The sequence below is a fragment of the Arcticibacter sp. genome (genome assembly GCF_053551015.1).
Genome location: NZ_JBMQOB010000015.1, coordinates 230,416 through 288,086, shown reverse-complemented (window position 1 = coordinate 288,086; position 57,671 = coordinate 230,416). Strand labels below are relative to the sequence as shown.

At 47.4% G+C, this 57,671-nt stretch carries 33 protein-coding genes and 1 pseudogene (1 of these 34 running past the window's edge); 25 read left to right on the top strand and 9 right to left on the bottom strand.

Annotation, left to right across the window (positions count from 1 at the left end; all coding sequences use genetic code 11):
* The first annotated feature begins 95 nt into the window (after positions 1 to 95).
* From ACO1NU_RS09535 to ACO1NU_RS09455, 17 genes are all read left to right on the top strand, one after another.
* On the top strand, positions 96 to 1,139 hold the full coding sequence (locus ACO1NU_RS09535) for a hypothetical protein (RefSeq protein ID WP_448818243.1): 1,044 nt from the start codon (positions 96 to 98) through the stop codon (positions 1,137 to 1,139).
* Positions 1,140 to 1,174: 35 nt separating this feature from the next.
* Positions 1,175 to 1,984, top strand: a complete 810-nt coding sequence (locus ACO1NU_RS09530) for an alpha/beta hydrolase (protein ID WP_448818242.1) — start codon at positions 1,175 to 1,177, stop codon at positions 1,982 to 1,984.
* A 133-nt stretch (positions 1,985 to 2,117) separates the two neighbouring features.
* Positions 2,118 to 2,963: a transporter gene (locus tag ACO1NU_RS09525; protein WP_448818241.1), complete on the top strand. Its 846-nt coding sequence runs from the start codon at positions 2,118 to 2,120 to the stop codon at positions 2,961 to 2,963.
* 271 nt (positions 2,964 to 3,234) lie between these two features.
* On the top strand, positions 3,235 to 4,554 hold the full coding sequence (locus ACO1NU_RS09520) for a glycoside hydrolase family 43 protein (protein WP_448818240.1): 1,320 nt from the start codon (positions 3,235 to 3,237) through the stop codon (positions 4,552 to 4,554).
* 10 nt (positions 4,555 to 4,564) lie between these two features.
* On the top strand, positions 4,565 to 5,929 hold the full coding sequence (locus ACO1NU_RS09515; RefSeq protein ID WP_448818239.1) for a glycoside hydrolase family 43 protein: 1,365 nt from the start codon (positions 4,565 to 4,567) through the stop codon (positions 5,927 to 5,929).
* Between the two features lie 4 nt (positions 5,930 to 5,933).
* Positions 5,934 to 7,979 carry an NPCBM/NEW2 domain-containing protein gene (locus ACO1NU_RS09510; RefSeq protein WP_448818238.1) on the top strand — a complete coding sequence of 682 codons (2,046 nt, stop codon included), beginning with the start codon at positions 5,934 to 5,936 and terminating at the stop codon, positions 7,977 to 7,979.
* Positions 7,980 to 7,981: 2 nt separating this feature from the next.
* Positions 7,982 to 9,952: a glycoside hydrolase family 97 catalytic domain-containing protein gene (locus ACO1NU_RS09505; protein ID WP_448818237.1), complete on the top strand. Its 1,971-nt coding sequence runs from the start codon at positions 7,982 to 7,984 to the stop codon at positions 9,950 to 9,952.
* A 23-nt stretch (positions 9,953 to 9,975) separates the two neighbouring features.
* Complete coding sequence (locus ACO1NU_RS09500; protein ID WP_448818236.1) at positions 9,976 to 12,591, top strand: TIM-barrel domain-containing protein; 2,616 nt, start codon at positions 9,976 to 9,978, stop codon at positions 12,589 to 12,591.
* A gap of 11 nt (positions 12,592 to 12,602) precedes the next feature.
* A complete protein-coding gene (locus tag ACO1NU_RS09495; RefSeq protein ID WP_448818235.1) occupies positions 12,603 to 13,559 on the top strand; it encodes a glycoside hydrolase family 43 protein in 957 nt (318 codons plus the stop codon).
* 92 nt (positions 13,560 to 13,651) lie between these two features.
* The gene (locus ACO1NU_RS09490; RefSeq protein WP_448818234.1) at positions 13,652 to 16,063 is read left to right on the top strand and encodes a TIM-barrel domain-containing protein; all 2,412 of its coding nucleotides are present in this window, start codon (positions 13,652 to 13,654) and stop codon (positions 16,061 to 16,063) included.
* Between the two features lie 29 nt (positions 16,064 to 16,092).
* Positions 16,093 to 18,567 (top strand): glycoside hydrolase family 95 protein, encoded by a 2,475-nt coding sequence (locus ACO1NU_RS09485; RefSeq protein WP_448818233.1) that lies wholly within the window; start codon positions 16,093 to 16,095, stop codon positions 18,565 to 18,567.
* Between the two features lie 82 nt (positions 18,568 to 18,649).
* Complete coding sequence (locus ACO1NU_RS09480) at positions 18,650 to 19,123, top strand: hypothetical protein (protein WP_448818232.1); 474 nt, start codon at positions 18,650 to 18,652, stop codon at positions 19,121 to 19,123.
* A gap of 345 nt (positions 19,124 to 19,468) precedes the next feature.
* Complete coding sequence (locus ACO1NU_RS09475; RefSeq protein WP_448818231.1) at positions 19,469 to 22,543, top strand: SusC/RagA family TonB-linked outer membrane protein; 3,075 nt, start codon at positions 19,469 to 19,471, stop codon at positions 22,541 to 22,543.
* Between the two features lie 13 nt (positions 22,544 to 22,556).
* Complete coding sequence (locus tag ACO1NU_RS09470) at positions 22,557 to 24,506, top strand: RagB/SusD family nutrient uptake outer membrane protein (protein ID WP_448818230.1); 1,950 nt, start codon at positions 22,557 to 22,559, stop codon at positions 24,504 to 24,506.
* Positions 24,507 to 24,636: 130 nt separating this feature from the next.
* A complete protein-coding gene (locus tag ACO1NU_RS09465; protein WP_448818229.1) occupies positions 24,637 to 26,505 on the top strand; it encodes a sialate O-acetylesterase in 1,869 nt (622 codons plus the stop codon).
* A gap of 298 nt (positions 26,506 to 26,803) precedes the next feature.
* Positions 26,804 to 30,937 (top strand): hybrid sensor histidine kinase/response regulator transcription factor, encoded by a 4,134-nt coding sequence (locus ACO1NU_RS09460; protein ID WP_448818228.1) that lies wholly within the window; start codon positions 26,804 to 26,806, stop codon positions 30,935 to 30,937.
* Positions 30,938 to 31,087: 150 nt separating this feature from the next.
* Entirely contained in the window at positions 31,088 to 33,517 is a 2,430-nt protein-coding gene (locus tag ACO1NU_RS09455) for a DUF4982 domain-containing protein (RefSeq protein WP_448818227.1), read from the top strand.
* 187 nt (positions 33,518 to 33,704) lie between these two features.
* Here ACO1NU_RS09455 and ACO1NU_RS09450 read toward each other — a convergent pair whose 3' ends face one another.
* The 3 genes from ACO1NU_RS09450 to ACO1NU_RS09440 are packed head-to-tail and all read right to left on the bottom strand — an operon-like array spanning position 33,705 to position 40,022.
* Complete coding sequence (locus ACO1NU_RS09450; RefSeq protein ID WP_448818226.1) at positions 33,705 to 35,240, bottom strand: DUF5689 domain-containing protein; 1,536 nt, start codon at positions 35,238 to 35,240, stop codon at positions 33,705 to 33,707.
* Between the two features lie 32 nt (positions 35,241 to 35,272).
* Positions 35,273 to 36,853 (bottom strand): SusD/RagB family nutrient-binding outer membrane lipoprotein, encoded by a 1,581-nt coding sequence (locus tag ACO1NU_RS09445; protein WP_448818225.1) that lies wholly within the window; start codon positions 36,851 to 36,853, stop codon positions 35,273 to 35,275.
* A gap of 4 nt (positions 36,854 to 36,857) precedes the next feature.
* Positions 36,858 to 40,022 carry a SusC/RagA family TonB-linked outer membrane protein gene (locus tag ACO1NU_RS09440; protein WP_448818313.1) on the bottom strand — a complete coding sequence of 1,055 codons (3,165 nt, stop codon included), beginning with the start codon at positions 40,020 to 40,022 and terminating at the stop codon, positions 36,858 to 36,860.
* A 430-nt stretch (positions 40,023 to 40,452) separates the two neighbouring features.
* On the opposite strand from ACO1NU_RS09440, the gene ACO1NU_RS09435 reads away from it, so the two are divergent.
* A complete protein-coding gene (locus ACO1NU_RS09435; protein ID WP_448818312.1) occupies positions 40,453 to 40,752 on the top strand; it encodes an ArsR/SmtB family transcription factor in 300 nt (99 codons plus the stop codon).
* Between the two features lie 11 nt (positions 40,753 to 40,763).
* Positions 40,764 to 41,870: an NADH:flavin oxidoreductase gene (locus tag ACO1NU_RS09430; protein ID WP_448818224.1), complete on the top strand. Its 1,107-nt coding sequence runs from the start codon at positions 40,764 to 40,766 to the stop codon at positions 41,868 to 41,870.
* A 50-nt stretch (positions 41,871 to 41,920) separates the two neighbouring features.
* Here ACO1NU_RS09430 and ACO1NU_RS09425 read toward each other — a convergent pair whose 3' ends face one another.
* Positions 41,921 to 42,742, bottom strand: a complete 822-nt coding sequence (locus ACO1NU_RS09425) for a ferritin-like domain-containing protein (protein WP_448818223.1) — start codon at positions 42,740 to 42,742, stop codon at positions 41,921 to 41,923.
* Positions 42,743 to 42,803: 61 nt separating this feature from the next.
* On the opposite strand from ACO1NU_RS09425, the pseudogene ACO1NU_RS09420 reads away from it, so the two are divergent.
* The 5 genes and pseudogenes from ACO1NU_RS09420 to ACO1NU_RS09400 all read left to right on the top strand — a co-directional run.
* Positions 42,804 to 42,980, top strand: a pseudogene (locus tag ACO1NU_RS09420) (anti-sigma factor); the annotation flags it as partial.
* Positions 42,981 to 43,135: 155 nt separating this feature from the next.
* The gene (locus ACO1NU_RS09415; protein ID WP_448818222.1) at positions 43,136 to 43,807 is read left to right on the top strand and encodes a hypothetical protein; all 672 of its coding nucleotides are present in this window, start codon (positions 43,136 to 43,138) and stop codon (positions 43,805 to 43,807) included.
* Between the two features lie 99 nt (positions 43,808 to 43,906).
* Positions 43,907 to 47,035: a glycoside hydrolase family 2 TIM barrel-domain containing protein gene (locus ACO1NU_RS09410; protein ID WP_448818221.1), complete on the top strand. Its 3,129-nt coding sequence runs from the start codon at positions 43,907 to 43,909 to the stop codon at positions 47,033 to 47,035.
* Positions 47,035 to 49,083, top strand: coding sequence for a DUF2264 domain-containing protein (locus tag ACO1NU_RS09405; protein WP_448818220.1), 2,049 nt, complete (start codon positions 47,035 to 47,037; stop codon positions 49,081 to 49,083). Before ACO1NU_RS09410 ends, ACO1NU_RS09405 begins: the two co-directional genes overlap by 1 nt.
* Before the next feature lie 79 nt (positions 49,084 to 49,162).
* Entirely contained in the window at positions 49,163 to 49,807 is a 645-nt protein-coding gene (locus tag ACO1NU_RS09400) for a DUF1801 domain-containing protein (RefSeq protein WP_448818219.1), read from the top strand.
* Positions 49,808 to 49,892: 85 nt separating this feature from the next.
* On the opposite strand, the gene ACO1NU_RS09395 is transcribed toward ACO1NU_RS09400, so the two are convergent.
* Complete coding sequence (locus ACO1NU_RS09395) at positions 49,893 to 51,359, bottom strand: aminoacyl-histidine dipeptidase (RefSeq protein ID WP_448818218.1); 1,467 nt, start codon at positions 51,357 to 51,359, stop codon at positions 49,893 to 49,895.
* A 79-nt stretch (positions 51,360 to 51,438) separates the two neighbouring features.
* Positions 51,439 to 53,475 (bottom strand): M13 family metallopeptidase, encoded by a 2,037-nt coding sequence (locus ACO1NU_RS09390; RefSeq protein ID WP_448818217.1) that lies wholly within the window; start codon positions 53,473 to 53,475, stop codon positions 51,439 to 51,441.
* 260 nt (positions 53,476 to 53,735) lie between these two features.
* Between ACO1NU_RS09390 and ACO1NU_RS09385 the strand changes: the two genes are divergently transcribed.
* A complete protein-coding gene (locus ACO1NU_RS09385) occupies positions 53,736 to 55,193 on the top strand; it encodes an aldehyde dehydrogenase family protein (protein WP_448818216.1) in 1,458 nt (485 codons plus the stop codon).
* A 68-nt stretch (positions 55,194 to 55,261) separates the two neighbouring features.
* Here ACO1NU_RS09385 and ACO1NU_RS09380 read toward each other — a convergent pair whose 3' ends face one another.
* The 3 genes in view from ACO1NU_RS09380 to ACO1NU_RS09370 are tightly spaced (at most 50 nt apart) and all read right to left on the bottom strand, a layout consistent with a single transcriptional unit that may run on beyond the window.
* The gene (locus ACO1NU_RS09380; RefSeq protein WP_448818215.1) at positions 55,262 to 56,125 is read right to left on the bottom strand and encodes a glycoside hydrolase family 16 protein; all 864 of its coding nucleotides are present in this window, start codon (positions 56,123 to 56,125) and stop codon (positions 55,262 to 55,264) included.
* Between the two features lie 50 nt (positions 56,126 to 56,175).
* A complete protein-coding gene (locus tag ACO1NU_RS09375; protein WP_448818214.1) occupies positions 56,176 to 57,561 on the bottom strand; it encodes a PKD domain-containing protein in 1,386 nt (461 codons plus the stop codon).
* Positions 57,562 to 57,579: 18 nt separating this feature from the next.
* A protein-coding gene (locus tag ACO1NU_RS09370; RefSeq protein ID WP_448818213.1) for a RagB/SusD family nutrient uptake outer membrane protein crosses the window boundary here: on the bottom strand, positions 57,580 to 57,671 show its end. Its footprint extends 1,483 nt past the window's final position; 92 of the gene's 1,575 nt are visible here — the last part of the coding sequence; its start codon lies beyond the right edge, outside the window; the stop codon is at positions 57,580 to 57,582.

Sequence of the window (57,671 nt, the reverse complement as noted above, 5' to 3'; positions counted from 1 at the left end):
TTCTTAAAAGGTGACTTTCATCATTCTTTTTGAATCACCTGTTATCTAACTTGTGCTGATAATCAATTAGTAATAGCCTAAACCCATATCTTATCATGAGCAAGTATGTCCTGATCCCACTGGTGTTTTTTTGTAATTTTTGTTTTGGACAGTCGAGGGAGGCATTATGGAAGCGGTATCAACAAGGCGACTTAAAATATGTTCTGGAGCAAGCTTCGCAATCAGCAGATAGCGGGGCGGCGGAGATGCAGCTTCTTATCGGACGTGCATTGACGGATTCCGGTGAATTTGATAGAGCTATTCCTTACTTGAAGAACGTTGTGTCTGCCCGGCCGTCTATTGATTACCAGAGGGCATGGGGCGAAGCTTATTTGGGTGTGTGTATGTTTGCTACGGGAGATCAAAAGTTGTCGAGGATACTTCTGATGAAGTGTATCGACGAAAATATAACGCCCAGTTGCTCGAAGTTCGCTGCGAAACGTATGGCACTATTTGGTTTTACGCCCCAATACCGGGACTTTGATACGCGCACAAGCGGGAACTTTGTTTTTTATTTTGAGCCAAGGGCTATCAATAAGACAGACCAGGAAACGTACATCGGGCGTCGGCAGCAAGCATATGATGCCATTTCCGCTTTTTTCGGGCGTAAGCTGAAGGGTAAAATAAATTATTTTTCGTGGGCATCCGGGAGCTCATTGAAGGAGGGAACAGGTAGTAACTCCGGTTTTGCAACTCCGGAATATGGAATTGTCCATGCAGCGATCAATCAGACTCCCGGTCATGAGATAGCTCATTTGTTTGTCCGGTCCAGGCGAAAGTCGCCGCTTGTAAACGAAGGTTTAGCCGTATACCTGGATCAGGATCATGGAGACCTGTTCAGTCAGGCTAAACAGCTATTATCTAATGGCAGCCAGACAACGGTTAATATTCATGAGATGTGGAATATGAGAGACAGCTATGAATCAAAGACCTTTTATAAGGTTGCAGGTGCATTTGTAGAAGAACTGATCAAAAAAGCGGGGAAGGAGCGGTTCCTGAAGCTTGTTGAGAACCAGACTTTGGAGAATGCGGAAAAGATTTATGGGAGTGATTTTGCGAAAATGGTAACTGACTTTGAAACGCGCATAAATAGCATATAGAATAGGCTTAAGCAATCTCGACTAAACCCATCAAAATGAAAAACCTGAAAAGATTCCTCCTTGTCCTGGTAGTGCTTTTTTTCATACTCTATACAGGTGTTTGTATCTGGTTCTACACCGGACAGGAGCAGGCTCTCTTTAATATTGTTAAAACGCCTCTTGGCCACAGGTACAAATTCGCTCAGCAATACGAAGACAAGGAAATCAAAATGGATGATGGAGTCAAACTCCACGGCTTGCTATTTAGAGCGAAGCCATCGAAGGGCTTGATACTGTGGCTTCCAGGAGGAAGAGGGATGCTCGATTCCATTGGTAGTGAGGCCAAATATTATACGGATTCAGGTTACGATATTTTCATGATTAATTATCGGGGATTCGGTAAAAGTGAGGGTGAAATCTCCAGTGAGGATCAGTTTAATCGGGACATGCAGACGGTCTATAATTATTTTAAAAAGGAGTATTCTGAGCCCCGTATGATTGTATACGGGTATTCTCTCGGCTCTGGTCCTGCCGCTGCACTCGCATCAGTTAATTCACCGAAGATGCTTATTCTTCAGGCCCCCTATTATAGCATGACGGAACTGGTCGGGACCTCTATCCCTTACTTGCCTGTATCGTTGCTGCTGAAATACAAATTTTCTACCGATGAATCGCTCAAAAGAGTCAAAAGCCCTGTGGTTATTTTTCACGGTGAAGCTGATAAAAAGATTGACCCTGAAGTTTCAATAAGGCTTAAGAAGAGCCTGAAACGGCACGATGAGCTGATCATTCTCAAAGGCCAGGGACATAATGATTTCAGTAGCAACAAAGAATATCTGGCTCAGCTTAAGAGAGTGCTTCATTGAGAAAAGCTTCGCTTTTCTTTTTTAAAATGCCATTTAAGCTAAATCAACAGAATGCAATAATACGGGAACACTGATATGCGTCAAACATTTCCTGATCTCTCAGGTTAATGCTTCCTAAAAGCATTCCAAAGAGATGAACAATCCATTTAAGGCCCTGCTGCTACTTGCCTTAGGAATATATCTGCCTGTTCATGTTGCGGGTCAGGAGAAGTCCGACCACCCTTATACACTATTTCATGCCGTACCTGCGGATCAAATGCGTGAGATGACGACCGACCGCCCGGACGTGACAGAGTCGCCTTTTACTGTGGATGCGGGCCACGTCCAGTACGAGACTGATCTTATAAGGAATGTTCGCGAAAGAAGTGAGCACGCGGAGACCAATACCTGGTTAATTAATCAATTCAGTTTCAAAATCGGACTTCTGCCTTCCACCGCAATAGAGGTCGGGTTTGAAACTTATGGAAAGCAGGTGGAGAAATCTCTTGTATCGGGGACCCGCCAAACGAGCAGGGGAACGGGGGATCTGACATTGAGGGTCAAGCAAAACCTTCTTGGAAATGACGGGGATGGTCTGGGGCTGGCGCTATTACCTTACTGCAAATTTCCAACATCGCAATATGATAGTGAAAGCATGTTTGAAGGTGGCCTGATCGTACCCATGCACTATACCCTGCGGGGAGAGTGGGACCTGGGAATGCAGCTGGAAGTGGACAGGCTGAAGGATCAGGATCAGCAGGCCTTGCATACAGAATGGTTACAATCATTGACCGTTGCGCATGCGCTTTTCAAGAAGCTGGATGGCATCGCAGAAACTTATTATACTTATGATTTCAAAGCACATCAATGGACCAATTATCTGAATGCTGCTTTACAGGTGGAAGTTTTTAAAGACGTCAAGCTGGATGCAGGTTTAAACTACGGGATCCAGAAGACCGCAGAAAAACATTATTTTCTGGGTGCGTCCTGCCGGTTTTAGGTCTTCGTGGATTAGGAGTTTTTTCAATTCGGTTTCTTGAGCAAATCGAACATGATGCTCCTGGAAGACAATTATCCTGGTTCAAATGAACATTCATGTTGTTCATTTAGACAAATGAACCATACTCTCTCTCTTGTTCTGTTCATATTTGTGAGTGCGGTCTTGTTTGCCGTTCTACTAACCATGAGTATGATGCCTTGTAAAGGCCGTACCCCATTATTGTACCTGTTTTATGAGAGGAGTTTTACTAGGATCTATCTTGTGCCTTCAAATGGCATTTTACACCCAGCCTATACGCGCACAAAATCCAATTATTCAGACGATTTATACGGCCGACCCGGCTCCAATGGTGCATGGGGATACCGTTTATTTGTACACCAGCCGCGATGAGGATAACTCGACCTGGTTCACGATGAAAGAATGGAGGTGTTATTCCTCTACGGACATGGTGAACTGGACAGATAAGGGGTCTCCGCTCTCTTTGAAAGATTTTAGCTGGGCGAAGAAGGATGCCTGGGCCGGGCAGTGTATAGCCCGGAATGGTAAGTTTTACTTCTACGTGCCTATGCAGCATGAAACGATGGGCATGTCTATAGGAGTGGCTGTATCGGATAGTCCGGCAGGTCCTTTTAAGGACCCTATAGGTAAACCACTTGTCCACAGCGGTAATGGAGATATCGATCCAACGGTTTTCATCGATTCAGACGGACAGGCGTACTTATACTGGGGAAATCCTTATCTGAAGTATGTGAAGCTAAACGAAGATATGATCTCTTACTCGGGAGATGTTGTAACTGTACCTCTCAATAAGGAGGGCTTCCATGTGCGTTACAAGGATACCGACAAAAGGCCATCGGCATATGAGGAAGGTCCGTGGTTTTATAAACGTAAGGATCTCTACTATATGCTGTATGCTGCTGGAGGGGTGCCCGAGCATCTGGCTTATTCTACGAGCAGCGGACCCACAGGCCCTTGGGTATATCGAGATACCATCATGCCTGTTATCACAAAAGGGGGAGCATTTACCAATCACCCGGGCACTATCGACTTCAAAGGGAAATCTTATTTATTTTATCATAACGGGGCATTGCAGGGAGGCGGAGGTTTTAACCGATCTGTATGTGTTGAAGAATTTAAATATAATGACGACGGCACTATCCCGAGAATTGCGAATACAATAGAGGGAGTACGTCCTGCAGCTAATCTGAACCCTTATCAGCGTCAGGAGGCAGAAACGATTGCCTGGACCGTCGGCGTGGAGACGGCTCGTAGTGCGGAAGCTGGTGGCATCTATGTTACGGATATCAGCGATGGAGATTATATCAAGGTGAGGAGTGTTGATTTCAAGAAAGGAGCCAGGCGTTTTGATGCAAGTGTGGCTTCGCAAAGCGGGGGAGTAATCGAACTTCGGCTGAATAGTCCCGACGGCTTGCTGTTGGGCAGCTGTCAGGTTCCGAATACAGGCGGAGATCAGGTTTGGAAAACCGTATCAGCCAAAGTGAAGCCGGAAAAGGGGATACACGATGTTTATTTTGTGTTCAAAGGGGAAGGTAAGCTATTCAATTTTAATTGGTGGAAGTTTAATAAATAATGATTCTACCGTGAAGCGCCTCTTAATTGTTTTTCTACTCTACGCATCGGCAGGCTGGGCCCAGAATCCGATCATACAGACGAAATATACTGCTGACCCTGCACCGCTGGTTTACCGTGATACAGTTTTTCTCTACACCAGCCATGATGAAGACAATTCGCCCCCGGGTCAGGGAAGGTTTCTGATGCGTGATTGGCTTTGTTATACATCTACTGACATGGTCAATTGGACTGATCGCGGTACAGTGGCCTCACTAAGGAACTTCAAATGGGCCGACAAGGCTCTCACGGGATGGGGAGGCTTCGAGAATGGCGCCTGGGCACCGCAGACAATTGAGCGTGATGGCAAGTTCTATATGTATTGTCCGGTTCAGGGACGTGGAATAGGTGTACTTGTAGCCGACAATCCTCTGGGTCCTTTTATTGACCCGCTGGGCAAGCCCTTAATTGGCGACCAATATGACAGCATTGACCCGAGTGTCTTCGTTGATGATGACGGGCAGGCTTATCTATACTGGGGGAACCCGAATCTCTGGTATGTGAAACTGAATAAGGATATGATTTCCTTATCAGGCGAAATCATTAAAGACGCCTCTTTTGCGAAAGTAAAAGATCAGCAGGATCCCTTTCACTATCAGGAAGGTCCCTGGGCATATAAACGAAATGGAAAGTATTATATGGCGTATGCCTCTACATGCTGTCCGGAAGGTATCGGCTATGCGATGAGTGACAGTCCTGTCGGACCCTGGACATACAAGGGTTATATTATGCGCCCTAATAAGAAATCCACAGGCAACCATCCGGGGATCATTGACTTTAAAGGTAAGTCCTATGTATTCGGATTCAACTTCCGCCTGAACTTCATGATTACGGATAAGCACCATGAGAGACGTTCAGTATGTGTTGCCGAGCTTCACTATAATGAGGATGGAACTATTCAAGAGTTGCCTTGGTGGACAGAGGAAGGCCTTCAGGAACCCGGATCAATTGACCCACGTGCAATCAATCAGGCTGAGACAATTGCCTGGGCTTCCGGTGTGAAGACCCTGAAGGATTCTTTAGGGGCAGGCATGTACGTGACCCGAATAAGTAACGGCGACTACATCAAAGTGAAAGGTGTGGATTTTGGCGAAAGTATCAAGTCTTTTCAGGCTAATGTAGCGTCGGCGTTGGGTGGTTCTATAGAAATCCGTTTAGACAGCTTGGGTGGGAAGGTTCTGGGAGTTTGCGATATCGAGTCCCCCGGAGGATCACTGAAGTGGAAAACGGTAGCAACAAGGACAGGAAAGGCCGCTGGTAGACATGATGTCTTTTTTGTATTCAAAGGTGGTGATGGAGATGATCTGTTCCATTTCAATTGGTGGAGATTTAACTAAAGACATGATTATAAAAAACGAAAATTTTCTTTCGCTGGCATGCTTCTTCATGCTGCTGGCGCTATGTACAACTCATGCACCTGTAGCTGCTCAGACAACTCAAACGGTATGGCTTGATCAGCTGGACCTCAGTGCCGCTACGCAAGGCTATGGTGTTCCGAAAAGCAACAGGACTGTTGACGGTAATGTCATGACAATTGCCGGGAAGAAATTCGAACGGGGCTTTGGAACCCATGCTGAAAGTTCCCTTATCATTCAGCTGGATGGAAAGGTGAAGTCGTTTTCTGCTTCTGTAGGTGTTGATGATGAAATGAAAGATCATGAGCCTGCAGTTGAATTTCTGGTGTATGGCGATGGAAAGAAGCTCTGGTCTAGCGGCGTTATGCGATTGGGCGATGCAGCCCGGGAATGTTCAGTATCGCTGGCCGGTATCCGGCGCGTTGAACTCGTTGTGGCTGATGGCGGCAACGGGAATTACTATGATCATGCGGACTGGGCAGATGCCAGGTTTCTGACAGATGGGTTGCAAACACTAGCTACTTTTAACCCGGTATCGAGTGAGTCTTATATTTTAACGCCGGCAGCTCCGGCTACGCCAAGAATCAATGGAGCAAGCGTTTTTGGTGTGCGGCCGGGTTCTCCCTTTCAGTTTCGTATAGCGGCCTCTGGCGACCGGCCTATGACCTTTGCTGTGAGTAACTTACCGAAGGGCTTGCAGATAGATACCAGGACGGGGGTAATTACAGGTAAGCTTGAGAAAGCAGGGACCTTCATTGTCAGCTTAAAAGCTAAGAATGCGAAAGGTGCTGCAGAGCGGAAGCTGCGGATCGTTTGTGGTGACCAGATTGCTCTGACACCTCCTATGGGATGGAACAGCTGGAACTGCTTTGCAGGAGAAGTCTCGGCCGAGAAGGTGAAAAGGGCGGCTGAAGCTATGGTGAAAAGCGGACTTGTTAATCATGGCTGGACCTATATCAATATTGATGATTTCTGGCAGCATAACCGTGATTCAAAGGATCCGGCATTACAGGGGAAATTACGCGATGAGGCGGGAAATATCCTCCCTAACGCACGCTTTGGTGATATGAAAGCACTTGCCGACGAAGTGCATGGTATGGGTTTGAAGATCGGACTTTATTCGAGTCCTGGTCCCTGGACTTGTGGTGGTTGCGTAGGTAGCTATGGATTTGAAAAACAAGACGCGGAAAGTTATGCAAAATGGGGTTTTGACTACCTGAAATATGATTGGTGCAGTTACGGTGGGGTAATAAATGGAATGGCTGATAATGATCCCTATAAGGTTGGCTCGCTGTCTTATGCCGGGGGAAATGAACTCGCAACTGCCATGAAGCCATTTAAGCTGATGGGCGACTACCTGCGTGAGCAACCGAGGGATATTGTGTATAGCCTTTGCCAGTACGGAATGTCGGATGTATGGAAATGGGGCAATTCAGTTGGTGGCCAAACCTGGCGCACCACGAACGATATAACCGATACCTGGACAAGTGTGAAAAATATCGCTCTGGCACAGGATCAATCGGCCGCCTGGGCAAAGCCGGGAAGCTGGAATGATCCGGATATGTTGGTGGTGGGCATCGTCGGATGGGGAAATCCACATCCGAGTAAGCTGAAACCCGACGAGCAATATCTTCATTTTAGTCTGTGGAGCCTGTTTTCGGCACCTTTGCTGATTGGCTGTGATATGGAAAAGTTAGATGCCTTCACTTTGAATCTCCTGACCAATGACGAGGTAATTGCGATCAACCAGGATCCCCTGAGCAAACAAGCTACCTGTGTTCAGACAATCGGCGACTTGCGTATTTACGTCAAGGAACTGGAAGATGGCAGCCGTGCCGTTGGGTTCTGCAACTTTGGACTTGAGAAGGTTGATATAGATTACAAGGACCTGCAGAAATTGGGAATTACAGGCAAGCAACAGGTCAGGGACCTTTGGAGACAACAGGATGTCGCCACTGTCCAGGCGGGAGCATCCTTCCGCGTGAAGGTGCCAGTGCATGGAGTAGCGTTGTATAAATTTAAAAATCATTAAAAATGAGCCGTTTCAATAGTATTTCTGGTTTTTTCAACACCCTGACGCTCGTCTGGAGTTTGACGATGGGCTTGTCGCTGGGGGCTCTTCAGTCCTTCGGGCAAACAGTAGAGGTTCAGTCGCCCAATAAGAACGTGGTAGTGAGTCTTTACTCCACAAATGAAGGTGCCGGACAGAAATGGCATTTGAAGACGAGCTATGCCGGAGAAGGAAAGCAGACGGAGGTAATTCCGGAAATCAGTTTGGGTTTGAAGAGAAGTGACCAGGACTTTTCTACGGGACTTCGGTTCCTCAAAAAGAATAGTGAAAAGCTGATAACAGAAAAGTACAGTGCACTTCACGGAAAAAGTTTGGAGCGCAGTAATTCCGCCAATGAAGTTGTTGTGACTTTTGAAAGTGCCCGAAAAACAAAAATGAACGTGATCATCCGTGCTTACAATGATGGTATGGCGTTTCGTTATGAATTTCCAGGCAAAGGCGGAAGCTTTGTAATGGAGGATGAGCTTACATCTTATACGATCCCTCAGGCGACAAAGCGCTGGATGGAGAAATGGAACCCGGCGAATGAAGGATTGTACACGGCGATGAGCGATAGTACCATTCAGAAGCAGGACTGGTGTTACCCGGCTCTTTTCCAGACACAGGATGCATCCTGCTGGTACTTGCTTCATGAGGCAGATCTCGACAGGACTTATTGCGGAACGAAGTTGAGCAACAAGGCGGAGGCGAATAAGTACAAGCTCACATTCCCCGACCAGGGTGATGGCCGCGGGCAGGGAGCTTCCAAGCCGACCATCTCACTTCCGTGGAAATCACCATGGAGAGTGGTCATGATGGGCAGTTTGCAGGATATCGTGGCATCTACACTCGTGGATGATATTTCGACGCCATCTGTAGTGAAGAACACCAGCTGGATCAAGCCTGGAAAAGTATCATGGAACTACTGGTCGAGCAATCACGGTACAAAAGACTATAAAATAGTGACTGACTTCGCTGATCTCGCGGCGGAGATGAATTGGCCTTATACATTACTGGATTGGGAATGGGACTCGATGACGAACGGTGGGAATGTGGAAGATGCGGCCAAGTATATCCTGTCAAAAGGAGTGAAGCCGCTGATTTGGTATAACTCAGGGGGAGATCATACCTGGGTACCGTCGACACCCAAGGACCGGATGCTTACTCATGAAAATAGGGTTGCTGAGTTCAGCAAGCTGAAGAAGATGGGATTTGTTGGGGTTAAGATCGACTTCTTTGAGAGTGAAAAGCAGGATATGATCAAGTATTATCTGGATATTCTGGATGATGCTGCCAAATACGAAATCATGGTTTATTTTCATGGTTGCCTGGTGCCACGTGGTTGGTCGAGAACATATCCACATTTGATGACCTATGAGGGCGTGCGCGGTGCTGAGTGGTATAACAACGGCCCCCAGTTTACGTATTCTGCACCGGAACATAATACGATTCTTCCTTTTACAAGAAACGTGGTGGGTGCAATGGACTACACCCCTGTCACCTTTACGAATTCTCAATTCCCGCATATCACCTCTTACGGACATGAGCTGGCATTAAGCGTATTGTTTGAATCAGCATTGCAGCATCTGGCAGATCGGCCAGACGGATATCGTCAGCTGCCTGAAAATGTAAAGTCTTTCCTGAAAGCGGTTCCCGTTAAGTGGGATGAAACACGCTTGTTGAGTGGATTCCCAGGCAAAGATGTGACGATGGCGAGAAGGGAAGGAAATGTATGGTATGTCGGTGGAATCAGTGCTGAGATGAGGGAGAAAACTCAAAAGCTTACGTTCCCTTTTCTCAAAGAAGGTCTCAAGTATTCGCTGCAGCTAATAGCTGACGGCGAACATGACAAAGTGTTTTCGTATAAAACTATCGAAGTGGACAGATCATCTTCCGTAGATATCAAGATGCTCCGCCGTGGTGGATTTGCAGCCACGCTGACACCCGTTAACTGATTAATCCACAAACCGCTTTTACTATGAGATCTACTGTTTTTTCTCTGCTATTATTAGTTCCAGCATTCGTATTTGGTCAAAGCTACAAGCGTTATGAGCGAAAAGCAGACCGCTTGTCTATTGCTTTGACAGAGGGCATTCTGGATCTTATCCCATTATCCGAACGGGTGGTCAGGGTTCAGTGGGTAAAAGCAGGAGCACGTGAGGAGCGGGAATTCGTTTTCGAACGTAAGACCGCGACTCCAAAATTCAAGCATATTGAAACTCCGTCTCAGCTCAGGCTGCAGATGCCGATGTTGACAGTCGTATTCAATAAGAGTACCGGAAGTCTTGATTTCTTAAATAAAGAAGGGAAGATTTTTCTCAGTGAAAAGGCTGGGAGCAGGAAACTGAGCCCTGATAAAATCAACGGAGAGGCATGTTATGTGGCGGAGCAAAGTTTTAGCTCACCGGAAGATGAACATCTATTAGGTCTCGGTCAGTTTCAGGATGGTAATTTCAACCTGAGGAATGTAAGCCGGAAGCTGACTCAGGTGAATTCTCAAATTGCGATTCCTTTTTTGTATTCGAGCCGGAATTATGGGATTCTGTGGCATCAGTATGGTCTGACATACTTCAATCCTGCTGATCAGGAGGTATCGTTGGTGAAAGATGAGAGAGGGGCAGGAAGTGCGGGGGATGTAGAAGTAACTACAACCTCGGGCACACAACGAGTTTCGCAGCAGCAGTCGGTTTATAACGGGAAGTTCAGTCTGGACCGCGATGGCGAGTATTCGATCATGCTCGATTTGGGGAATATGGACAACCGTCACCTGGTCATTATTGATGGTGTAGCTCAGATTGATCAGTCGAACCTCTGGCTTCCACCTTCGGCCGGAAAGCTTGTGCACCTGAAAGCAGGAGAGCACACCGTTCAGGTTGAATGCAAAGCAACCAATACACCTAAGTTTTCCTGGAAGCCCGCGGAAGATGTTACTACGTTCCGTTCGCCGCACGCCAGGTCGCTGGACTATGTGGTATTTTCAGGGAACGACGCGGATGAGATAATAGGGAGCTACCGGGAGTTGACAGGTCCGGTTCCAATGCTGCCCTTGTGGGCTTTTGGATATTGGCAATGCAGGGAGCGATACACCTCTGGAACTCACCTGGTGGAGACCGTCAAGGAATTCCGGCAAAGGAATCTTCCTTTGGATGTTATTGTACAGGACTGGCAATACTGGGGAAAATACGGCTGGGGAGTACCGAAGTTTGATGAGACACATTATCCGGAGCCTGAAAAATTCATCAAAGAGCTTCACAACCTGAACGCGCGGTTTTCAATATCGGTTTGGGAGAATATTGATAAGAAATCGGAAATAGCTCAGGAGTATATACAAAAGAACCTTTACATCCCCAATAGTCCCTGGATCGATATCTATAATCCAGAGGCTCAAAAGACGCATTGGGATGTTCTGAATAAAAATCTGTTCAGTCTTGGGGTAGACTCCTGGTGGATGGATGCCACTGAACCGGAAAATGATGCGCTGGCAGGTAAAACAACGCATTTTGGATCCGGCGATTTTTACAGGTTAACTTATCCACTCTTTGTTAGCAAGGCGGTTTACGAAGGTCAGCGCGAGACCGATCCTAGTAAGCGGGTGGCGATACTTACCCGGTCGGCCTTTTCAGGTCAGCAACGATATGGGACTATTAACTGGTCTGGAGATATTGGTTGGAACTGGGATACGTTCAGGCGGCAAATTGTGGCCGGGCTCAACTTTAACATGACAGGGATGCCTTATTGGACAACTGATATCGGAGGCTTTTTCCGGCCCGGACAGGCGCAATACACGGACGAGAAGTATCACGATATACTGGTCCGCTGGTTTCAGTGGGGAGCTTTCAACCCCATATTTAGAATGCATGGATACCAGTCGGAAACGGAGCCATGGAAATATGGTGAAAAGGTGGAGAATGCGATGAGGAAGATGATGAACCTGCGTTACAGGTTGATGCCTTATACTTATTCTGCCGCGTGGCAGGTGTCTAAAAAAGGCTCTACGATTATGCGTCCGCTGGTAATGGACTTCCAGGACGACCCGAAAGCGGTAGAGCAAGGGTATGAGTATATGTTTGGAAAGTCGATGTTAATTGCCCCGGTAACTGAAGCCGGGAAACGGGAGTGGGATGTGTATTTGCCAAAAGCATCCGGATGGTATGACCTGTGGACCGGGAAATCATTTAGTGGAGGACAAAAGGTCAAAGCGGATGCGTCAGGAGATAAGATTCCGGTTTTTGTAAAGGGAGGGTCTATCATCCCCTTGGGGAGGGTGATGCAGCATACAGCAGAACATGCTGCCGATAGTCTTGAGATTCGCGTTTATGAAGGAGCGGATGGTAGTTTCCAGCTTTACGAAGACGAAGGCGACAATTATAATTACGAAAAAGGGGAGTACACGCTGATTCCTTTTAAATGGAAGCAGGCAACCAGGACTCTTGAGATCGGTGCTCTCCAGGGGGCGTATGTAAACTACTTAAAAGACCGGGTATTCAGAGTGGTACTGGTGAAAGAAGGCATAGGGATTGACACCACGGAGACTCCTGCCGCCACAACAATAGCCTACAAAGGGAAAAGTATATCCATAAAATTGTCATTATAAACCTAATAACTATGAAAGTAAAGTTCCTGCTTGCAGCCTTATCTTTGTGTGCCGTGTGTACCGTTAAGGCTCAGAATCCAATTATTAAGCACATTTTTACCGCAGATCCGGCACCTATCGTCCACAAGGGCACAGTATATTTGTATACCAGCCATGACACCGCGTCCGTAGAAGCTACTAACTACAAAATGCCCGACTGGCATGTTTTTTCTTCAAAAGATATGGTCAACTGGAAGGATCATGGGGCTTTGCTTTCTCCAAAGACGTTTTCCTGGGCAACGGGTGACGCATATGCAGCTCAGTGTATTGAACGTGACGGAAAGTTCTACTGGTTCGTTTCGACGTTTCATAAAAATAATGCAGAAAGTAAAGGAGGAGCTGCTATTGGTGTAGCTGTTGCAGACAGTCCTATCGGACCTTTTAAGGATGCTATAGGAAAGGCACTTGTGGTGAATGAAATGACCAAGGACCTTCCACATGCCTGGGATGATATCGATCCGACTGTACTGATTGATGATGACGGCCAAGCTTATATGTATTGGGGCAACGGAAGCTTGAAATGGGTTAAGCTAAAAAAGAACATGATCGAGATGGATGGTCCGATTACAACGCTTAAGCCTAAAAACTACATCGAGGGTCCATGGGTTTATAAGCGTAAAGATCTGTATTATCTGGTATATGCAAGCGCCGGAACCAAGCCTGAGATGATCGAATATTGCACAGCGACAAGTCCTGCAGGACCATGGACCTACCGTGGCATTATCCAGGAAAATGTGCCAAATAGCTTTACCACACATCCAGGTATTTTAGATTACAAAGGAAAATCGTATTTTTTCTATCACAATGGTGCGTTGCCGACGGGAGGCAGTTACAGACGTTCTATTTGTGTAGATTATATGTATTACAATGAAGACGGTACGATCCAGAAGATCGTGCAGACTAAGGAGGGAGTTGCAGCAGTAAAGTAATTAAATAATTCATTTCCCGTGCCTGGTTTGTGACAGTTGAATACTGTTCAACAACCAGGCATGGGATTTTCTAACCAATAAATAAAACCTGTATGATTCGAAGTTATACCAGCACCTTGCTGCTGCTCATTGCGAGCCTTAGTTTAAATGCTCAGACTTTTCAACGAACAGAGATGGGAATTAAAGCCAGATACGGTAACGGCGAAGTTGATGTACGCTTTTACTCTCCATCTATCGTCAGGATACTAAAGTTTCCGGGCGTGGGGGGCAAAGCCAAGGAAAGTCTATCGGTAATTAAAGCTCCCGAAAAAGTGTCATTCAGTGTGAAGCAGGAGGGCGATCTGCTGCAGTTGGCAACTTCGGAGCTTATCGTAGTTTATCATCAGAAGAGTGGTCAGTTTAGCTACAGAACAGTGGGAAGGGGAGACCTTCTAAAAGAAAAGGATTCAGGGACATCTTTCAAGCCCTTTGACGACGCGGGTAGCCCAACACATACCATCACGCAGGCATTTGTTCTGGATAAGGATGAAAGTATTTATGGTTTGGGTTCCCAACAGAACGGGAAAATGGTTCAGCGTAACCTGAAGCTAAATATGATTCAGGGGAATACGGATGATTATGTTCCTTTCTTCCAGTCCGTTAAAGGTTATGGTCTTTTTTGGGACAACTACTCTCCGACAGTGTTTGAGGACAACGCGGTGAGTACATCGTTCAAATCGGAAGTCGCTGAAGCAGTGGATTATTATTTTATGTTCGGAGGTAATGCCGATGGCGTTATCGCCAGAATGAGGGACCTGACTGGCCAATCGCCCATGTTCCCGCTTTGGACCTATGGTTTTTGGCAGAGCAAGGAGCGTTATAAAAGTCAGAACGAGCTTGTGGATGTAGTGAAAAAGTACCGTCAGCTTGGCGTTCCGCTGGACGGCATTATTCAGGACTGGCAGTATTGGGGTAATAATTACCTATGGAATGCGATGGAATTTCTTAACGGAGATTTCTACAATCCCAAGAAGATGGTCGAGGATGTCCACGCGATGAATGCCAGGATGATCATCTCGATCTGGTCGTCGTTTGGGCCGCAGACCAAGCCGTATAAAGAGATGGATCGGCAGAATATGCTGATGAACTTCCAGACCTGGCCACAGGCAGGTACCGATACCTGGCCACCGAACATGGATTATCCTTCAGGGGTACGTGTGTATGATGCATACAATCCTGCAGCACGCGATATCTATTGGAAGTATCTGAACAAGGGAATTTTTTCTCTTGGAATGGACGGATGGTGGATGGATTCTACGGAGCCGGACCATCTGAACTTTAAACCGGAAGATTTTAATAATAAAACGTATTTAGGCTCATTCAGGAAGGTGAGGAATGCCTATCCACTGATGACTGTTGGTGGTGTGGCGCAGCGACAAAAAGCAGAAAGTCAGAAGAAGCGCGTTTTTATTCTTACCCGTTCTGCCTTTGCCGGTCAGCAACGGTTTGGCGCAAACACCTGGTCGGGAGACGTCACAGCTTCCTGGCAGGCATTGGAAAATCAGATTTCGGCTGGTCTGAACTTCTCTCTGTGTGGAATTCCTTACTGGAACAGTGATATCGGCGGATTTTTCCTTTCGAAATTCCCGAGAAAACTGGAAGATCCCGAGTACCGGGAGCTCTACGCAAGATGGTTACAGTTTGGTGCTTTCACACCGATGATGCGCTCTCATGGTGCAGATGCGCCCCGGGAGATCTATCAGTTTGGCAGTAAGGGTGATAAGGTCTATGATGCGATAGAAAAGTTTATTCATTTGCGATACCGTTTGCTGCCTTATATCTATTCGACATCCTGGGCCGTTACAGCCCGGCAATCCAGTATGATGCGCGCCTTGATGATGGATTTCGCTGCGGATAAAAAAGTACTGGATATAAATGACCAATTTATGTTTGGCCAATTTTTTCTTGTCGCTCCGGTTACTAAACCTATGTACATAAAAGCCGGTCAGTCAGGTGCTGTACCTGTTGAAGACTTTAGTTCTGTGAAAAGCAAGGAAGTCTATCTTCCTCAAGGTACCAGCTGGTACGATTTCTGGACTGGCGAAAAACTCAGTGGCGGAAAGGTGGTAAGGAAGGATACACCTCTCGATATTATGCCCTTGTATGTACGAGCGGGATCCGTTATTCCGATGGGCCCGAAAGTTCAGTATGCGGGGGAGAAGAAATGGGATGAGTTGGAAGTACGCGTTTATCGGGGTGCCAACGGTAGGTTCACCTTGTACGAAGATGAAAATGACAACTATAACTACGAAAAAGGTGCTTATTCTATTATCGACTTTGAATGGAACGACGCGAAAAGTGTGCTGACGATCAATGCGAGGAAGGGATCGTTTTCCGGTATGCTGAAGAACAGAAAGTTCCGGATAGTACTAGTAGGGGAAGGTAAGGCGATTTCAGGGGAAGCTGCAGCTTCTTTTGATCGCGAAGTGAATTTTTCAGGTAAAAAAGTGAGCGTTAAGATCTAAGCTGTTATATTTACGGGGACTTAACCGATATGAACCTACTTATAACCCGCATCTTCATCTTTATTTTGCTGTGCGCAGGCTCTGTACAACAGCTTTCAGCTCAGCCAAAGAAACTGACTTTATGGTACAATAAACCAGCCGCCGAATGGACGGAAGCGCTGCCGGTTGGTAACGGAATGCTTGGAGCAATGATTTTCGGAGGGCCAACCAACGAGTTGTTGCAGTTAAATGAGGCGACTTTCTGGAGCGGTGGGCCGGTGAGATCAGTCGTAAATCAAGATGCACCCGCATATTTGCCAAAGGTACGGGAAGCACTATTTAAGGGTGATTACCAGGAAGCAAACAAGCTTGTCAGGAATATACAGGGTGTTTATAGCCAGGCGTATATGCCATTGGCCGATTTGCGAATCCAGCAAAATTCGGAGAATGAAGTGAATGTTGAAGACTACCGCAGGGATCTGTCTCTGTCAAACAGCGTCGCCTCTGTGGAATTCAAAGCCAATGGAGTGAGGTACAGGCGGGAAATCATCGCCTCGGCTCCGGCTAAGGCAATTGTTATCCGTTTCACGGCTGATAAGCCAGGAAGCATCAGTTTTCGGACAGCTTTAAGCAGTCAGGTACAATACACTGTTGTGCCCGACGGCTCAAATGGGCTTTTGCTGAAGGCTAAGGCTCCATCTCATGCAGATCCAAACTATGTAAAATACAATAAGGAGGCTGTTCAATATCAAGATGATGAGAATTGTCGGGGGATGCGAGCTGCAGTGCAGGTTAAGGCTGTGCATAAAGGCGGCAGGAGCCGTTCTGACACGTCCGGCCTTTCTGTCGATCATGCCGATGAAGTGCTGCTTTTTGTTACTGCGGCTACCAGCTTCAATGGTTTCGATAAGTGTCCCGTCTCTGAAGGGAAAGATGAACTAAAAATCAGCATCGCTAACCAGCGTGCTGTCGTTAAATCAAGCTGGAACAAGCTGTTGTCAGAGCACCTGACCGATTATACACGCTATTTTAATCGCGTAAAGCTAGATCTGGGATCAGCTGCGGAAGCGGAGACTGCAAAACTGCCTACAAACGAGAGACTGATCGCTTTCAGCCGTGGGGTTAAGGATCTCAGTTTTGAGACATTACTCTACCAATATGGACGTTATCTGCTCATCAGCTCGTCGCGGCCCGGAGGACCTCCAGCAAACCTGCAAGGGATCTGGAATAATTCAGTAAGACCACCCTGGAGTTCGAACTATACCATCAATATCAATGCGCAGATGAACTATTGGCCTGCTGCGATAACCAATCTGGAAGAAATGGAGTATCCATTCCTGACTTTTATAAAAGATCAGCTTCCGGTGAACGGCAGGAAAACAGCGAAAGAGTTTTATAACATGGGCGGCTGGGTAGCTCATCATAATTCAGATATCTGGGCACTCAGTAATCCGGTAGGTGACCGCGGTAAGGGTGACCCCAAATGGGCAAACTGGTATATGGGTGCGCCCTGGCTGAGTCGCCATCTCTACGAGCATTATCGTTTTACCCGGGACGAAAAGTTTTTAAGGGAGGCGTATCCGGTATTAAAGAGCGCTGCTGAGTTTCTTGTGGCGTTTCTGGTAGAAGATAAGAACGGTTACCTCGTAACGGCTCCGTCGTTCTCACCGGAGAACGACTATTATGATGATAATGGCAAGGAGGCCAATACAAGCATCGCGACAACGATGGATATGTCGATCATACGCGATCATTTCAGAAATTGCATTGAGGCTGCTGAGGTGCTGAATACGGATAAAGAATTCATTGATCTGCTCAGAGCGAAGATGGCGAAGCTATTTCCGCTTCAAATAGGCAAAAAAGGAAATCTGCAGGAGTGGTATAAGGATTGGGAAGATGTTGATCCGCACCACAGACATGTGAGTCATCTCTATGGCCTGCATCCGGGTAGAGAAATTTCGCCTATCACTACTCCTGAATTTGCGGCTGCAAGTAAGAAAACATTGGAGCTAAGGGGGGATGAAGGTACAGGATGGAGCCTTGCCTGGAAAATCAACTTTTGGGCCCGCCTACTTGACGGCGACCATGCGTACAAGCTGGTACGCGATCTGATGCGTGATCTTAGTGTTTCGAAGGGGGGAGGGCTTTATCCCAATCTGTTCGATGCACATCCGCCTTTTCAGATCGACGGCAACTTTGGCGGGACATCCGGAATGACTGAAATGCTGCTGCAAAGTCATTTGGAAGATTTACATCTGCTTCCTGCACTGCCCGGTGCCTGGGAACAGGGTAGCGTTTCCGGTTTGAAGGCGCGGGGTGCATTCACCGTGGATATGCAGTGGCAAAACGGGCACTTAAGCAAGGCTTTGGTGAAATCAGAAAAGGGAGGCCCCTGCGTGATCCGGACCAGTGTTCCGGTTTCCATAGAGGGCAGTAATGCACGGGCTGTAAAAGCAGGGAACTGGTACGTGACCACACTTCAGACCCGGCCAGGCGGTGTTTACAAAGTAGCCGGCAGCTTGTGATTAAGAGGTCGGAAAGTTTTCGAACAGCGATTTGCAGGTTAATTCGTAACTTGGAGGCTGTAACCGATTAAAACTAAAAAGTATGAAAACTTTCCATTTAGCTTTTGCCAGTTCATTATTAATCTTTTTCTATGCTTGTGGTTCAGGAAATAATACTCCGTCTGCAGGTAATCAGCCAGACAAGGATGTGATAGAGAGCACGCAATGTTATGTTGCTGCTTCGGGAGCAGATACAGCCTATCTGGACCTTGAGAATCGAAGTGGAGGAAAGGTCACCGGCAAGCTTCAGATTAACTATTCAGAGAAGCCAGACAATAACGGAACTATCGAGGGTGAATTCAAGGGGGATACCTTGTATGTGAACTATACATTCACAACTGGTGAAAACAAGACAGTATTTAAAAATCCTCTGGCATTTTTGAAAGACAGTACCAAGCTCGAATTAGGGGTAGGAGAGATTGAGTCTTATCTCGGCAAGTCGTATTTTAAAAAAGGTACCAAGATTGATTTTGCAAGCGGCAGGTTTAAGTTTGACAGTGTGTCGTGCAAAGATTAATTGAAGTGCAGGACGCCTGAATAGGCGAAGTGGCGTGTTGGCTGGACGAGTCGAAAAGGTGGAAAAACGCCTCGTACACGATTAAAAAGGGGTAAATTTGTTCCCTTAACATTTTTACCCTAAATATAACGATTGTTTTCCGTCCCTATTGGGTGATCCTTATACCTTTACCAATGTGAAGGTTGTCGATCTGACGTGAGGTAGCCCGCTAACCAAGATTTTAGATAAGCAACTTACAAGAACATGATTGATTTGGAACGTTTCCTATCAGGTTCGACCAATCAAATTAACCGATTAATTAAGTAGTACTATGCAAACCAATTTTGAACTAATCAGTAATCATTTATGAGACGATTTCTATTAAATCCCTATCGTAAGGAATGGGTACTAACCGTATTTTCCTTGCTTTTCTTCTTATCCACTTTTGCCCAGACCAAGTCTATAAGTGGAACCGTTTTAGATGATATGAACCAGCCTTTACCAGGGGCATCGGTAAAAGCGAAATCAGGATCAGGTTCAGCGTCTACGGATGTGAACGGAAAATTCAAGATGAATGTCCAGGCGAATGAACAGGCTCTTGTAGTATCTTTTGTGGGTTTCAATACCCAGGAAGTTCGCATCGCCGGGCAAACCAATGTTACCGTTAAGATGGCGGCAGACAGTAAGGTGCTGGAAGATGTCGTTGTGGTTGGATACGGTACTCAGCGTGCGGAGGCGGTGACTGGTTCAGTTGCTTCCATTCGTGGAGAGGCGGTTCGTGACGTGCCTGCAGCAAATATCTCACAGGCACTTCAGGGACGTTTACCCGGTGTAGAATTCTCTCAAACATCCTCACAGCCTGGAGCCGCGATGCAGATTCGTATCCGCGGAACGAGATCTCTTACCGCTAGTAATGACCCCCTGGTAGTTTTGGATGGAATTCCTTTCGCAGGGTCGATCGGTGATATCAATCCTAACGATATTAAGAGTATAGATATCTTGAAAGATGCTTCTGCTACTGCAATTTACGGTTCGCGTGGTGCGAATGGTGTAGTTCTGGTTACCACGAATAAAGGGATCACCGGACAAAAGGCGAAACTAAGCTATAACGGTTTTACCGGTCCTAAAACCCTGTTTGCCAGGTATCCGATGATGAACGGTCCTGAGCTTGCGGCGCTTCGTAAAGCTGCAGGCGACCTATTTACAAATTCGTTGGATGAATCAGATGATGTAAATACAGACTGGCAGGACCTTCTCTATCAAACAGGCAAGATGATGAGTCACGATGTTGGTGTTTCAGGAGGTACTGAGCAAGGAAGCTATAATTTCAATATTGGTTATCTAGAAGATGAAGGTGTTATACCGACTCAAAAATACGAGCGATTCTCCATCAGAGGTAGTCTTGATCAGAATGTAGGCAAGTATTTCCGCGTCGGATTCAATACAAATAACAACTTTAATATTACGAATGGTGCGAATGTTGGGCTATATGGCGCTTTGAGTGCTTCGCCTCTTGCCAACCCGTATAATGAAGATGGTTCTTTGAAAAGAGTTATCAGAATGCCGCGCGATGATCAATGGGTTTATACAAAGGATGTTGTGGAAGACTTAAAGGATACCTGGCTTACACAGAACAGATCTTTCGGATCATATAACACGATCTATGGAGAAGCTAAAATTCCTGGAGTAGAAGGCTTAAAGTATCGTGCCAACGTTGGCTTGAACTATCGTCAAAGTAACAATGGTAGTTTTGTGGGACGGGGTGTGACTGCGGTAAACCCAGAAACAGAGTCTGTCGCAACGATCAGCAATGCACTTACAACTGACTGGACGATCGAGAACTTACTTACCTATGATCGCACCTTTGCTGAAAAACATCAGATCAATGCAGTAGCATTGTATTCTGCCTCAGAAAACCGCTATAGTAGATCAGCGGCTTCTGCGAAGGATATACCAAATGAAGCATTTCAGTTCTACAACCTTGGAAGTGCAGCCGGTGAGATTACGATTAGTCCTGATGATAATGGCTATACCGTAAGCGGATTGATGTCGTGGATGGGGCGTGTTATGTACTCATACGATAATAGGTACATGTTATCTGCCACCCTTCGTTCGGATGGATCTTCCAGACTGGCGCCAGGACATAAATGGCATACTTATCCTGCCGTCTCTGCGGGCTGGAATGTTTCGAAAGAGGCGTTTATGGAAAGTGTTCCTTTCATCAATATGTTGAAACTACGTGCGGGTTATGGCCAAACCTCAAACCAGTCAATTGCTCCCTATGCTACATTGGGACGTCTGGGTACCAGACCCTACAATTTCGGAGACGAATATTCAACAGGGTATTATGTAACAGAATTACCGAACTCGGATTTGGGGTGGGAGTATTCTACTACATGGAACTACGGATTAGATTTCTCATTGTTTGGAAGCCGCCTTTCTGGTACGGTAGAGTACTATCAGACCAAAACGCATGACCTGCTGTTAGGAGTAGGACTGCCTCCGACATCAGGCGTAGGAAGTTATACCGCTAATGTTGGAAAGACTGAAAATAAAGGTATTGAGCTTTCTTTGAATGGGGTGATATTGGACAATGTAAACGGTTGGACTTGGGAAGCTGGCGTGAATTTATATGCGAACCGTAATAAATTGCTGGCTTTAGCGGATGGTTCTCCAGAGGACACAGGCAATTGGTGGTTTGTAGGAAAGCCAATTGATGTGATATACGACTATGAGAAAGTTGGTCTATGGCAAGAAGGTGATCCTGACAGGGCGATCCTTGAACCAGGGGGTAACGTCGGTATGATCAAAGTTAAGTATACCGGTGGTTATAAAGAAGACGGTACACCTGTCCGCGCAATCAATGCGGAAGATATGCAGGTTATGAGCATAGAACCAAAATTCCAAGGCGGATTTAATACCCGGGTTGCCTACAAAGGTTTTGATCTGTCAGCAGTCGCCGCCTTTAAACATGGAGGCATTCTGAACAGTACCTTGTATTCGTCATCTGGCTATTTAAACATGATGAGCGGTCGTCGCGGAAACGTGAAAGTAGACTACTGGACGCCTGAAAATACCGATGCAAAATATCCGAAGCCGGGCGGTATAGCCAGCGGCGATAACCCTAAATATGGTAGTACGCTAGGTTATTTCGACGCATCCTATCTTAAAATTCGGACCCTCTCTTTGGGGTATAATTTCAGCCAAAACATGTTAAAGAGTGTAGGTGTTGACCGGCTAAGAGTGTACTTCACTGCTCAGAATCCGTTTGTTCTTTTCTCTCCATATCACAAAGAATCAGGTATGGATCCTGAAACGAACTCGTATGCCAATGAGAATGCCGCCGTAACTTACTCTGCAAATCTGAGAAGGCTGTTGACAATAGGTACGAATTCACCGTCAACCCGTAGCTACCTGCTTGGTGTTAATTTAACATTTTAAAGTTTAATCAATCATGAGAAATACACATATAAAGGCTGTTGTGGGAGCAGCGTTGCTCACTTTCTTTTCATCAGGTTGTAAAGATATTCTGGACGAACAGCCGCGTAGTATCTATGAACCTAGTTATTTCGCAACCGCGAAAGGCGTAAATGGAGGATTAACGTCCATGTATGCGCATCTTCGTTATATTTACGGTCAGGCTTACTATTATAATACGACTCTGACCGGAACAGATGAGGTGACATATGGAAAAGATGCCGATCAGAATTTCAAAGACATGGATCTTTCCGGTGTTGGTCAAATTACTTCGGAGAGCAGTCGTTCTGATGCCATCTGGGCGCCTACGTTTTATAATATCAATACTGCAAGTGGAATTATCGAAAATGCTACCGCAGTAGGAATTTCGGATGCCCTGATAGCTGAGGCAAGGTTTTTCAGAGCATTTGATTATTTTCTGCTTGTGCAGACTTTTGGAGGGGTTCCTCTGGATCTCGGCGCCGGTGAATTGAAATTTAATATTTCTCCATCACGGTACTCCGTCCGAAATACAGTGCCAGAAGTTTACACCAAGGCTATATTCCCCGATCTTCTGAAAGCGATTAATGATTTACCTCAGGTAGGAAGAGTAACAGGAGGTGCAACGAAAAATGTGGCGCGATTATATTTGGCTAAAGCTTATCTGACGTATGGTTGGTGGCTCGAAAATCCTAATAACATACCAACTTATCCTGAAACTCCACGGACTGATCCTGATGGGCATAATGCTCAATGGTACTATCAACAAGCGTATGATGTTGCTGTTGCAGGTATCGACAACCCAGGGCCATTTGGACTGCAACCTACCTATTATGACGTGAATTTGGCGCAGAATGATCGTAATAAAGAGATCATGTTATATGCAGATCATACCGAAAATAGTGAGTTTTACAATGCAGGCAGTCTTACTTATGGTAGTGGTGGCGCTCCGGATAACTTTGCTAGTTGGATGATGACATGGAACTACACTGACATTAGAAGTGCAACTACTGCAAATTGGGGCACTGTCGTCAGTTCAGTTCAACGTGAAGCAGCACAGGCGCTGGGACGCCCATGGACACGTATGAGTCCAACAATAGGCGCCATTACCAATACGTTCTCGGAGAAGGCTGTCGACTCTCGCTATGATGGTACTTTCACCACTGTTTATCGTGGTAACTGGCCTAAAGGAGGAGCAAAAGAGACGGTTCTCTACAACGCAAACGGCCTACCCGTTGCGCCCGGCGATGCCATCCTTACATTTCTTAATGAGGAGCCAGCTACTGCCATTGATTATTCAAACACTGTTTACAAGAGCAACGTTGGAGCAGGAGTGTTGCCGGGAAGAGCAGACTTTGTAATTTCTCCAAGAGGTATAAGCAGGGTTGTCTACCCAGGTCTTTGGAAGCTTGGTCCGTACCGTACAGATAATGCGGGAGGATTAGGACAACCAAACGCGGCTAGTACCAGACCATTTAATATCGCTAAGTTTTCTGAGTTCTATTTTATCGCGGCTGAGGCTGCTGTTAAGGGAGCGAATGCTCAAGCTGGAAAAAGCGCTAGAGATCTTATCAATGTTATCCGCGCCCGTGCTGGAAGATGGCGTTGGGACAACAACGGCAACAAAGCAAGAGTGGAGGACAATAGTGCTGCCTTGACTGCTGCAACGCCTGCTACGATCACCATTAATTACATTTTGGCTGAACGCTCCCGTGAATATTTTGGCGAAGGCTATCGTTGGTATGATCTCGTGCGTACCCAGAAATGGAATGAACTTGCTTCCTCCTATCAGATCTGTGGACCGAACAAGGGAGATCATACTCCTATAACGGTACAGCGTACGATAGAGCCCCGTCATTATCTTCGTCCAATTCCAATTGCACAGCTTAACGCAATGAAAATGCCGGAAGCTGAAAAGAAAGCTTATCAAAATCCAGGTTACAATTAATCAAATAAGAATGGCTGTCACAAATCGACAGCCATTCTTTTAATAGCATATCCTAATCTCTATGAAGAGGAGTAAACTACTATTATTTTTATGCTTTAACTTTTTCTTTGTACAACAATCCATTTCTCAAGTGAGGCTTCCCCGGCTCATCCGGGATAGCATGGTGCTTCAGCGTGATGCCAAGCTTAAGATATGGGGATGGGCATCACCCGGTGAAAAGATCACTATCCGCTTCAATGGTAAATCTGCAAAGGTTACAGCTACAGCAGCGGGAGAGTGGAGCACTACCCTTCCGGCGATGAAAGCTGGTGGTCCGTATACAATGCAGATTGAGGGAAAGAATAGCATTCAGCTGAAGGATGTGCTTATTGGTGATGTTTGGCTGTGCGCCGGTCAATCTAATATGGTTCATCAGCTGTCTTTGCATAACATAACTTATGCGGAGGATATCGCCAAAGCCAACTTCCCGCGCATACGCCAGTTTTGTGTTGCTACCAGAGCAACATTAACCGGTGAAGAAGCAGACTATAATACAGGAAGCTGGATGTGGGCGAATCCGGAAAATGTAGCGGACTTTTCAGCCGTTGCTTATTTTTTCGCCCGCGAGATCCATGAAAAATATGGTATTCCGATTGGTATCATTAATGCAAGCGTGGGAGGTACACCTATTGAGTCGTGGACCAGCGAAAAAGGATTACAGTCATTTTCCGATATAGCTGCTGCAGCTTTGCGGAATAAGGATACCGCTTACGTGAATGACATCAACAGGCGGGCGGCTTTGGAACGTCGGCGCGAATCCAATATCTCCGATAAAGGTTTGACGGGCATTAAAAAGTGGTTTGATCCCACGTATACCCCGAAAGGATGGCAAAGGATAAGTGTTCCAGGCTATTGGGAAGATCAGGGCCTCAGGGATGTGAATGGAGTGGTCTGGTACCGTAAGGAGATTGATGTCCCTCAGACGATGACAGGGGTGCCTGCAAAGTTATTTTTAGGCAGAATTGTAGATGCCGATATGGTGTATGTGAATGGCGAAAAGGTTGGACAAACAGCTTATCAGTATCCGCAAAGAAGATACGCTCTGAATGCGGGCATTCTGAAGCCTGGAAAGAATTTGTTGGTTGTAAGGGTACAGAACAATGCCGGAAAGGGTGGATTTGTTCCCGATAAGCCTTATCATCTGGAAGCGAATGGTAACATAATGGAACTCACCGGATACTGGAGCTACAAAGTTGGTGAAGTATATCTGCCGATGGAGAGAAGTAAAGTTGAAGCTATTTCTGCTCAGAATGAGCCTGCCGCACTTTTCAACGGTATGATTGCACCTGCATCCAAATTCGCCGTTAAGGGAGTGCTCTGGTATCAGGGAGAAAGCAATTCAGGCAATGCAACTCAGTATGCAGAGCTGTTACCCGCTTTGATTAAAGACTATAGGAGAGTGTTTACACAGCCTTCCCTTCCGTTCCTGTATGTTCAGTTGCCGAATTTCGGAGACGCCAATTATCTGCCAACGGAAGATAGCTGGCCCATTCTACGGGAGGCCGCTTTGAAGTCACTGTCTGTGCCGAACACGGCAATGGCAGTAACGATCGACCTGGGTGAATGGAATGATATTCATCCGGACAATAAGAAAGACGTGGGTGTGAGACTGGCTCTCGCAGCGAGAAAAACAGTCTATGGAGAGCGAGACCTGGTATCCTCTGGTCCCATCTGTAAGTCTTACGAAGTAAAGGACGACAAGATCATCCTCACGTTTGATCACATAGGAGGCGGACTTGTTTCACACAATGGTGAGGACCTCTCTCACTTCTCGATCGCTGCTGAAGACAAGAAGTTTGTCTGGGCCAAGACCAGGATTGAAGGCAATAAGGTAGTGGTCTGGGCCGAGGAAGTTTCGTCGCCGAGGTATGTGCGATATGCATGGTCAGATAATCCATCAGGCGCGAATCTTTACAATGCCGAGGGTTTACCCGCTTCACCTTTCCGTACGGATAAATAATTTGATCTACGAATATTAAGGCTTGTTCGAGTGATACCAGAGAGATCGAATCCTCTCTGGTATCTTTTTGTTAGGCCTCCATGAACTACTAAAACCCACATTTCTTGTAAATGCCTACTTTTTAATGTGTATTTTCGTTCCGACCAGTTTGTAACGATCCCGTATCTCTCAACTCAAGTCCTGGAAGATGTGAGAACGTAAGAAAGTAACAATTGAGACTTAGAGGAGCCGGATAAATATGCTAACTAACCTGATATCGAGACGATTTTTCTGTCTTTACATCTGTTTTTTATGGATTGTGCAATTGGCCTATGCACAGCCACAGAAGATTAACTTTACTTCACTTACTTCAAAGGATGGACTATCATCTAACGTCGTCACGGCTATACTGAAAGACCGCTATGGAATTATGTGGTTTGCCACGGAAGACGGACTAAATAAGTATGATGGTACCAGCTTTACGGTCTACCGGCATCAGCCGGGAGATACAAGTAGCCTGCCAACAAATGAGGTTGTCGCACTTCATGAAGATCCTTCAGGAACCTTGTGGATTGGTACCAACGGAGGTTCTATCTGTTCTTTCGACAGGCAAAAGGATAACTTCAAAAGACTTCCCGTCTATAAAGGATTTGACAGGAAGAACAATGTCATACGAGCAATTACTACTGATTATCGCGGCCATTTATGGATATCAAACGTGAATGGAATTAGTATGCTCAATCCCAAGACCGGGAAGTTAACCAATATTCCGGGTGGAGGATCTAAAATCGGAACCTTGACTACCAGGACAATTCTTTGTCTTTTTGAAGATAGCAAACGCAGAATGTGGGTTGGATCTGATGACGGGCTTTTTCTTTATAACCGTGCGACAAATTCTTTCTTGCATTATACCCATTCCTCAACTCAGCCAAACAGTCTGGCCGGCAAGGCGACAAGAAGCATCTCAGAAGACGAGAACGGCAATCTATGGATCGGTACGGATGGCGGACTAAGTAAGTTACTGCCAGGCGGAAGAGGGTTTCAGAACTTCCGGAACAAAGAAGGAGTCAGATCAATAAGCAGCAATGATATCTATGCAGTTGCTTCGGATTCGAATGGTAAACTTTGGTTGGGAACCGAAGAGGGGGTTAATATTTTAGATGTTCAATCAGGGGCAATTGACGTTTATAAGCCGGATAGCAGGAATATCTACAGTCTTGCGGGTAAGTCCGTGCGGTTCGTCTATATTGATGATCTTGGAACTCATTGGGTCAGTACCTTCAAAGGAGGCATTAACAAGTCAGACAAGAATCTTAATCTCTTCAATCTGAAGCGCAGTAATCCATTCGATGACCGCGGTTTATCTTCATCAAACGTGACGTCATTTGCTGAATCACGGAATGGCGCCATTTTCGTGGGTACCGATGGTGGAGGGCTGAATCAGTTTGACCGGCGTACCGGCTTATTCAAACATATCCCACTACAGCCTAAAGATGGCAACTCTTCTTCTAAACTTGCCGTCCTCTCACTTGAAATGAGCAAAAGTGATCGCCTCTGGATAGGTACTTATGTGAATGGCCTGTATTCGCTGGACTTAAAAACCGGAAGAACAGATCATTTTGTTAAAGGTGCAAACGGAGCGAGCCTGATCAACAATAATGTGTTCTGCCTTAAGGAAGACTCCAGGGGAAATATCTGGATCGGGACAAATGGTGAGGGAGTAAGTATCTATAATCCAGTCAACAAAACATTCAAAGCTTTTTACAAGAATAACTCGCCGGCAGGAGTCCGGCGACTTCCTACCAACGGTTATATCAGGGCGATCGAAGAAGACACAGACGGTAATATGTGGATCGGTTCACATGGCTCAGGACTGGCTGTATTCAACCCAAAGACTGAGTCTTTCAGGCTTCTCAGTAAAGCAAACAGCAAGCTGCCTAATGACGTAGTGCTCTGTATCGCGGAAGATAAAAGCAGTAATATATGGGTGGGAACACGTGGTGGACTAAGTGTTTACGACAAAAAGACGGCGCAGTTTATATCCTATTCTGAAAGGGAAGGACTGTCAAACGCTGTTGTGTATGACATTATCGAAGATAAAAAAGGTCTTTTGTGGATCAGCACTAATTCCGGTATCAGCAGTTTTAATCCACAGACACGGAAATTCATCAATTATAATAATTATAACGGCGTACAGAATAGTAATTTCAATAGTGGAGCTGGTCTTAGAAGCTCAGACGGTGAACTGTTTTTTGGCGGGCAGGATGGCTTCAATTATTTTAACCCTGCAAACCTGAAAAAAAGTGCCAATATCCCACCCGTATTGATTACGGAATTAAAGGTGGACAATAAAACCATCGTTCCGGCAGAGGGCTCTCAGATTGCTGAACATATATCTGTGGCAAAAGAGATCCATCTCGACTACGCTCAGAACTTCTCCCTCGACTTTGTTGCCCTGAGCTATATTACCCCTCAGCAATATCGTTATTCATACAAACTGGAGGGCTTTGACAAGGGCTGGAATAATGTAGGTTCTGTAAGGACGGCTTCTTACACTAATCTTGATCCCGGAGAATACGTTTTCAAAGTTCGGGCTATGGATAGGGACGGACATAGTTTTGGAAAGATCACCTCGATCACCGTTCATGTAAAGCCGCCGTTTTGGCTAACCATATATGCCTATATCTTTTATTTTATCGCCATCGTTGGAATTTTGCTCTACCTGAGATACAGGGCGATGCAAGAGCTAAAGCGTAAGTTCCGGATGGAACAGGAAAGGCTTCAGGCGAAACAACTGCTGGAACAGGAGCGAAAAGAAGCAGAACGCCTGCATGAACTCGATATGATGAAGCTGAAGTTCCTTACGAATCTGAGCCATGAGTTCCGCACGCCTATTTCGTTGATAATGGGACCGGTAGATACCTTACTGTCTGAAGAGAAGTTTAAATCGGGAAGTGGGCATCTGGATATCATTAAGAGAAATGCACGAAGGTTGTTGAACCTGGTTAATCAGCTTTTGGATTTCAGAAAGATGGAAGAGCATGAGCTGAAGTTAAGCCTTTCTGAGGGTGAACTGGTGTCATTTATTCGCGATGTCTCTGAAATGTTCAGGGATCTTAGTTTACGCAAGAATATCAGTCTGACTTTTGTGAGTAACCTGGATCACTTCTATACCTCTTTTGATCATGATAAACTAGAACGCATCCTGTTTAACATTCTCTCAAACGCCTTCAAGTTCACGCACAGTGGCGGATCAATAAAGGTTGAGCTGGATCAGGAGCAAGCACTTAATAGCTCGGAAGAAGGTATGATCAGTCTTCGGATTACCGATACCGGGATTGGAATACCTGATGACAAATTGGATAAGATCTTTAACCGCTTCTTCCAGGGAGATGTCGCTTCCTCGGTTTTGAACCAGGGTAGTGGTATAGGCCTTTCCATAACGCGCGAGTTTGTTAAGATGCATGGCGGAAGTATAGCAGTCGCAAGTGATCTGGGAAAAGGTAGCAGTTTCATCATCCGCCTGCCGTTCAAAGCAGTCGTTCCAGCGCAGACAAAGGTTGATGTTATCCCGGAAGAGGTGATTTTTGAAGAGGATAAGCCTCTTGAAGAAACAGAAGCTGTCATGAGCATCAGCTCTCCTGCTGAAGCACGAACTGCGGATGGCGACCTTCAAAAACCAATTGTTCTGCTTGTTGAAGACAATGATGACTTTAGATTCTATCTGAAAGACAACCTTCGGGCTTATTACCGCGTCATTGAAGCATCGAACGGTAAAGAAGGATGGCAGAAAGCGCTTGCTCATCATCCGCAGATTATTGTGAGTGATATCAGCATGCCGGTGATGGACGGGATAGAGCTCTGCAACAAGGTGAAGTCCGATAAACGTACCAGTCATATCCCTATTATCCTGCTAACAGCTCTGATGGGAGAGGATGAACAGATCAGAGGTCTACAAACCGGCGCCAACGATTATATGACCAAGCCTTTCAACTTTGAGATCTTGAATGCAAAAATTAAAAACCTGCTTGTGTTGAACCGGACGCTCAAAGATACCTACACGAAGCAGATCAAAGTACAGGCACCAGAACTGGTGATTGAATCACAAGGCGATCTCCTGCTCAATAAAGTCACGCTTTATCTGGAGGAAAATCTGAATAATCCGAAGTTGTCGGTAGAAGATCTCAGCAAGCATGTGGGGATGAGCAGGGTGTCTCTGTATCACAAAATTTTGGAGCTTACCGGGCAGTCGCCGGTAGAATACATCCGTTCAGTTAAGCTGGAGAAAGCCGCAGTTCTGCTTGAAAAAAGCGACCTGAACGTAGCGCAAATATCCTACATGGTTGGGTTTGCTACCCCTAATTATTTTGCCAAGTCTTTTAAGGCCAGGTTTAATATGCAACCATCTGAATATATGAATGCGAAACGGAAGTATATTTCGAAGATCAGTTGATTATATTTACCAAAGGGTCCGAAATTAGACATGGAGAAAGTTTAACCGGGGCCCTGAACCCGAAGGACGAAATAACCAGTAAAACTTGTTCCTAAATGTTCCTGATTTCCACATTGACACTATATTCAAGATAACAAATAACTCTTTCATATGCCTAGTTCAATACGTTCCTTTATCCTGATCTTCTTTTTGCTATCTCAATTCTCTTTCGCACAGGTCCGGGTTGTTACCGAGTTAAATACCGGATGGAAATTCAAGAAAGGTCAGAGCGATCAGGCTCACCTGGCTGGATTCAACGATAGAAGCTGGCAAAGCGTCAGTGTTCCTCATGACTGGGCAATCTACGGTCCCTTTGACAAGGAGATCGATAAACAGATGACCGCGATTGTTCAGAACGGAGAGAAGGTTCCTACGGAAAAGACAGGAAGGACGGGATCTTTGCCCTATATTGGTGAAGGATGGTACAGGAACCACTTTACACTCCCCAGGTACAGTCCTGGTCAAAGGGTGTTAATCCTCTTCGAAGGTGCTATGAGTGAACCCCGCGTGTTCCTCAACGGCAAAAAAGTGGGTGAGTGGAACTTCGGCTATAATTATTTCTATTTTGATATTACCGATCATGTTCTTGCAGGCAAGGAGAATGTGCTTGCGGTTCAGCTCTCTAACAGGGGACTTTCCTCTCGCTGGTATCCGGGAGCCGGCTTGTATCGCAAAGTACAGTTGGTGGTCAAAAACTCCGAGAGCATAGATCAATGGGGCGTAAACATTACAACTCCATTTATATCTGCCCAGCAGGCGAAGGTCAGCATCAAGACAAAGGTGTCGGGAGATAAGGTACGCCTGGTTACCTCCATCTTAAGCGCCGAAGGGGATACCGTTGCTAGACAGAGCACAGAGACGCTGTTCGGAAGAGAGTTCGACCAAAACATCGCTGTAGCAAATCCTAAGCTATGGAGCCCCGAAACACCGTATTTGTATAAAGCCGTTACCAGGCTCTATTCTGGTAATGAATTGAGGGATGAAATCGTCACCCGCTTCGGTATCAGGGAGATCAGTTATACTGCGGAAAAGGGTTTCAGTCTGAACGGACAGGTGCGTAAATTCAAGGGTGTCTGTCTTCATCACGACCTCGGTCCTTTAGGAGCAGCTGTCAGCAAAGCTGCTTTGCGCAGGCAATTGCGTATTTTGAAAGATATGGGATGTGACGCCATAAGAAGCTCCCACAACATGCCGTCTATTGAGCAGCTTGAACTATGTGACGAAATGGGATTCATGTTCCTTGCTGAGTCATTCGATGAGTGGGCAAAGCCAAAGGTGAAGAACGGATACAATCGCTTCTTCAATACAGACGCGGAAAAAGACATCATCAATTTGGTACATGCTACCCGTAACCACCCATCAATCGTGATGTGGAGCTCTGGTAATGAAGTTCCGGACCAGCATGGAGCTGAGGGCGTCAAGCGGGCTAAATGGCTGCAGGAAATCTTCCATCGTGAAGATCCTACCCGCCCAGTAACTGTTGGAATGGATCAGGTGAAAGCCACGATGGCATCAGGCTTCGGAGCATTGCTTGACATCCCCGGACTGAATTACCGTACCCACCTTTATGAAGATGCATTTAAGTCATTCCCGCAGGGCTTTATCCTGGGTTCTGAAACGGCATCTACCGTAAGCTCAAGAGGGGTGTATAAATTTCCCGTGGTCAAAGGCATTGAAAAAACATATGAGGATCGCCAATCATCATCTTACGACCTTGAATATTGCAGCTGGTCTAATCTGCCAGAGGATGACTTCATCCTGGAAGACGATAAGCCCTGGGTGATCGGTCAATTTGTATGGACAGGGTTTGACTATCTTGGGGAACCTACTCCTTACGATAATTTCTGGCCTTCAAGAAGTTCCTACTTCGGGATCAACGACCTGGCAGGTTTGCCCAAAGACCGATTCTATCTGTATCGCAGCAAATGGAATACGAAAGAAGAAACATTGCACATTCTTCCGCACTGGAACTGGGAGGGTAGGGAAGGCCAGACGACTCCGGTATTTGTATATACCAATTACGACAGTGCCGAGCTGTTCCTGAACGGCAAGAGTCTGGGTGTCCGTAAAAAGGATAGTTCAAGTCCTCAAAGCCGTTACCGCCTGATGTGGATGGATGTGAAATATGAGCCGGGAACCCTGAAGGCGGTTGCTTATGATAAGCAGGGCAAGCCCGTCGCAGAGCAGACCGTGGTAACAGCCGGCAAGCCGCATAAAATCGTTCTCGAAGCAGACCGTACCGAACTGGATGCTGATGGAAAAGATATATCTTTCGTTACCGTATCGGTTGTTGATGCAAAAGGAAATCCCTGCCCTAAAGCCAATGATCAGCTAACATTCAGTGTCAGCGGAAACGGAACCTACCGTGCAGCATGCAACGGAGATGCCACCTCCCTGGAGCAATTCCACCTGCCTACCATGAAGCTTTTCAGCGGTAAACTTGTTGTACTTGTACAATCGGCTACAAAGGCCGGCCCTATCAAGTTAGCGGTTAAAGGAGCTAAGCTACAAAAGGCTGAGATTACACTAGAAGCCCGCTAATACAGGCTGTCAAGATCTGTAAACGAGCTTCAGCCAAACACTAAGAGTACTGAGTAGAACCCTTAAAACGTGCCCGGTGTTCGAGCACTAACCGAGCTTACAACGTACTAAATTTCCAAAAACAGCAGGCCTCCTGACCATATACGGTCAGGAGGCCTGCTACTGTTAAATCTCTGATACAAAGACCCTACTTCAGCGCAGTTGCCCCTTCTCCTTCAATTTCTTGCAGAGTGGATGTCTTGGTAAGAAGTATATTGGTCTGTGTCCTCGCCTGCATCCACTTCCCTAAAGAGGCATTATAAACTCCACCCAACTTGTAGAAATATCCTGCATCACTCGGAGTATTATATAGCAGGTTGATCGTATTCGATCCCTGTCTGTAAAAGGGCTGCTGGGAAAGGGTTATCGGATTAATCACATCGTAGAAGTCAGTATTGGCAATACGGTATCCCACAGGTGGTGGGCCCTCCGAAAATAAGCTCCCACCGGCGCCAACAAAGATGACATCTATCGGCTGTGAATTGGCAGTAACAGTTGTCCCTGCAAAAACGGCTATCCCGAAAGCATTGCCGCTGTTAGCCAGCAGATTGGTGGTCTTTGTACCGAAATCCTCTCCATCGGTCGTTCCGTAGTTGCGTGTACTTACCCAGTTAGACCCACTGATATCGGTCGATCCTGTGCTGTTGATCAGCTTATTGGTTCCCCCAACATAGAAGAAAGTGCCCTTACTTGCTTTACCTGACCTGATGTTGAACTTGTATGTCCGGAGTCCTCCGGTTGCCCAGCCTTTCGCCGGATTTCCCGTCGGGTTAGAAGCTCCTGCATTATTGGTGGTAACTACCGAAAACGGGGTCACAGCGAAGTCGATATCCCGGGTGGCCATAAACTGTATGTATTCGTTGTTGGCATCTGTGCCCTTCGGGTCTGAAATAAATCCACTGATAATAACAGGACTTATCTCTGCGCTAGAGCCAAGTACAACAATGTCGCTTGCCTTGCGGATACGGTGCTCGGGGATATAGGTCCCGTCGCCCTTCTTCGCCATGAAGATGATGCCGTAGTAGTTGCCGTTGAAGGGAAGGTTTTCCTGCTTCGCAAATGAAGCTCCCGTCGCGGTATGAAGAACGATATCTCCAAACCCGTCATTGAGCACCTTGTCGCCCGCAAGTACATCTCCTGGCTGAAGGAGTGGGTTAAATCCTCCCTTGACAATCGCCACCAGGGTACTTTCGTACTTGTCCGGATCAGCAATAATCGAGCTGCTTCCTACCCGGTTTGGTGCGATGAAATTACCCGATGATACCCTGGTCACGTCCTCAGGACGGATGTTCGTAATCTGCAGCAGTCCGTCAACACGTTTCAAGGATCCTCCCTCAACATCAACTACGACTGAATCGCCTGATGAATACTCCTTAGCCGCATTACCCAAGGGGATCGAAATCCCGCGTAGCTGCCCGAGCCGGCGTTTGTCCTGTAGAACCAGTAGTCCCGCAGGCATGTTCCCTTCCGAATGGTCAGATACCACCACTCCGGTGATTTTCGTGGAGCCATACATGTTATCGGCATTCAATTGAACGTCTGTGCCCTTGTACAGGCTTCTCAGATCATAAATGGGTATATAGGGGCTGATGGTTCCGCCCGGATAATTCGATTCATCCTTGCACCCCAGGCCGAGCAGGGCCATGCTGAACAAAAGGCAGGTGTATATTACTATTTTATTCATGTTATTCTAATTACAGATATGCTTTTATTCCATTAAGGTTTTTGCCACCAGACCTGCGTTGATATCAGGTCCTGGCCTTGGGCTGCAACAGCGAGTTTGTAGTTCGTAGGGTTGGCAGACTGAACATATACCGGGTAGACCATTCGGGCCGGCATCACACCATTGTTTCTTAGGCCGGGACCTTTCGGTAATTTCGGATGCCCCGATCTGCGGTACTCAAACCACTGCTGCAGATCTGTAAGAAACAAGGCATAGTATTTCTGAAGATGAATTTTCTCCATCTTGTCGTCCAATGACAGCGATTCATCCCAGTCGATGTCCGCCGCCGTCAGATACTCCCGGAATACCGGATCTGCAATGGTAGGTGCCGTCGCTGGTAGCCCCGATGCCGTGGGGTTAGGGTAGGTTGGCAGCCATAAGGTAATGCCATTCAGTACCCCTGTTTCCCAATAGGTCTGTGCTGATCCCGTAATCCATCCTTTAGCAGCTGCTTCCGCAAGAATGAACTGCACCTCCGCGTAATTCATGATCATTCCTGCCAAAGGCTCATGCTGCAGGGACATGGTTTGCTGGTCTCTCGAGTAGAAATAAGCCTGTTTGCTTATTCCGGCTCCTGGTACATATCCACTTTCTACACCAGCAAAGCCATTGCTGCCCTGGGCTATTCCCCAGCGGTTCACACCGCCTGTGCCGTAAGTGGAAATGTTAATGCGCGGGTCACTCCAGTTCCGAAGATTATCAATAAAGAAACTGGCGATGGCAGGAGCCCTGAAATCCTGGTCCCTTACGCCATTGACATAAGGCGAGGTGTAGGGAGCATTTCCCGTCCAGCGAAGAATTGCGGACTGCCCGTTATTACTGATGATCGGGTAAGCGGAAGCATTGGTCTCCACCATCTCCTTAATTTTCGCAATGCAGGCCTCAGATACCTCTGCCTTGCCCGACAACCTGAGCAGTAGTCTCAGATACAGGGAGTTCCCGAACCTTCTCCAGTTTCCCACGTTGCCGTTAAACACCGGGTCGCTTGAGCCCGCAATAGCCGTATTGGCGCTTAGCAGCACATTGGCCTCCTCGAGTTTCTTGAAGATATCCAGGTAGATATCTTTCTGCTTGTCGAACGCAGGCTCTTTGATCCCCGGGGCTGATACACTATCTCTCGCCCGGTTAGATTCAAAGTAGGGAATGTCGCCGTACGTGTCTGTGAGCATGGAGTAAACCCAGGCCTGGGAGATGAGCGATATGCCCTGATATGACTTATTCAGGGTCAGCGGATTACTCGCCTGTGCATAAAGGTCTTTGAAGTTGGTCAGCTGGATATACCAGTTGTTCCAGAGATAGTCTGATATGGTATTTCTAAACTCATAACGAAAGACGGTGGCGTCACCGTCGCTGATGCTGACAGTCACCTGCATAAGTTCATTGTTGAAGTTCCGGTTGCGGATCATATTCGAGCTGACAACCCCAGCCAGGGCAGGTGCAAGCAATTGCTGAGGCAGGGCACTGGGTGTGTTGATAGGGTCTGTATTCACTTCCTCGAATCCATCCTTGCAGGATGGAAGTATCAGGATGGCAACCATGATGATACTGAGTATTCTATAAGATAGCTTGTTCATGAGATTAAATTCCAATAGTAAGGTTGATACCAAAGGTTCTGGTAGATGGAAATTGTGCTGTTTCAAAGCCCGTGACGATATCCGTTCCGCTCAGCGTTCCGAACTCAGGGTCGAACATTGGCCATGGCGACCAGATAAACAGGTTGCGGCCGTATACACCTATTGTGGCGCGTTGAAGGCCCAGCTTTGTACTTAGCTTCCTGTTCAGGGTATAGTCGATCTTTGCTTCCCTGAACTTGATAAAGTCGGTGCTGAAGGTGCTTCCCTCGCCGTTATCGACGCCCATGTGCGAGCGGTAGTATTCGTCCACGTCAAATACCAGAATATCATTCTTGCGGTAGCTTCCGTCGGCATTTTGGATCACCCCATTCCCGATGATTCCGTTATATCTTCCGGGAAGGGTGCTGCTTAGCTTACCCTGTTCCACCATTTTATAGTTCATCAGGGAGTGTGCTACGCCGCCTACCTGCGCATCAAAGAGCACGTTCAGACGGAATTGTTTATAGCTGAAATTACTGCTGACACTTGTTTTGTACTTTGGAATGGTGTTGCCCACATATACTACGTCAGACGATATCTTGGCAAATCCTGTATTTTCGTCGTACACGATCTGACCATCGGGCGCACGTACATATCCTCGTGCATACAGGTCACCCATGCTGCCACCTACCTTCGCCACAATCTGACCACCTGCTACAGGACCGGTTCTCAAAACCACCGAGCTATCAGCCAGTTTGGTGATCTCGTTTCTGTTAGCGGAGAACGTGAAGTTCATCATCCACTTCAACTTATTCTTGCTGTTTATCGGCGTTGCATTTAAAGCAAGTTCAATCCCCTGGTTTCGCACTTCACCGGCATTGATCAGCACCGAGTTATAGCCTGATGATCGGTCAACAATCCGGTTGAGGATCTGATCCCGGGTCTTTCCGGTGTATAAGGCCAGATCAAAGCCCAGCCTGTTATTAAATAGCCTTACGTCGGCGCCTACTTCATAAGTGATCGTTCTTAATGGTTTCAGATCCGGATTAGGTAATACGGTCGGGTTCTGCAAGGCACCACCGGGATAGAGTCCCCCGCCTGCTGTGCCGTACGAGTACGAAGTCCTGTATGGATTCGTTCCTCCGCTTCCCACTTCAGAGACAGAGGCTCTTACTTTGGCGAAACTGATGGTCTTAGGTAGCTGAAGTGCTTCAGAAAGAATGAAGCTCATACTAGCCGACGGATAAAAGAACCCTACGTTATCGGTCCTGCTTGGAGTGGCCAGTACGCTGCTCCAATCCTGCCTGCCGGTGAAATCAAAATAGAGGAAGTCTTTATAAGCGGTTGATATCAGGCCATAAAAGCTGTTGATTTCGTAAGTGCTCTTGTCGGGTATGCTCACCAGCGGACCCGCGGCATTTGCCACGGTATATAATCCAGGGTAAGTCAAGGAGTCTGCCCGCACTTCGTCTTTATTGTAATTGTTCTTCAGCATGCTTCCCCCTGCGGTCACCGTAACATCAAAATCCCTGCTCAGCTTTTTCGCATATCTTAACAGGAAGTCGCTGCTTACTTCCTGAGAGAAGATGTTTTGCGCGCGGTATGATCCCTTTGGGTACTTGGTTCCTGCATCGTAAGGCCTTTCCTGCGCGCGTTGTTCATAGCCGAAGTCCATCGACGTCCGCACCTGTAAACTCAACTCTTTCGTGAAATTGTAGGCCGCCTGCACGTTGCCGGTAAAACCATGACGGTTGGATTTATTGATGAACTCGTATGATATTGCATAGGGATTCTCCGGAAAGGAGCTGTATGGATATTCAATTTTGCGCCCTTCCTGACCCAGTTGCCAATAGTTCTTCAGCCAGTCCAGGTCAGCATTGGGCTGCCAGAAGATAAACCAATACATCAGCGACTGGTTCCCATAGCCTGCTCCCGGGAGGTTATCGCTGAACTTGTTTACATAGTTGATCTTAGACGATATGGTCAGCTTCTCATTCACCTTGGAGTTTACAGACAGGGCCAGGGAATTTCGCCCGTATCCTGTATTGGGAGTTATCCACCGGTTCTTCACATTCGTGGCAGAAAAGCGGGCGGTCGTCTTGTCGGTTCCTCCATCGAGGCTCAGCGAGTTGGTATACGTTTCACCTGTTTCGAAGAACTCGCGGATCTTGTTCTTATAGGGAACCCAGGGTGTTCTTGTTGTTCCCTGCGCCTGCGTCACCGGATCATATTGAAAGAACTGCTGTCCGTCAAACTTCGGACCGTAAGCGGAACTCGTGCCGCTGGTGCTGGCTCCGTCTGCACTTGCACCATAAGAGTAATGCGCCGCGCCATCAAGACCTTGCCCGTATTCAAACTGCATGTCCGGCCAGCGGTTCACACTTTCTATAGAAGCATTCGATGTAAACGTTACGCCCAGACCCTTTCTCGTTGGGCTGCCTGATTTGGTCGTGATAATGATTGCGCCGTTGGCTCCCCGCTGCCCGTACAAGGCTGCCGCAGCGGGGCCTTTCAGTACGTTCACTGATTCAACGTCTTCCGGATTGATGTCATTTATCCCGCTTCCGTAATCTGCGGGCATGTTGTCACTGCTGGTCCCGTAGGCAGATTCTCCCCCAATAGCAGTACGCCTTCCGCTACTGTTGTTGATGACCACTCCGTCAACCACAATCAGCGCTTCATTGTCGCCCGTCAGGTTGTTCTCCCCTCTGAGAATAATCTTATTGGAGCCGGTCGGACCGCTGTTTGAACGGACAAGGTTCAAGCCAGCCACTTTCCCCGACAGCGCGTCTGTCCAGTTGCCCGACAGTGCATCCGTCAGCTGTTCTCCCTGCACAACGGTATTTGCATATCCGAGCGATTTTTCTTCGCGTTTTATGCCCAGGGCAGTCACCACCACCTCATTCAGCTCGCTCGCGTCCTGCTGAAGGCGAATGGTCACCTTCGTCTGATTGCTTGTAAATACCCTCTTTTGAGTAGTATATCCGATCATAACGAATGTCAGCTCAGATCCTTTTCTGATCCTGACCGAAAAGGACCCATTGGCGGCACTCGCGCCTAATCTTTTTTTGTTGCCGTCGACAATCGTGACACCAGGAAGCGGTTCTGAATCTTTGGCGTCTGTAACGGTTCCCGATACGGTAATAAGATCCTGCTGCATGGCCGGAGCTGAGGAGGCAAATGCCAGCATCTGCCAAAAAGATGCACATAGGAGCAAAAGGGTAAAGGTAAAGGTGCTTTTTGCCCTGATGCGCGGGGCAGCAGGGTGCCTTTTTAGAGAAGTCAAACCTGAACGTATTGATTCCAGGTTAATGATTTTGCAATAGTGAGTAAACTTACTCTTCATACTAGATGGTTTTCTGATGTGTGTAATGAGACTTTGATGGAGTTGAGGATAAGCGCTCTGGCATTCCGCATTCATTTCATTCTGTTTGAGGTTGAATTTGACTTGCGGCAAAAGTATCCGGCGTTTATTACCCCATTGCTAATAGAATATTAATATCTAGCCCATCTTTCGGTGTCTGTATTAATACATCGTTAAGAGCTGGCCTTATCTAATGGCTGTGTCATATCTATACCTTTCAGCGGGATATCGGGAATTTCCGATGTATCTTTGTGGTATGGATCAGGTAGAAATATTCAAAGCGCTTTCAAACAAGACCCGATTGCAGATCCTCCACTGGTTAAAAGATCCGGAAGGAAACTTTCCCGATCAGGAGCAATATGGCTTTGACAACGGTGTGTGTGTTGGGCAGATTCAAAAGAAAGCCGGACTAACACAGTCGACTGTCTCTGAGTACTTGTCGCTCTTGCAAAGGGCAGGGCTCGTCAGTTCCAAAAGGGTGGGGCAGTGGACCTACTACCAGCGGAACGAAGAAGCATTCGCCGCTTTGAGTCAACTCGTTCAAACCGATATTTAAAAAAAAATGAAATGAATACAGAAAGTCTGTTCAGACCGTTCCGTCTGAAATCATTAGATCTCAAGAATCGTATCGTCATGGCACCCATGACACGCTCATTCTCACCACAGGGCATCCCTACAGCGGATGTCGCAAAGTATTACCAGAAAAGGGCAGAAGGTGAAGTAGGCCTCATCCTTTCAGAAGGAACTGTGATTGATCGTCCTGCTTCTTCAAATGACGCTAATGTGCCTCATTTCTACGGACAGGATGCATTGAATGGCTGGGGAAATGTGGTACAGGGCGTACATCAGGCCGGAGCTAAGATGGCTCCCCAGATCTGGCACATGGGTATAATGGAGCCGCATTATTCAGGTTGGCTGCCAAACACTCCGTTTGAAGGTCCCTCTGGTATGGGCAGTCCGGGAGTGATAGGAGGGAACACCATGACTGACTCGGACATAGCAGATACCATTGCCGCCTTTGGACGTGCCGCCGCTGATGCGAAAAGGCTTGGCTTCGACAGCGTTGAACTTCACGGCGCACACGGATACCTTATCGACCAGTTCTTCTGGGAAGAAACAAATAAGCGTCAGGATAGCTGGGGCGGACAAACCCTCGCTGAGCGCTCCCGTTTCGCTGTAGAGGTGACCAAGGAAGTACGCCGCCAGGTGGGCGAGGATCTTGCTTTGATCCTCCGGATCTCTCAGTTCAAACCATCTGCTTACACCAATAAGTTGGCCAAATCCCCTCAGGAGATTGAAGCCTGGTTGAATCCCTTAGCAGAAGCCGGAATTGATATCTTCCATTGTTCTCAGCGCCGTTTCTGGGAGCCTGAGTTCGAAGGTTCAGATTTAAACTTCGCAGGTTGGGTAAAGAAGGTTACCGGAAGTGCAACGATCACAGTGGGTTCTGTAGGTCTTACCGGAGAGTTCCTGGCTGCTTTTGCAGGGGAAAGCTCTCAGCCAAGCTCTCTTGATGAGTTGCTTCGCCGTATGGACCGTGGAGATTTTGATCTCGTTGCTGTGGGCAGACCTTTACTTTCCGATCCAAATTGGGTTAAAAAGATCCGCGAGCAACGTACAGATGAGCTGAAAGGCTTCACCAAAGATGCGCTTGCTGAATTGGTAATGGACTAAAAAAGGGAAAGCCAATGCGGCTTTCCCGGGTAGATTCAAGGTAGCCTAAGCTACATGAGAAAAGGCCCAACAATCGCGAGTACCTGTTCTTGCGTTAGTGGCTCATCGAAAGACTCAGAGGCGGCTGATGCCGACACTGAAGATCCGTTGATGTTAACGATCTGTACTTTTGCTTGTTGGGTGTTTTCTTCTCCTGCATACACATTGTCTACCGCACTGCCGATGCCCGTCTGATTGAGAGTGATCCAGGGTTTAACATTGGCGCCTCTTGCTTTTCTCATCTGACGAATGTGTGAAGCATGTCTTGCTTCTACCGAGTGAATATTTAACGCAGCGGTTAAGACCGCTGCGTTTTCTTTAAGGTTTCCTGCCTGCCCTTTATATGCTCTTACTCCTGTATCTTCAAAGGCTTGTGCAACGGCCAGGAACGTATCGTAATTAGTAAATACATCAGCAAATGTGCCCTTAGCTGTGAAATCGAAAGTTGGCTTTGTTACGGGTGTTGCACTTAAGGACTTGATCGTATCCTGTAAAAACTTTACATGAGCGGCCTCGTGCTGAGCTATAGTAGTAACCACGTTTCTGCCAGGTCCGGCAGGTATAAGAGTCGTATTTTGCTTAAGTCCTTTGTCGTAGAACTCTGCCTCCAGATATTCCAGGGTTAGAGCGAACTGGAGCACCCCAACCACTGTACTAGTATTTTGTCCGTACGCTTTGTTAAACATCGAACCTAGTGCTAGTGGCAAGGCAGATAAGGCAAGCTTTGAACCGAGGTTCATAAAGCTCTTCATTGCGCCTCTTCGAGGATTGATCCGATCATATACATCGGTATCAACCTTCTCTATTTCATCAATAATATTCAGAATGTTCATAACTGTAGATTTAGCCTGGTAGATTTTGAATGTTTAACTCGGTAGTGATAACCAGCTATGGGCAATAGTGGACGATAAAGCTGTCGACCTTGGTGTCTTTGATTATTCTCCATCCGGAGACGGCCTTCTCCCTATGAAATCGGTCACCAATGCCAAGGCTTTTGCGGTGACTCAGGAGAAGAGAGGAGGGAGTCCCGTTCCCACTCTAAGTGAGATGGTTGTGATGGGCGGCATTTAGTTTCCTGCTTCTTCATAAGGGGTTAGCTTATGGATCCCTGAGTGTCAAATATTGTTAAATTTTCTTTTCTTGCTTTTCTGCTTAAGTATCTTTAGTTGAGTTTAATAAGCAAGACAATGAAGTATATCCTGCTAGCCGCTGGGCTATTTCTGCAAATGAATATCATATTAGCACAGCAGCGGCTTTCAGGTTCTGTAATAGACTCCATCTCAGCGCTGCCTGTAAAAAATGTGATCATCCGGAACAATACCTTAAACGTTCAGATCTACTCGAATGATCAGGGCCGGTTTTCAATGGCTGCACAGCCGGGACATTCTATTACTTTTTCTCTTTTAGGTTATCATACGCAAACTCTTGTACTCAGTTCCCTTGAACCCCTTAAAATTTTCCTTGTCCCTCAATCCAATTTCCTGAAGGAGGTGGAAGTCCGGCACCTGAAAACAGAACCGTCTTCCTGGCAATCACCGACATTTCACGGCCAGTCAATGGTCTATCAAAAAGACTATGACGATCCCTCTGCTGGTGGAGTAGTATTCCGGGTATGGTACTGGAAGAAAGATGAAAAACGTAGAAAGAAAACCCTTCGTAACGAGTACCTGCAGAAGGCTGATCTCCGCCTGAGGGAAATATTCAGTCCGGGGAATATGTCTCTCTATATACCACTGAGGGACTCGGACCTGGAGAACTTTCTCTGGCATTTCACTCCTTCTCCTGAGACCTTTACCAGCAAAAACTTCGATCTGCTACTCTATATAAACGATAGTTACAAGAAGTTTATGCAATTGCCTGAGGCAGACAGAAAAATCCCTGATCTGGCAGGCAAATAGCATATCTACAGCTTTATCCCCCTGATACTGTTAATTAACCCCCTATACTTCTTGGGATTAATCCTCTTTTTTGTACCTTCAATTATAAACCTGATATTAATGAAGACACGCAAACCAATGCAACTTCTCGTTGTACTATCTTTGATGTTTAGCCAGGTAGTTGGCCAGTCAAAGAATAACGACTGGGAAAATCCTCAACTAATCGACTTCAATAAAGAGAAACCGAGAGCCAGCTTTATGCTTTTTGACAACGCTCAGGATGTTAAGGCAGACGTCTACAGCAAGTCACCCTGGCATAAGTCCCTTAACGGTACCTGGAAGTTTGTTTATGCCGACAAGTATGCAAAACGACTGACAGACTTCTATCGCGAAGACTTAAATGATAAAACCTGGGCAGATATTCCTGTTCCCTCCAATTGGGAACTAAAAGGATTCGGTGTTCCGATCTACACCAATGTGGTGTATCCTTTCCCTGCCAACCCGCCTTTTATCGGAGAGAACAACCCGGTAGGCACCTACCGCCGCACTTTTACCATTCCTGAGAACTGGGACGGGCGGGAAGTGCTGCTTCATTTCGGGTCCATCTCCGGCTACGCAGAAGTTTACGTGAACGGTCAGCGTGTCGGCATGTCGAAAGTCTCCAAGTCACCCGCAGAGTTCAACATCACCAAAAGCCTCAGGAAAGGACAAAATCTTCTTGCCGTGCAGGTGTTCCGTTGGCACGATGGCAGCTACCTGGAAGATCAGGATTTTTGGCGCCTGAGTGGAATAGAACGCGACGTTTTCCTCTATTCTGTACCTAAAGTAAGTGTCTGGGATTACTTTGTGAAAGCCGATCTGGATAATCAGTATAAGAGTGGCGTGCTTACCGCTTCCATAGACCTGCGCAAATTTGCCGGTGCTCAAACAAAGGCCGCTACAGTTTCTGTCGCTGTTGTCGACAAAAGCGGAAAGACGGTATTCACCCAGGACCAGAAGCTCGATATCAAGTCGGATATGAATACAGCAAACTTCAGCGGGACCATTAGCAACGTCGCGAGATGGAGTGCTGAAGCTCCCGTACTGTATGATTTCATCATCACGGCCAAAGACGAAAACGGCCTTCTGCTCGGTGTAACAGGTTCCAAAATAGGTTTCCGCAAGGTGGAGATCAGGAACGCTCAGTTGCTGGTAAACGGGATGCCTATATTAGTTAAGGGTGCTAACCGTCATGAGCATGACGACGTGCTGGGTCGTGTGCCCACTCGTGAGCTCATGGTCCGTGATATCCAGTTGATGAAGCAGTTTAATCTCAACGCTGTACGTACAAGTCATTACCCAAATGATCCGCTCTGGTACAAGCTATGCGATCAGTACGGACTGTATGTGGTTGATGAGGCCAATATAGAAACTCATGGTATGGGCGTATCTTACCAACGAGGGCTTGACAAATCAAGGCACCCTGCCTACCTTCCTGAATGGGCTCCGGCGCACATGGACCGTATAAGGAGACTGGTGGAGCGTGACAAAAACCACGCATCCGTTATTATCTGGTCCTTAGGTAATGAATGCGGAAATGGCCAGGTGTTCTTTGATGCCTACAAATGGATCAAAGAGCGAGACGTTACGCGTCCGGTGCAGTTTGAACAATCAGGTGAAGACTCCAATACAGATATCGTCTGCCCAATGTATCCTTCTATCGAGTATATGAAGAGCTATGCGGCGGCAAACAAGGAGCGCCCGTATATCATGTGCGAGTATTCTCATGCTATGGGAAACAGTAACGGAAACTTCCAGGAGTACTGGGATATCATCATGAGCAGCAAACACATGCAGGGTGGTTTTATCTGGGACTGGGTGGATCAGGGCATCAAGACTACTGCACCCGATGGACGCAATTTCTGGGCTTATGGAGGTGACCTCGGTGGATATAACCTGCAGAATGACGAAAACTTCTGTGCAAACGGACTGGTTTCAGCCAACCGTATACCGCACCCGGGACTGTATGAAGTAAAGAAGGTGTATCAGAATATTCTCTTCAAAGGTACTGAGCTTGGTTCAGGTACTATCACGGTGCAGAACCTGTTTGACTTTACCAATCTAGACCAGTTTAACTTCAAATGGGAACTGTACCGAAATGGCGAAAAAGTGAAGGAAGCTCCTTTCACCGTTAGTCTCGCACCTCATCAGCAGAAAGAGGTCAGACTGCAGGTGCCTTCCATGAAGTCGCTACCAGGCAGTGAATACTACCTGAATGTATATGCCTACACGAAGCAGGCAGATGCGCTTGTTCCCGCAGGTCATGAAATTGCCAGGGAGCAATTTAAAACAGCAGGCGACTACTTCGAAAGACCAGATGGCAGCAACGCCAGATTCACGGTTTCAACGGATAAAGACATACTCAAAATATCTGCCGGAAATACGACAACTGAGTTCGATACGCGAAACGGACGCATCACCCGCTTCGGGAACCAGAATAACTCTCGTAGCGTGCTTCAGTTCCCTGAGCCAAACTTCTGGAGAGCACCTACGGATAACGATTTCGGAAACGGAATGCAGACCCAGCTGGGTATTTGGAGAACCGCCCATGTTGATAAAGTGGTCAAAAACGTTACAGTAGGTAAGGAGACTGCTTCCGGCGTGCCCGTAAAGGTGGAATATGAACTCACCGGCATCAAAGTGCCTTATATTGTAGATTATATTTTCCGGAATGACGGAGCCATCCAGGTTACCGCATCAATGGATATGACCGGCAGAGATCTGCCCGAACTTCCACGCTTTGGAATGACCATGGAACTACCTTCTTCGCTTACTGAGCTGAGCTACTACGGAAGAGGTCCATGGGAGAACTACAGCGACAGAAAGACATCATCGTTCGTCGGACGCTATCAGGATCAGGTTAAGAACCAGACCACCTGGACTTACATCCGCCCTCAGGAGAGCGGATACAAGACCGACGTTCGCTGGCTGAATCTAACCGACGCTGCAGGTAAAGGAATCCGTATTGAGGGCGTACAGCCGATCTGCTTCAGTGCACTGAACAACCGTACCGAGGATTTCGATCCGGGACTTACCAAGAAGCAGCAGCATCCCACAGATGTGAAGTCACGCCAGAACGTATTCCTGAACGTTGATTTTAAACAACGTGGTGTTGGGGGTGATAACAGCTGGGGAGCACTTCCTCATCGCCCATACCGTCTTCTTGATAAACAATATTCATACAGTTACATCATCAGATTGCTGGATTAATGAAGTTGCATTATGCTCTCCTTCTCATTAGCGCACTGTTGTCCACAACGGACCTCAGTGCGTTTGTTGTCAGTGCCGATAGTATTGCCGGGTTAAAAGAAAAGGTTGGCGACAAGCAGGTCTTCCGTGTGAACAATCCTGACATGCAGTTGAGCCCACATACCGGCCTCAGCCGAAAACACTGGAAAGAAGCGGCGCTCTACCTGCTAAGCGGCGCCTTTGACTATGTGAAAACCGGGGAGAACCCGATGCACTTCCCTAAGCAGCCAGGTAAAAGCTATCCGCGCGACGGCAAGCCAAACCGCACAGAGAACCTCGAGGGACTCTGCCGGACCATGTTCATGGCGGCCCCTTTGCTGAAAGAAGATTCCTCGCTGCGCCTCCACGGTGTTGATGTTGCCGGGTATTACCGCCGGCAGCTTGCCTTGTTGCTGGATTCAACCATTGCTATCTATGTGCCTAAGCGGTCGAAAAACGGTGGCCCCAGCCAGACGCTCGTCGAGTTCGGGGGATTGTCTGTGTCCCTGTTTAGCGCACCCGAAGTATTCTGGGACCCCCTGCCTAAAACCGTCAAAGATTCACTGGCCTCTACCATGCTCAGTTATGGCAACGGGCCTACTATCGATATGAACTGGCGTTTCTTCAATATCTTTATTATGAGCTTTTTCAAAAGCCGTGGCTATGAAGTAAATGATGCATCGCTCAAAAACCTGCTTGAAAAGTCCCTGAATGACTATAAAGGCGACGGTTGGTATAACGATAGGCCTTACTACGATTATTACAGCATGTGGGCGTTCCAGATGTATGGCATGTTGTGGTCAGAGTATTTTGGCAAAAAGCATTATCCCGAATACGCGGCACGCTTTCTCCAGAACTTCAGGGATCTGCAAGACAATTACCCCTATATGTTTGCACGTAACGGCAACATGATCATGTGGGGCAGGAGCATAGCCTACCGTATAGGAGCCGCAGTGCCCTTCCCGCTGATGGGCCTGACTGGCGACTCACAAACCAATTATGGCTGGATGAGACGTATTGCCTCCGGTACACTCCTACAGTTTCTGAAAAATCCTGAGCTGCTCGAGGACGGCATTCCTACGCTGGGCTTCTATGGTGCATTTGAACCGGCGGTGCAGCAATACAGCTGCCGTGGAAGTGTCTTCTGGATGGGGAAGTTGTTCCTTGGACTCTTCGTTCCGGAGGACAGTGCATTCTGGACAGCGAAAGAAAATGAGGGTGCCTGGGAAAACGAATTGAAAAAGGGGAATGTCTACAATAAATTTGCAGAAGGATCTGAAATACTGATCACAGATTACCCAAATATTGGTGCAGCTGAAATCCGCGCCTGGTGCTACAGTAAAGATCAGGGCTACTATCAAGGTACCGAAAACTACAACAGGCTTTCCTACAACAGTGCCTTCCCATGGCAGGCCGATGGGGATAAGGGCGAAGTCGCTATGAACTATGTTGTCAAAAACAAGGAGCAGAAGTGGGAAGCATTCCGCATGTTCCGCTTCAGGAAATACGAAGAGGGCATTTATTACCGTGATGTGGTGCTTGCTTCGGACAGCCTGGTGCGGATGAACCTGGCCGATATCACCCTTCCTAATGGAATTCTTCGTATCGACAGAAACATAAGTAGCGTTCCTGCAGATGTGCGGTTAGGTCATTATGCCCTTCCAGTTTTGAAAGGGGATGTGAAAAGCAGGACCATGAAAGTGAAGGTATACGAGATACATATCATGGACAACGGTGTCTATCAACTCGCTATGGTCGCTTTGAGAGGCTGGGGAAATCCCGAGCTCGTTCATGCTACGGGATTACACCCGGAATCGATGAAGAGTGCGGTATTCAATGTATCCACCTCTTTTAAGCCCGGCGACAAGCAGGGTGCTGTTTATGCTACGCTCATGTTGTGGAAGAAGTCTGGTGAAAAATGGTCTACTGAGGAGCTGGTGCCCGTTAAGGAGCTCAGGTATTCCGCTGCGACTAATCAGGTGAACATTACCATGAGCAAGGGTCAACCGAAAGTCGTGTCTTTCGATTAGGATGCGGCTCGGCTGAGCTTAGTGGGGATGGTCTGTACATGGTATTTATGCCGACTGTATCAGCTTAATTTATAAGAGAATGAAGGCAGGTTTTGCAGATATAGATGCTTACATCAACAGCTTCCCGGAAAGTACCCGCAAAATACTGGAAGACCTGAGGTCTGCTATAAAAGAAGAGGCGCCTGAAGCGCAGGAAGCGATCAAATACGCGATACCCACCTATGTTCTGGATGGAAATCTCGTCCATTTTGCTGCTTACGAAAATCACGTGGGTTTTTATGCTACCCCATCGGGACAAACTGCCTTTGAGAAGGAACTATCAGGATATAAGAGAGGTAAAGGCTCGGTACAGTTTCCGATAGATCAGCCATTGCCTTTGGAGCTAATTAGGAAGATTGTCCGCTTCCGGGTAATTGAGAACAGCGAAAAGGCTCGTTTGAAAAAGGAAATACGGCGGTGTAAAAACGGGCATCAATATCATAAAAGCAGCGAATGTCCCGTATGCCCGGTTTGTGAGAAGAATAGGGAGCCTTCTGAAAGCTTTTTGTCACGTTTAGCAGCCCCCGCCCGGAGAGCATTGGAAAATAGGGGATTAGTCACTGAAGAATCGGTAGCCCGGCACACCGAAAAGGAAATTCTGCAATTGCATGGCATGGGTAAATCATCCCTGCCTATTCTCAGGGAGGCGCTTGCTCAGCAGGGTCTCAGTTTTCGAGACAGATAACGAGCAATCTCATCCGACTAAAGAACTATTCCTCTTTCCCGCTCAGACTTACGGACGGGAAAGAGAAATGGCTTCCAATTCTTCATTAAACCTTTGCAGGTATATTTCCGAGTACCTCCAGGAGGAACTTCCAGAACTTCTGTACTGAACTTATGGAAACGCGCTCTGCAGGAGAATGGGCTCCGAGGATCGTCGGTCCAAAGGAGATCATATCCATTTGAGGATAGTTCTTTCCGAGGATGCCGCACTCCAGTCCAGCGTGACAGGCAACAACCTCGGCCTGCGCATTATTCTGTTTTTGATACACCGCTTTTAGCAGTTTCAGGATTTCAGAATTAGGGTTTGGAGTCCAGCCAGGGTAAGACCCCGAAAGCTCAACATCACAACCCATCAGTTCGAAGGCGGCCCGTAGTGCATTAGCCAGGTCAAACTTAGACGACTCTACCGAAGACCGGGTAAGGCATTTAATCGAAATTTTCCCCTTCTCCACCGAAACACGTGCGATATTATTAGAGGTTTCCACCAGATCTTCCAGCTCAGCACTCATCCTGTACACACCGTTGTGTGCTGCATAAATAGCCTGAACGAATGCTTTCTGTTCTGCAGCCGGCATCACCTGAGCTGGTGTGGTTTCCGCTTTTTCAAAACGGATCTCCAGGCCTGGCTCCATCGTGCGATACTCAAACTTGATCTCATCCGCAGTCCGTTGCATACGCTCCAGAATGGATGCTTCATCTGTACCTGAAAGCACAACCTGAGCAACGCTCTCACGCGGAACGGCATTCCTCAAGCTGCCTCCCTGCAAAGCAGCCAGGCGCAGCCCTGCATTTTGCTGGCCGCTATTCAGGATCCTGTTCATGATCTTATTGGCATTGCCAAGGCCTTTATGGATATCCATTCCCGAATGGCCGCCCTGCAGTCCTTTTACGGTAAGGGTATAAGCCACGGCACCATCTGCAACCGGCTCTTCTGTGTAGGTTTTGGTCGCTGTTACGTCTACGCCACCCGCACAGCCGATGTCGATCTCATTGTCCTGCTCGGTATCGAGATTCAACAGGATATCGCCCTTGAGCACTCCGCCTTTTAGGCCCATAGCGCCGGTCATACCGGTTTCTTCATCTATGGTAAAAAGAGCCTCAATGGCCGGATGTTTAATTTCTGAAGAGGCGAGGATGCCCATAATTGCCGCCACACCGATGCCATTGTCGGCACCCAGCGTCGTTCCCTGTGCCTTTACCCAGTCGCCCTCTATCAGCATTTTGATGCCCTGAGTACCAAAGTCAAAATCCGTATCATTATTCTTTTGGTGGACCATATCCAGGTGCGACTGCAGAACGATTGTTTTAGCGTTCTCCATACCGGTCGTCGCAGGTTTCCTTACAATAATGTTTCCTGTCTCATCCTGCTGTGCATCCAGGCCATTCTGAGCAGCAAAGTCCATCATAAAGGCCATCACCTGCTCTTCTTTTTTTGAAGCGCGCGGAACCGCGTTGAGTGCCGCAAAATTAGTCCACAGCTCGCGTGGTTCGAGCTGATCTATTTTATTGTCCATATTACTACTAATTCTCTAATACGATTAACAAATTCTTTAAAAGCAGAAAGGCTGCCTTTATTTTGGCAGCCTTTTCTGTTTACCAGAGGCGGATACGCTCTTCTGGTTTCTTGTACAGCTTGTCGCCAGGCTGTACATTGAATGCTTTATACCAGGCGTCCATATTAACCGGAGCACCGATAGTACGGTATTCTCCAGGTGAGTGCGGATCGGTCAGGATAAACTGAGCAGCCGTTTCCGGAAGGATATTGCCTCTCCAAACCTGTGCCCATGACAGGAAGAAACGCTGATCAGGAGTGAACCCGTCGATCTTCTCTTCAGACTGACCCTGTTTAGTCATCTTGAATGCCTCGTAAGCAGCGTTCAAGCCTCCCAGGTCACCAATGTTCTCGCCCATCGTGAATTTACCGTTCACGTTCAGGGTATCCAGTACGGTGTACTTGTCGAACTGCTCACCCAAAGCCTTAGTTTTCTCTTTGAACCTGGCCAGATCATCTGCAGTCCACCAGTTGCGCAGACTTCCGTCCTTATCATACTGGCTTCCTGAATCATCAAAACCGTGTGACATCTCATGACCGATCACCGCACCGATTCCACCGTAATTAACGGCGTCATCAGCATTCGGATCAAAGAATGGGAACTGCAGGATACCCGCAGGGAACACGATCTCATTCATCACCGGACTGTAGTAAGCGTTCACTGTAGGTGCAGTCATGCCCCAACGGCTACGATCAACAGGTTTACCCAATTGGTTCACCATGTCATTATACGCCCAGGTGTCTGCATTACGCATATTCTGGAAGAAGGTAGCCGGCGTAATAGTCAGTCCGTCATAATTTTTCCAATTATCAGGATAGCCGATCTTCGGTCTGAACGCGTTCAGCTTGGCCAGGGCTTTCTCCTTGGTTACATCGCTCATCCAGTCGAGGTTCTTGATACGGATCTCAAATGCTTTTCTCAGGTTTTCAACCAGAACCTGCATCCTGGCTTTCGCCTCAGGCTTGAAATAGGTCTTCACATAAAGCTGACCCAGCAGATCGCCGATGGAGTTGTCTGTCAGAGACGACATCCGCTGCCATCTTGGTGTCTGCACACGCTGACCGGATAATACCTGGTTGTACTCAAATTGAGCGGCAACAAAAGGTGAACTCAGATACGATGCTGAATTTTTAAGCACGTTCCACTTCAGATATACCTTCAGGTCATTTACCGGAGTGCTTTTTAGTGTAGTATTTAGCGCCGTAAAGAAGGATGGAACTCCTACCAGGATGGTATCCTGTCCGTTCACCTTCATTTTGCTCAGCAAAGATGGCCAGTTAAAAACAGGCGTGCTCTTGCTGAACTCAGCTACTGCGAATTTATTGTAGGTTTTGTGCGGGTCGCGAAGCTCCACACGGCTAAGCTGACTCGCAGCAAGCGTCTTCTCGAAGTTGAAAACAAGGTCTGCATTCTTCTTCGCTTCAGCTTCTGAAGAGCCGGTGAGTACAAACAGCCTCGTTACGTATTTTTTGTATGCCTCCTGAATTTTCAGGCTTCTGGCATCCGACTTCAGATAGTAGTCGCGGTCAGGCAATGAGGTTCCGCCTTGTGAAAGCTGAGGGACCATTTTGTTCACATTCTTGCGGTCCTGGCCCACATAGAAACTGAAAAACGGTGAAGCGAGTCCGCTGGTGCGAAGCACGGCTGCCTCATTCAGGGCACCGTTCAGGTCTTTGATTGCGTTAACACGCGCCAGGTCTTTCTTGATAGGGGTATAGCCTAGCTTTTCGATCGTCAGGCTGTCCATGGCAGCGGTATAGAAGTCGCCTACACGTTTTTCCGCAGATCCTGCAGGTGCTTTTTTGTTAGCCGCAGCCTGCTCAATGATATTCTTTACCGCATTGATGTTAAAGTCACGCAATACGTTGAAGCTACCCCATCGGGTTTCTTTAGCCGGTACAGGGTTGTTCTTGATCCAGGTTCCGCTGGCGTACTGATAAAAATCGTCACCAGGTTTTACCGAAAGATCCATATTGGCAGGATCGATAAATTTCGCTTGTGAGGGCTGCTGTGCCTGCGCCTGAAGCTGTAAAGCAACCAGACCAGGCAGGATGAGTTGGAGATATTTACTTTTCATGAATGATTATAACGCAAATCTTTATCTGTGTGAGGTGCAAAACTACCGATTTTAGATGGAATAGAAAATGCAGTGAACATGTAGCGGCTGCTCATCAAGAAAAAGGAGCTGCGTGGTACCTCCAAATGCGGCTGAGTACTAAATGACGATCAACTGACCATCGCTTGTGCACCTGCCCTGGTACCCGGCAGACACCACACTTTTATGTTTTATACTTAAACAATTTAGAGTCAGTCTTGTAGCTTTTGTAAAAATAAGTTATGGCGATTTACAATGATTTGAACAAGCAGTTTATAGAGGGCCGCTGGGTGGAAGGCGGAGAAGAGGATCATGTCGACAACCTGAATCCATTTGATGATTCGGAGTTGAACTCTTTTAAAGCGGCCGGTAAAGAGGAGGTTGATCGCGCGTTTAAAAATGCAAAAGAGGTGTCGAAGACCTGGAGCAGAACCAATCCCCTCGTCAGGCGCGACCTGATGCTGAAGGCGGCTACTCTTCTGATGGAGCGGAAAGAGGAGTTTGTAGACTGGCTCATTAAAGAAGTGGGGAGTACCCGAATCAAGGCGGAAGTGGAGGTGAAGCAATCGTACGACATGTTGCTGGAAGCATCCGGCTACCCCACCAGAATGCATGGTATGGTGATTCCTTCTATTACCGATGGCAAGCAAACCTATGTATATCGTAAGGCCCTGGGGGTGGTAGCCATGATCAGTCCCTGGAACTTTCCTTTATATCTTTCCATGCGGACCATTGCTCCTGCCCTGGCATGCGGCAATACCATTGTGGTGAAGCCTGCCTCACAGTCGCCGGTAACGGGAGGCACCATCATCGCTAAACTATTTGAAGAAGCGGGACTCCCGGCCGGCGCCATGCATGTGGTGGTAGGGAAATCGGCTGTGATCGGCGACTACTTCACCGGTCATCCGGAGTCGCGTCTTATTTCTTTTACGGGTTCTACGCCTGTGGGCAAGGGAATCGGGCGGATCGGAGGTGAGGGACTGAAGAAGCTGGCATTGGAGCTTGGCGGTAACAATGTGTTCATCGTGCTGGATGATGCAGATATAGACCGCGCCGTGGACTCCGCCATATTCGGGCGCTTCATGCATCAGGGACAGATCTGTATGTCGGTTAACCGTATCCTGGTTCATGAGAGCCGTTATGAAGAGTTTAAAGAAAAGTTTATCACCAGGGTGAAGAATATTCCCTATGGAGATCCTGCTGATCCGCATACCGTGGTGGGTCCGCTAATCGATAAGAAAGCAGTGAAGCGGGTTGTGGACCTGATCGAGCGCACCGTTCAGGCAGGTGCCCGGCTGGAAGTGGGCGGAAAGGCTGACGGAAATGTGGTGGTACCATGTGTCCTGTCGGGCGTAACGCGGGATATGCCTATCTTTCAGGAGGAAGTGTTCGGTCCCGCAGTTGGCCTGATCTCGTTTAAAGACGATGAAGAGGCGATTGACCTGGCGAATGCGACAGACTTCGGTCTGAGCGGAGCATTACACACCAGGGATATTCAACGTGGTATCCAGATGGCACTGCGCGTGGAAACGGGGATGATCCATATCAATGACCAGTCTGTCAATGACGAGGTGAATACACCGTTTGGGGGTGAGAAAGACTCGGGTGTGGGCCGGTTCGGCGATGATTTTATTGTGGATGAAATGACCACTGTGCAATGGATCAGTATACAGGTGGAACCCCGGAAGATGCCGTTCTGATCAGGGATATAGTTGGGGGCACAATCGGCGCAGAGGTTGCAAATGAAGCCTCTGCGCCGCGTACCGCACTATTTAGCAACCATCTTGTAAACGCGTACGTAGTCAACTTCCATTGCTTTGGGGAATACGCTATCGTCTACTCCCTGCGCACCACCCCAGTTGCCACCTACGGCAACATTCATGAGCAGGTGAAAACGCTTGTCAAACGGCCAGGCCGCATAGCCTGTGCCGTTATTGATAAATTCGAAGATCAGCTCGTTCTGGATATATCCCCGGATGGCATAGGGAGTCCAGTCCAGACGGTAGAGCTGATAGTCATCGAAAGCTTTGGGGAACTTTTTTGAGGCCCCCTTTTGCGTGTTGATCATGCCATTGAAGGCTTCGGTATGTACCGTAACGTGGATATTTGTAGGGTCGTACCCCACATGCTCCATGATGTCAATTTCACCTGATTTAGGCCACGTTCCATAGGAATTATCCGTAGGGAGCATCCAGAGGGCGGGCCATGTGCCTCGCCCTGAAGGGATCTTCGCTCGGATTTCGAATCGTCCGTACAGAAAATCTCCCTTGCCCTTGCTTACCAGACGGGCTGAGGAGTAGCCATTTGTCCCTGAGTTCTCCTTACGGGCATTGATGGTTAATATGCCGTTGTTGACGCTCGAGTTGCTGAGGTTGTTGGTATAGTTCTGCAACTCGTTATTTCCCCAGCCGCTTCCGCCCAGGTCATATCCCCATTTTGCAGGATCGGGTGCGCCGCTGTAATCGAACTCATCTGCCCAGTGGGGGCTGGTCTCGAAAGTCCAGCCTTTATCAGTGGGCTTGCCGCCGTCTACTACGGTGGTATCTTTGGGTATGGGCTTCAGGTCTGCTTTTCCCGAACAGGCCATGAGCAGGCCGGCAAGAGCTAGTTTACCAATGATTAGTGTTTGCATCTTATATATCTTGATGTTCCGGGTCATATGCTGTTTCTTAAGATGAGCGCCTATTGAAGCTCGAATAAACCTAAGTAGAAGATTCCGGGTGTTTGATGACCCTCACCTCCGGGTTGAATAACGATCTGATCGTACATCGTTACGGATGAAATGGACGAGAAGTCGAACGTCAGTTCCACCCATTTATTCAGCTCGGGGACCTGCTGGATCACTTCTTTCTGGGTCTGCCAGGCATTACCTCCAGCCAGCGAATTTTGAAGCTTCACAGCAACCTGTTGCTTCACTGCCGGGTATTCATTACCACCGGGAAAGAAGACCATCATCTTGAATTTGTTTCTTGAACTCAGGTCGAGGCGGTAATCGAGAGTGGTTTGCAGGTTCCCGTACTGGTTGGCTTCTCCCGGCAGACGCTGATAGTACCCGACTTTCGCTACGGTGTAGAGTCCCTGCGGGAAGGGGTTGTCAAAGTTGTTCTTAAATACGATGGCATCTGCCCTCCATGGGATGGTGCCTGTAGCGTCGAAGCGGTCCATCAAATTTGCCGTTTTTAAGGGTTTCTCCACAACAGGGCGTGTATATCCCTTCGGAGCCAGGCGCAGGTACCAGGCATTGGCGGGATTGGCTTTGTCGGCTGCCTTAAGGTAAAGCTCGGTTTCGTTCAGCTTCAGGATCTCGTACTTCGACATTCCGGTGTAGTAGGCTATAAAGCCACCTCCGGAGATGGAGAGGTACTGTTTGCCGCCTTCTTCGGAAATGCTCCATTTCATGTTTGCGGGAGGAGTGTAGGCTACCGTGCGGTCATCACCGGCACCGCCGCCGTCGAGTCCTGCTGCATTGGCGCCGTTTGCGAAGGTCGTACCATTGTTCACGTAGGTATAAGCCAGGTTATTGCTTAGCGTGAAGGTCATCTCGTCGTCGTAAAAGCCCAGGTCTTTCTTTTCGTTCGGGCCTGCTGTGTACCATTCGGGTGTCGACGAGCTTGCTGGTCCTACACCCAGGTGGCCGGGGAAATCTTTTTCAATAACCCAGGTTTTACCTGCGATATTGCTGCCTCCACCGGTCAGGAAGTTATAGTCAGGGCGATCGAGCATCTCCGGTTTGGTCTGGGCAATTTTGAGGGTCTGTGTCTTGCTGGCAGAGCCGCCGCTGGTATAAATGGTCAGCGTCACCACATAATCGCCTGAAAGAGGGAAGGTGCCTGTGATCTGATCGCCCGCACCGGTTTGTCCGTTGCCCAGATCCCATACGGCACGGTTCACCGGGCCGGATTCATTTTTGAAAGTGATGATGTTGGCGTTGTCAGAAGAGGGTGTGGCGGAAAACTTCACCTGTTCCTCTGTAGGAGCAGGGCCAAGCTCCGGATCTTCCACCTGGCAGCTGGTAAATCCTGTAGCCAGAAGCAGCAGCAGGATCAGTTTATTCAAATGTGCTTTCATCTTAGATCGGGTAAGAGATTAAAAATTAGGTTTCAGTACGCCGGCACACTGGTCGATCTCGCTTTGAGGGATCGGAAAGAGGCCCCGGGTGGACGGATTGAACGTCACGT

Bases quoted from the DNA above. Each gene is read 5' to 3' on its own strand.
- ACO1NU_RS09410 (WP_448818221.1), top strand. From the start codon at position 43,907: ATGAAGACACGCAAACCAATGCAACTTCTCGTTGTACTATCTTTGATG.
- ACO1NU_RS09455 (WP_448818227.1), top strand. From the start codon at position 31,088: ATGCCTAGTTCAATACGTTCCTTTATCCTGATCTTCTTTTTGCTATCT.
- ACO1NU_RS09415 (WP_448818222.1), top strand. From the start codon at position 43,136: ATGAATATCATATTAGCACAGCAGCGGCTTTCAGGTTCTGTAATAGAC.
- ACO1NU_RS09430 (WP_448818224.1), top strand. From the start codon at position 40,764: ATGAATACAGAAAGTCTGTTCAGACCGTTCCGTCTGAAATCATTAGAT.
- ACO1NU_RS09480 (WP_448818232.1), top strand. From the start codon at position 18,650: ATGAAAACTTTCCATTTAGCTTTTGCCAGTTCATTATTAATCTTTTTC.
- ACO1NU_RS09495 (WP_448818235.1), top strand. From the start codon at position 12,603: ATGAAAGTAAAGTTCCTGCTTGCAGCCTTATCTTTGTGTGCCGTGTGT.
- ACO1NU_RS09510 (WP_448818238.1), top strand. From the start codon at position 5,934: ATGATTATAAAAAACGAAAATTTTCTTTCGCTGGCATGCTTCTTCATG.
- ACO1NU_RS09485 (WP_448818233.1), top strand. From the start codon at position 16,093: ATGAACCTACTTATAACCCGCATCTTCATCTTTATTTTGCTGTGCGCA.
- ACO1NU_RS09380 (WP_448818215.1), bottom strand. From the start codon at position 56,125: ATGCAAACACTAATCATTGGTAAACTAGCTCTTGCCGGCCTGCTCATG.
- ACO1NU_RS09535 (WP_448818243.1), top strand. From the start codon at position 96: ATGAGCAAGTATGTCCTGATCCCACTGGTGTTTTTTTGTAATTTTTGT.
- ACO1NU_RS09440 (WP_448818313.1), bottom strand. From the start codon at position 40,022: ATGCTGGCATTTGCCTCCTCAGCTCCGGCCATGCAGCAGGATCTTATT.
- ACO1NU_RS09385 (WP_448818216.1), top strand. From the start codon at position 53,736: ATGGCGATTTACAATGATTTGAACAAGCAGTTTATAGAGGGCCGCTGG.
- ACO1NU_RS09435 (WP_448818312.1), top strand. From the start codon at position 40,453: ATGGATCAGGTAGAAATATTCAAAGCGCTTTCAAACAAGACCCGATTG.
- ACO1NU_RS09395 (WP_448818218.1), bottom strand. From the start codon at position 51,359: ATGGACAATAAAATAGATCAGCTCGAACCACGCGAGCTGTGGACTAAT.
- ACO1NU_RS09520 (WP_448818240.1), top strand. From the start codon at position 3,235: ATGGCATTTTACACCCAGCCTATACGCGCACAAAATCCAATTATTCAG.
- ACO1NU_RS09375 (WP_448818214.1), bottom strand. From the start codon at position 57,561: ATGAAAGCACATTTGAATAAACTGATCCTGCTGCTGCTTCTGGCTACA.
- ACO1NU_RS09475 (WP_448818231.1), top strand. From the start codon at position 19,469: ATGAGACGATTTCTATTAAATCCCTATCGTAAGGAATGGGTACTAACC.
- ACO1NU_RS09400 (WP_448818219.1), top strand. From the start codon at position 49,163: ATGAAGGCAGGTTTTGCAGATATAGATGCTTACATCAACAGCTTCCCG.
- ACO1NU_RS09490 (WP_448818234.1), top strand. From the start codon at position 13,652: ATGATTCGAAGTTATACCAGCACCTTGCTGCTGCTCATTGCGAGCCTT.
- ACO1NU_RS09390 (WP_448818217.1), bottom strand. From the start codon at position 53,475: ATGAAAAGTAAATATCTCCAACTCATCCTGCCTGGTCTGGTTGCTTTA.
- ACO1NU_RS09525 (WP_448818241.1), top strand. From the start codon at position 2,118: ATGAACAATCCATTTAAGGCCCTGCTGCTACTTGCCTTAGGAATATAT.
- ACO1NU_RS09425 (WP_448818223.1), bottom strand. From the start codon at position 42,742: ATGAACATTCTGAATATTATTGATGAAATAGAGAAGGTTGATACCGAT.
- ACO1NU_RS09530 (WP_448818242.1), top strand. From the start codon at position 1,175: ATGAAAAACCTGAAAAGATTCCTCCTTGTCCTGGTAGTGCTTTTTTTC.
- ACO1NU_RS09500 (WP_448818236.1), top strand. From the start codon at position 9,976: ATGAGATCTACTGTTTTTTCTCTGCTATTATTAGTTCCAGCATTCGTA.
- ACO1NU_RS09470 (WP_448818230.1), top strand. From the start codon at position 22,557: ATGAGAAATACACATATAAAGGCTGTTGTGGGAGCAGCGTTGCTCACT.
- ACO1NU_RS09450 (WP_448818226.1), bottom strand. From the start codon at position 35,240: ATGAATAAAATAGTAATATACACCTGCCTTTTGTTCAGCATGGCCCTG.
- ACO1NU_RS09445 (WP_448818225.1), bottom strand. From the start codon at position 36,853: ATGAACAAGCTATCTTATAGAATACTCAGTATCATCATGGTTGCCATC.
- ACO1NU_RS09405 (WP_448818220.1), top strand. From the start codon at position 47,035: ATGAAGTTGCATTATGCTCTCCTTCTCATTAGCGCACTGTTGTCCACA.
- ACO1NU_RS09505 (WP_448818237.1), top strand. From the start codon at position 7,982: ATGAGCCGTTTCAATAGTATTTCTGGTTTTTTCAACACCCTGACGCTC.